This is a genomic window from Stenotrophomonas sp. 2694 (assembly GCF_040548715.1).
Classification (GTDB): Bacteria; Pseudomonadota; Gammaproteobacteria; order Xanthomonadales; family Xanthomonadaceae; genus Stenotrophomonas; species Stenotrophomonas indicatrix.
Genome location: NZ_JBEPSG010000004.1, coordinates 54,914 through 111,901 on the forward strand (window position 1 = coordinate 54,914; position 56,988 = coordinate 111,901).

Annotated in this window: 50 protein-coding genes and 1 tRNA gene (2 of these 51 only partly in view); 25 read left to right on the top strand and 26 right to left on the bottom strand. The window is 67.6% G+C overall.

Features of this window, described 5'->3' with window-relative positions; genetic code table 11:
* From ABIA73_RS06790 to ABIA73_RS06805, 4 genes are all read left to right on the top strand, one after another.
* Window positions 1-178: the 3' portion of an HD domain-containing protein gene (locus tag ABIA73_RS06790; protein WP_059064768.1), read on the top strand. It extends 425 nt beyond the left edge of the window; only the last 178 of its 603 coding nucleotides appear in the window; the start codon falls outside the window, past its left edge; its stop codon occupies window positions 176-178.
* 49 nt (window positions 179-227) lie between these two features.
* A complete protein-coding gene (locus tag ABIA73_RS06795) occupies window positions 228-407 on the top strand; it encodes an oxidoreductase-like domain-containing protein (protein ID WP_033832209.1) in 180 nt (59 codons plus the stop codon).
* Complete coding sequence (locus tag ABIA73_RS06800; RefSeq protein WP_059064767.1) at window positions 404-1,021, top strand: DUF998 domain-containing protein; 618 nt, start codon at window positions 404-406, stop codon at window positions 1,019-1,021. The genes ABIA73_RS06795 and ABIA73_RS06800 overlap by 4 nt, the downstream gene beginning before the upstream one ends.
* A gap of 96 nt (window positions 1,022-1,117) precedes the next feature.
* A complete protein-coding gene (locus ABIA73_RS06805) occupies window positions 1,118-2,452 on the top strand; it encodes a virulence factor family protein (protein ID WP_279208971.1) in 1,335 nt (444 codons plus the stop codon).
* Between the two features lie 94 nt (window positions 2,453-2,546).
* On the opposite strand, the gene mprF is transcribed toward ABIA73_RS06805, so the two are convergent.
* Complete coding sequence (gene mprF / locus ABIA73_RS06810; protein WP_032977132.1) at window positions 2,547-5,111, bottom strand: bifunctional lysylphosphatidylglycerol flippase/synthetase MprF; 2,565 nt, start codon at window positions 5,109-5,111, stop codon at window positions 2,547-2,549.
* A 192-nt stretch (window positions 5,112-5,303) separates the two neighbouring features.
* Here mprF and ABIA73_RS06815 point away from each other — a divergent pair, with 192 nt between their 5' ends.
* Entirely contained in the window at window positions 5,304-5,651 is a 348-nt protein-coding gene (locus ABIA73_RS06815; RefSeq protein ID WP_025879081.1) for a RidA family protein, read from the top strand.
* Window positions 5,652-5,734: 83 nt separating this feature from the next.
* Here ABIA73_RS06815 and ABIA73_RS06820 read toward each other — a convergent pair whose 3' ends face one another.
* The 10 genes from ABIA73_RS06820 to ABIA73_RS06865 all read right to left on the bottom strand — a co-directional run bounded on the left by ABIA73_RS06820 (window position 5,735) and on the right by ABIA73_RS06865 (window position 15,836).
* Entirely contained in the window at window positions 5,735-6,109 is a 375-nt protein-coding gene (locus ABIA73_RS06820; protein WP_223486224.1) for a hypothetical protein, read from the bottom strand.
* A gap of 626 nt (window positions 6,110-6,735) precedes the next feature.
* A complete protein-coding gene (gene rnfB, locus ABIA73_RS06825; RefSeq protein ID WP_032952130.1) occupies window positions 6,736-7,149 on the bottom strand; it encodes an Rnf electron transport complex subunit RnfB in 414 nt (137 codons plus the stop codon).
* Between the two features lie 24 nt (window positions 7,150-7,173).
* Window positions 7,174-7,764, bottom strand: a complete 591-nt coding sequence (locus ABIA73_RS06830) for an HAD family hydrolase (protein WP_025879084.1) — start codon at window positions 7,762-7,764, stop codon at window positions 7,174-7,176.
* 76 nt (window positions 7,765-7,840) lie between these two features.
* On the bottom strand, window positions 7,841-9,922 hold the full coding sequence (gene metG / locus ABIA73_RS06835) for a methionine--tRNA ligase (RefSeq protein WP_301866821.1): 2,082 nt from the start codon (window positions 9,920-9,922) through the stop codon (window positions 7,841-7,843).
* A 102-nt stretch (window positions 9,923-10,024) separates the two neighbouring features.
* The gene (locus ABIA73_RS06840) at window positions 10,025-10,474 is read right to left on the bottom strand and encodes a DUF2147 domain-containing protein (RefSeq protein ID WP_025879086.1); all 450 of its coding nucleotides are present in this window, start codon (window positions 10,472-10,474) and stop codon (window positions 10,025-10,027) included.
* Window positions 10,475-10,842: 368 nt separating this feature from the next.
* Window positions 10,843-11,247, bottom strand: coding sequence for an SMU1112c/YaeR family gloxylase I-like metalloprotein (gene gloA2, locus ABIA73_RS06845; RefSeq protein WP_025879087.1), 405 nt, complete (start codon window positions 11,245-11,247; stop codon window positions 10,843-10,845).
* Complete coding sequence (locus ABIA73_RS06850) at window positions 11,244-12,314, bottom strand: serine hydrolase domain-containing protein (RefSeq protein WP_059064765.1); 1,071 nt, start codon at window positions 12,312-12,314, stop codon at window positions 11,244-11,246. Before ABIA73_RS06850 ends, gloA2 begins: the two co-directional genes overlap by 4 nt.
* A 16-nt stretch (window positions 12,315-12,330) precedes the next feature.
* Window positions 12,331-14,274, bottom strand: a complete 1,944-nt coding sequence (locus tag ABIA73_RS06855; protein ID WP_032975066.1) for a DUF885 domain-containing protein — start codon at window positions 14,272-14,274, stop codon at window positions 12,331-12,333.
* A gap of 96 nt (window positions 14,275-14,370) precedes the next feature.
* Window positions 14,371-15,156: a queuosine precursor transporter gene (locus tag ABIA73_RS06860; RefSeq protein ID WP_025879090.1), complete on the bottom strand. Its 786-nt coding sequence runs from the start codon at window positions 15,154-15,156 to the stop codon at window positions 14,371-14,373.
* Window positions 15,153-15,836, bottom strand: a complete 684-nt coding sequence (locus ABIA73_RS06865) for a DUF502 domain-containing protein (protein WP_049467040.1) — start codon at window positions 15,834-15,836, stop codon at window positions 15,153-15,155. Before ABIA73_RS06865 ends, ABIA73_RS06860 begins: the two co-directional genes overlap by 4 nt.
* An 84-nt stretch (window positions 15,837-15,920) precedes the next feature.
* On the opposite strand from ABIA73_RS06865, the gene ABIA73_RS06870 reads away from it, so the two are divergent.
* On the top strand, window positions 15,921-17,192 hold the full coding sequence (locus ABIA73_RS06870) for a hypothetical protein (RefSeq protein ID WP_354275575.1): 1,272 nt from the start codon (window positions 15,921-15,923) through the stop codon (window positions 17,190-17,192).
* Window positions 17,193-17,199: 7 nt separating this feature from the next.
* Here the strand turns inward: ABIA73_RS06870 and ABIA73_RS06875 are convergent, their stop codons facing one another.
* From ABIA73_RS06875 to trxA, 5 genes are all read right to left on the bottom strand, one after another.
* The gene (locus ABIA73_RS06875; RefSeq protein ID WP_025879092.1) at window positions 17,200-17,919 is read right to left on the bottom strand and encodes a hypothetical protein; all 720 of its coding nucleotides are present in this window, start codon (window positions 17,917-17,919) and stop codon (window positions 17,200-17,202) included.
* 53 nt (window positions 17,920-17,972) lie between these two features.
* Entirely contained in the window at window positions 17,973-18,425 is a 453-nt protein-coding gene (locus ABIA73_RS06880) for a DUF4442 domain-containing protein (RefSeq protein ID WP_025879093.1), read from the bottom strand.
* 89 nt (window positions 18,426-18,514) lie between these two features.
* The gene (locus ABIA73_RS06885; protein ID WP_033831706.1) at window positions 18,515-20,149 is read right to left on the bottom strand and encodes a CHASE2 domain-containing protein; all 1,635 of its coding nucleotides are present in this window, start codon (window positions 20,147-20,149) and stop codon (window positions 18,515-18,517) included.
* Window positions 20,146-21,846 (bottom strand): FecR family protein, encoded by a 1,701-nt coding sequence (locus ABIA73_RS06890; RefSeq protein ID WP_354275576.1) that lies wholly within the window; start codon window positions 21,844-21,846, stop codon window positions 20,146-20,148. Before ABIA73_RS06890 ends, ABIA73_RS06885 begins: the two co-directional genes overlap by 4 nt.
* Window positions 21,847-21,953: 107 nt before the next feature.
* Window positions 21,954-22,811 carry a thioredoxin gene (gene trxA, locus ABIA73_RS06895; protein WP_134832905.1) on the bottom strand — a complete coding sequence of 286 codons (858 nt, stop codon included), beginning with the start codon at window positions 22,809-22,811 and terminating at the stop codon, window positions 21,954-21,956.
* Between the two features lie 153 nt (window positions 22,812-22,964).
* Between trxA and ABIA73_RS06900 the strand changes: the two genes are divergently transcribed.
* The 8 genes from ABIA73_RS06900 (at window position 22,965) to ABIA73_RS06935 (ending at window position 29,857) form a co-directional block, all read left to right on the top strand.
* On the top strand, window positions 22,965-23,573 hold the full coding sequence (locus ABIA73_RS06900) for a DUF998 domain-containing protein (RefSeq protein WP_354275577.1): 609 nt from the start codon (window positions 22,965-22,967) through the stop codon (window positions 23,571-23,573).
* Between the two features lie 105 nt (window positions 23,574-23,678).
* Window positions 23,679-26,318 (top strand): leucine--tRNA ligase, encoded by a 2,640-nt coding sequence (gene leuS, locus ABIA73_RS06905; RefSeq protein ID WP_025879299.1) that lies wholly within the window; start codon window positions 23,679-23,681, stop codon window positions 26,316-26,318.
* A 139-nt stretch (window positions 26,319-26,457) separates the two neighbouring features.
* On the top strand, window positions 26,458-27,033 hold the full coding sequence (locus tag ABIA73_RS06910) for an LPS-assembly lipoprotein LptE (RefSeq protein WP_025879298.1): 576 nt from the start codon (window positions 26,458-26,460) through the stop codon (window positions 27,031-27,033).
* Window positions 27,034-27,045: 12 nt separating this feature from the next.
* Complete coding sequence (holA, locus tag ABIA73_RS06915) at window positions 27,046-28,083, top strand: DNA polymerase III subunit delta (RefSeq protein ID WP_025879297.1); 1,038 nt, start codon at window positions 27,046-27,048, stop codon at window positions 28,081-28,083.
* Between the two features lie 3 nt (window positions 28,084-28,086).
* Window positions 28,087-28,752, top strand: coding sequence for a nicotinate-nucleotide adenylyltransferase (gene nadD / locus ABIA73_RS06920; protein ID WP_025879296.1), 666 nt, complete (start codon window positions 28,087-28,089; stop codon window positions 28,750-28,752).
* A gap of 58 nt (window positions 28,753-28,810) precedes the next feature.
* A complete protein-coding gene (rsfS, locus tag ABIA73_RS06925; protein ID WP_025879295.1) occupies window positions 28,811-29,224 on the top strand; it encodes a ribosome silencing factor in 414 nt (137 codons plus the stop codon).
* A gap of 63 nt (window positions 29,225-29,287) precedes the next feature.
* Window positions 29,288-29,758, top strand: coding sequence for a 23S rRNA (pseudouridine(1915)-N(3))-methyltransferase RlmH (gene rlmH, locus ABIA73_RS06930; protein WP_025879294.1), 471 nt, complete (start codon window positions 29,288-29,290; stop codon window positions 29,756-29,758).
* Between the two features lie 22 nt (window positions 29,759-29,780).
* A tRNA-Asn gene (locus ABIA73_RS06935) sits at window positions 29,781-29,857 on the top strand.
* 128 nt (window positions 29,858-29,985) lie between these two features.
* On the opposite strand, the gene arcD is transcribed toward ABIA73_RS06935, so the two are convergent.
* From arcD to ABIA73_RS06955, 4 genes are all read right to left on the bottom strand, one after another.
* On the bottom strand, window positions 29,986-31,407 hold the full coding sequence (gene arcD, locus ABIA73_RS06940) for an arginine-ornithine antiporter (RefSeq protein WP_099843238.1): 1,422 nt from the start codon (window positions 31,405-31,407) through the stop codon (window positions 29,986-29,988).
* 108 nt (window positions 31,408-31,515) lie between these two features.
* Window positions 31,516-34,341 (bottom strand): TonB-dependent receptor, encoded by a 2,826-nt coding sequence (locus ABIA73_RS06945; RefSeq protein WP_025879291.1) that lies wholly within the window; start codon window positions 34,339-34,341, stop codon window positions 31,516-31,518.
* Window positions 34,342-34,557: 216 nt separating this feature from the next.
* Window positions 34,558-35,214, bottom strand: coding sequence for an energy transducer TonB (locus ABIA73_RS06950; RefSeq protein WP_105164456.1), 657 nt, complete (start codon window positions 35,212-35,214; stop codon window positions 34,558-34,560).
* 219 nt (window positions 35,215-35,433) lie between these two features.
* On the bottom strand, window positions 35,434-36,171 hold the full coding sequence (locus ABIA73_RS06955; protein ID WP_025879289.1) for an SIMPL domain-containing protein: 738 nt from the start codon (window positions 36,169-36,171) through the stop codon (window positions 35,434-35,436).
* 130 nt (window positions 36,172-36,301) lie between these two features.
* Here ABIA73_RS06955 and ABIA73_RS06960 point away from each other — a divergent pair, with 130 nt between their 5' ends.
* The 4 genes from ABIA73_RS06960 to tldD all read left to right on the top strand — a co-directional run bounded on the left by ABIA73_RS06960 (window position 36,302) and on the right by tldD (window position 43,799).
* Window positions 36,302-36,910: a Maf family nucleotide pyrophosphatase gene (locus ABIA73_RS06960; RefSeq protein ID WP_025879288.1), complete on the top strand. Its 609-nt coding sequence runs from the start codon at window positions 36,302-36,304 to the stop codon at window positions 36,908-36,910.
* Window positions 36,903-38,390 carry a ribonuclease G gene (rng, locus tag ABIA73_RS06965; protein WP_025879287.1) on the top strand — a complete coding sequence of 496 codons (1,488 nt, stop codon included), beginning with the start codon at window positions 36,903-36,905 and terminating at the stop codon, window positions 38,388-38,390. Before ABIA73_RS06960 ends, rng begins: the two co-directional genes overlap by 8 nt.
* Before the next feature lie 30 nt (window positions 38,391-38,420).
* A complete protein-coding gene (locus ABIA73_RS06970) occupies window positions 38,421-42,290 on the top strand; it encodes a YhdP family protein (protein WP_354275578.1) in 3,870 nt (1,289 codons plus the stop codon).
* A 63-nt stretch (window positions 42,291-42,353) separates the two neighbouring features.
* Window positions 42,354-43,799, top strand: coding sequence for a metalloprotease TldD (gene tldD / locus ABIA73_RS06975; protein ID WP_354275579.1), 1,446 nt, complete (start codon window positions 42,354-42,356; stop codon window positions 43,797-43,799).
* 41 nt (window positions 43,800-43,840) lie between these two features.
* On the opposite strand, the gene yjgA is transcribed toward tldD, so the two are convergent.
* The gene (gene yjgA / locus ABIA73_RS06980) at window positions 43,841-44,431 is read right to left on the bottom strand and encodes a ribosome biogenesis factor YjgA (protein ID WP_025879284.1); all 591 of its coding nucleotides are present in this window, start codon (window positions 44,429-44,431) and stop codon (window positions 43,841-43,843) included.
* Between the two features lie 68 nt (window positions 44,432-44,499).
* On the opposite strand from yjgA, the gene pmbA reads away from it, so the two are divergent.
* Together pmbA and ABIA73_RS06990 are read left to right on the top strand one after the other, a co-directional pair.
* Window positions 44,500-45,867 carry a metalloprotease PmbA gene (pmbA, locus tag ABIA73_RS06985; RefSeq protein ID WP_025879283.1) on the top strand — a complete coding sequence of 456 codons (1,368 nt, stop codon included), beginning with the start codon at window positions 44,500-44,502 and terminating at the stop codon, window positions 45,865-45,867.
* Between the two features lie 88 nt (window positions 45,868-45,955).
* Window positions 45,956-46,318: a DUF4870 domain-containing protein gene (locus ABIA73_RS06990; RefSeq protein ID WP_025879282.1), complete on the top strand. Its 363-nt coding sequence runs from the start codon at window positions 45,956-45,958 to the stop codon at window positions 46,316-46,318.
* Between the two features lie 123 nt (window positions 46,319-46,441).
* Here ABIA73_RS06990 and ABIA73_RS06995 read toward each other — a convergent pair whose 3' ends face one another.
* From ABIA73_RS06995 to ABIA73_RS07015, 5 genes are all read right to left on the bottom strand, one after another.
* Entirely contained in the window at window positions 46,442-47,320 is an 879-nt protein-coding gene (locus ABIA73_RS06995) for a polyprenyl synthetase family protein (protein ID WP_025879281.1), read from the bottom strand.
* A complete protein-coding gene (locus tag ABIA73_RS07000) occupies window positions 47,310-47,570 on the bottom strand; it encodes an exodeoxyribonuclease VII small subunit (protein WP_222388629.1) in 261 nt (86 codons plus the stop codon). Before ABIA73_RS07000 ends, ABIA73_RS06995 begins: the two co-directional genes overlap by 11 nt.
* Window positions 47,571-47,606: 36 nt before the next feature.
* On the bottom strand, window positions 47,607-48,893 hold the full coding sequence (gene tilS, locus ABIA73_RS07005; protein ID WP_354275580.1) for a tRNA lysidine(34) synthetase TilS: 1,287 nt from the start codon (window positions 48,891-48,893) through the stop codon (window positions 47,607-47,609).
* Between the two features lie 745 nt (window positions 48,894-49,638).
* Window positions 49,639-50,184, bottom strand: a complete 546-nt coding sequence (locus tag ABIA73_RS07010; RefSeq protein WP_025876062.1) for a WG repeat-containing protein — start codon at window positions 50,182-50,184, stop codon at window positions 49,639-49,641.
* Entirely contained in the window at window positions 50,181-51,887 is a 1,707-nt protein-coding gene (locus ABIA73_RS07015) for an alkaline phosphatase (protein WP_354275581.1), read from the bottom strand. Before ABIA73_RS07015 ends, ABIA73_RS07010 begins: the two co-directional genes overlap by 4 nt.
* Before the next feature lie 154 nt (window positions 51,888-52,041).
* Between ABIA73_RS07015 and ABIA73_RS07020 the strand changes: the two genes are divergently transcribed.
* The 5 genes from ABIA73_RS07020 to ABIA73_RS07040 all read left to right on the top strand — a co-directional run.
* On the top strand, window positions 52,042-53,376 hold the full coding sequence (locus ABIA73_RS07020) for a dicarboxylate/amino acid:cation symporter (protein ID WP_117310959.1): 1,335 nt from the start codon (window positions 52,042-52,044) through the stop codon (window positions 53,374-53,376).
* A 230-nt stretch (window positions 53,377-53,606) separates the two neighbouring features.
* A complete protein-coding gene (locus ABIA73_RS07025; protein WP_354275582.1) occupies window positions 53,607-54,146 on the top strand; it encodes a FapA family amyloid fibril periplasmic chaperone in 540 nt (179 codons plus the stop codon).
* An 8-nt stretch (window positions 54,147-54,154) separates the two neighbouring features.
* Complete coding sequence (locus ABIA73_RS07030) at window positions 54,155-54,757, top strand: FapB/FapC family functional amyloid domain-containing protein (protein WP_051501624.1); 603 nt, start codon at window positions 54,155-54,157, stop codon at window positions 54,755-54,757.
* 44 nt (window positions 54,758-54,801) lie between these two features.
* The gene (locus ABIA73_RS07035; protein ID WP_025876071.1) at window positions 54,802-56,184 is read left to right on the top strand and encodes a FapB/FapC family functional amyloid domain-containing protein; all 1,383 of its coding nucleotides are present in this window, start codon (window positions 54,802-54,804) and stop codon (window positions 56,182-56,184) included.
* A gap of 140 nt (window positions 56,185-56,324) precedes the next feature.
* A protein-coding gene (locus tag ABIA73_RS07040; protein WP_025876073.1) for a C39 family peptidase crosses the window boundary here: on the top strand, window positions 56,325-56,988 show its 5' portion. 41 nt of this gene lie beyond the right edge of the window; 664 of the gene's 705 nt are visible here — the first part of the coding sequence; its start codon is at window positions 56,325-56,327; the stop codon falls past the right edge of the window.

A 56,988-nucleotide genomic window follows, 5' to 3' on the forward strand; every position in this document is an offset into this window, starting at 1 on the left:
TGACCGCGGCGTGGCCGAAGAGTACAAAGGCGTGGTGCCGGGCTTCCTGTACCGCGCCGGACGCCGCCGCTTCCTGCAGGGGCTGCTGCGCGCGCCGCGTATCTTCCTCAGCGACTTTTTCGACCAGCAGCTTGATGCCGCCGCGCGGTCCAACCTGCGCCGCCAACTGGGCGCCTGAGCGCGCCGCTACACTACCCACCTGCCATTGCGTGGTGTTGTTTGCAGCCGTGACCGTCTCCGATACTCCTGCCGATCCCCGTCCGCTGCCGCCGGAAGAACCCGGCCCCAACGAATGCTGCGGCAGTGGCTGCCCGTTGTGCGTGCTCGACCTGTACGCCGAGGAGCTGCAGCGTTATCGCAAGGCGCTGGCTGAGTGGCTGGCACGGCATCCGGACGCTGGCCCATGACGCGGGCGCGTCCGGCCGCGACGCTGGCGCTGGTGGCACTGCTGTTGTTCGTGGCGACCGCGTTGTGGACGCAGTTCGCGCGGGCCGATCTGGATTGGGTGAAGGCCACCTTGAGCCTGTACCTGCATGGGCCGTGGGGCCTGGCGCTACGCAGCGCCTACTGCCTGCTGGCACTGGCCATCGCCGTGCTCGGTATCGCGTTGTATCGGCACAGCGTGGGGCCGCGGCGCAGCGCTGCGGCACCGCTGTTGTTCTGCGTGGCTGCCGTTGGCCTGGCCACCGTCGCCATCGGTGACAGCTGGCTACCCGCGGCAACGCCGTTGCTGGCGCCGTTGATCCACGGCCTGGCCGCCAATACCGCCTTCCTGTGCGCCAGCGTCGGCATGCTGCTGCAGGCCTGGTACCTGCGCCGCGAGCCAGGCTGGCGGGGCAGTGCGGCGCTGTTGTGGGGCTGGGCATGGCTGGCCTTCGTGCTGCTGTGGGTACACGTGCTGTGGCGCGGTGGCCCACCGCGTGGGCTGGGGCAGAAACTGGTGATCGCGGTGATCGTCGGCTGGCTGCTGTGGTTGGCGCTGGCGCTGTATCGCCGCGGGCGTACCGCCGGCACCCGCTGAATCAACCACCTGCCCGATTGCAGGGCGCCTGTACCGGTACGTGCCGTGCACGCAGCGGCGGCGTATCGTGTGCGCATTCCAACGGGATGCGAAACGATGCGTGCAGGGCTGGGCAGGGCGATGGGACTGGTGTTGGCGCTGGCGGCGGTGCCAGCGGTGGCGTCAGTGCAGCAGGTCAGCCATGGACGTTTCGATCAGGTGCCGGTGCATGTTCCGGCCGGGGCACCGCAACGGGTGGTGATCTGGTTCCATGACGGCGCCGATGCCGATGACAGCCGCATGCCGATTGAAGCGCTGCGCGCCGATGGTGCACTGGTCGCATCGGTGGATGTGGCCCACCTGCGTGGCGTGCTCAAGCGCGAAGGCAACAGCAGCTGCGCGTTCGGCGCGGGCGATGTCGAGAATTTCTCGCGTTGGGTACAGGCGTTCCTGCATCTGCCGGGGTATCACCTGCCGTTGGTCGGCGGCAGCGGCGAAGGCGCCGAACTGGCCTATGCGCTGGCAGCGCAGGCCGACACCCAGGTCTTTGCCGGCCTGCTGACCTCGGGATTCTGCCCGGCACATGTGCACGAGCGCATGGTCTGCGGTGATGGCGTGAAGCACGACCGCCTGCAGCCCAGCGAACTGAATTTCCCGTGGTTGAACGCGGCCGGCGCGCCGGGGTGCTCGACCAACAGCGCTGGCCCGTTCGTGCAGCAGGTTGCAATGGCGCGTGAATTCAAGCGCACCGCCGCTGGCGATGCGACACCGGGGCTGGTGGCCGCCGCGCGGGTGATCGGCGCGCAGGCCGGGGTCGCGCTGGCACCGCCGCCGGATGCCCTGAAGGGGCTGCCGGTAGTGGAAGTGCCGGCGCAGGGCAGCGGTGACACGTTGGCGGTGTTCGTTTCCGGCGATGGCGGCTGGGCCGGCCTGGACAAGGACGTGGCCGGCGCCCTGGCCGAACATGGCGTGGCGGTGGTTGGCATCGATTCGCTGCGTTATTTCTGGAGCGAACGCACGCCGCAGGGATTCGCTGTCGATCTGCAGAAGATCATCGGCCACTACCGCCAGCAATGGCAGCGCGACAAGGTGATGCTGATCGGTTTCTCGCAGGGCGCCGACGTGCTGCCGGCCACCATCAACCAGCTTGATGCAGGCACCCGCGCCGGCCTCGAGCGCATCGTGCTGCTGTCGGTGGGCAGGAATGCCGACTTTGAATTCCATGTCAGCAACTGGCTGGGCGGCGGTGGCGGCGGCCTGCCGATCGCGCCGGAAGTGGCGAAGCTGCCGGCGGCCAGGACCCTGTGCGTGTACGGCGACAAGGACGAGGATGCGCTGTGCCCCGATCTGCCGGGCAACGACGGCGTGCACAAGGTCAAGTTGCCCGGTGACCATCACTTCGGCGGTGACTACGATCGCCTGGCCGAGGTGATCCTCAAGGGCGGCGCGTAATCGGTCTCATGGGACCACCGCCGGGCATGGCCCGGCGCTACCCGTGCGGACGATCCATCAGGTAGCGCCGGGCCATGCCCGGCGGATCGGGGCGTCAGTTGCGTCGCGGGTCCAGCGAGATCAGCCGCGTGGCATCCAGCAGTGCAGCCGGCAGGTGCATGCCGCCGGGCGCGGCCAGGTAGCGCGGTCGCCACTGCGGATCGAACTTCGACTTGAACCTGCGCAGGCCGCTGAAGCCATAGAAGCGCTCGCCATGCCGTGCGAGCAGGCCGGCCAGGCGGTTCCAGCGACCGGCCAGACGGTGCTGGGCCAGGCCGGACAGCGGCGCCATGCCCAGCGAGAACCGTGCGTAGCCCTGCGCGCGGCCCCACAGGAACAGCTCGATGAACAGGAAATCCATCGTGCCCTTCGGTGCATCGCTGACATGACGCATCAGATCCACCGACAGTTCGGCGCCTGCCGGTGCCTGCCACAGGTTGGCAAAGGCCACGATCCGACCTTCAGCTTCGACCAGGGCGATCGGGAAACGCACGAGATAATCCGGGTCGTAGCTGCCCAGCGAGAAGCCCTTCTCGTCGCCTGACTTGTCCTCCAGCCAGGCGTTGGAAATCGCATGCAGGCGTGGCAGCAGGGCAGGGATCTCTTCCGCCGGTGCTACGCGGAAGGACAGCCCTCCGCGCTTGCCGCGGTTCCAGGCTTGCCGCAGGTCGGCACGCTCGCGGCCTTCCAGACCGAAGTCGTGCAGCGGCACCATGGCCTCTTCGCCCAGCTTGACCAGGCCCAGGCCGAGATCGAGATAGGTCTGCCAATACGCCTCACCCACCTGGTAGAACACCGGGCGCAGTCCGAGACGGTCGGCTTCTTCGCGGAAGCGCCAGATCAGTGCGCGCGCCACCTCCGGTGGCCCGACCGGATCGCCCATCGCGATCAGCGAGCCGCCGTAGCGCTGCATCATCACAAAGCCCTTGTGCTGCTCATCGCGCAGCACCGCCTTGTCGGCAGTCAGCACCAGGCAGGCCTGGGTGTCGGTGGCACCGGCCAGCACCGGTGCCAGCGCCTGCAGGGTTGCGTCGTCGGCAGGCGGCAGCGGGCTGCGCGTGCTGTGCAGCAGCCGCGCCAGGCCGAACATCACCAGCGCCATCGCCACCAGCAGCAGTGCACGCAGCGCGCGCGGCGCATTGCCGGACACGGCGAACTGCCACCACAGCTCGTTCTGGTATTCGACGTGGCTGTAAGTGAAGAACAGCAGCCACGTCACCGCCACCAGCACCAGGCCGAGGTTGCGCAGCCATGGCCACGACCAGGCTTCGTCCAGCAGCGCGCCCTGGCGATAGAACTCGCGACGTGCTGCCCACAGCGCCATCGCCACCAGCAACGCCGACAAGGCGATCAGCGGTTGGCCACCGCGCAGCCAGATCGGCAGCGGCGCGATCACGCAGATCGCCATCGCCAGCATCCAGGCCGCGTGGCTGCGGCGGGCCAGGCCCTGGCCGATCAGCAGCAGGGCGACGCCGGCCAGGCTGCCGATCAGGTGCGAGGTTTCCAGGATCGGCAGCGAGGCATTGATCAGGTGCCGTCGCGGTGTGGGCAGGGTGCCGTCGATGACCAGCGCGGCACCGACACTGAAGGCGGCCAGCGCGATGATCTGCGGCAACCACGGACGCAGCGCGTACCAGCCGGCGCGGGTGGCACCTGCGCTGGCCTGCAGCGGCTGCCGCAGCGCGGGCGCCAGGGCCAGCACAGTCGCCAGCAGCAGCGGCAGCACGTAGTAGCTGACGCGGTAGATCAATGCCGCCGCCAGCACCGCAGCCGGCGCTACCTGCGGCAGCAGCTTCAGCAGGCTCCACTCGAACACGCCAAGGCCGGCCGGTACCGTCGACACCAGGCCGGCCAGCACGGCCACCAGATACAGGCCGACGAAACCGGGCAGGCCGGTCGGCGTGGAATCGGGCAGCAGCACATAGAACGCGGCACTGGCCAGGACCAGTTCAACCACGCTCAACACGGTGACCCCGAGCATGGTGCGCCGGTCGGGCAGCCACAGGCCATGGCCGAAGATGCGGAACTGGCGACCGTTGCGGCCGACCAGGACGAAGGTGGCCGCATAGGCGAGCAGCGCGACGATGCCGACCACGCGCACCGCGCCGGGGTCCAGCGGCAGCGCAAGCGCGGCAGCGGCCGGCTCCATGCACAGCGCAACGCCGATCAGCAGCCACGCGCCGAAGATGAAGCCGAGTGTGCTCATCAGCACCACCTGGCCGATCTGCGCCAGGTCCAGGCCGGCACTGCGGTAGCCGCGCAGGCGCACTGCGCCGCCGGTGAGGGCGGCAAAGCCCACGGTCTGGCCCAGGGTGTGGGCGAGGAAGGCGGTGATGCCGATCCGTGCCGGGTGCACGCGGATACCACTGCGGCGCAGGCCGATCGCATCGAAGCCGATCAGGCAGGCGTAGCTGGCCAGGCCGAGCAGCACGGTCAGCGCGATCTGCGCAGCGCTGAGCTCGCGGAAGGCCTGGCGGATGGCGCGGTAGCCATGCTCGTCGAATTCGCCGGCCAGCCCATGCAGGGCCAGCGCGAGGATCAACAGCGGGACGACGATGGTGACGACCCGCTTCCAGGTCGGTGTGGAAGGGGAGGCAGTGGAATCGGTGGGTGCGGTCATCGGCGCAAGGGTGCGTCAGAAAGGGCGAGGGCGGTGTCAACGCAGGCGTGGCGCATCGTGCGCCTGTCCACGCCGTTTGACCAGCACTGCCGCTGTGCTGGTGGTGGCGGTATCCAGTGGCCGCACCGGGCACACACTTCCAACGCCGGCTGGGTGAGAATGCAGTCCAGACCACCCGCAGGAGCCACGCCCATGATGGAGCGTTACGACGTCGGACCGCGCATGTCCGAGATGACCGTGTACAACAAGGTCGCCTACCTTTCCGGCCAGATTCCGGAAGACACCAGCCAGGACATCACCGGCCAGACCCGGCAGGTGCTGGCCGAGATCGACAAGCTGCTGGCGCTGGTGGCCAGTGACCGCCAGCACGTGCTGCGTGCGGAGATTTTCCTGGCCGACATGGCCGATTTCGAGGGCATGAACAAGGCGTGGGACGAGTGGGTGGTGGAGGGCGCGACCCCGGCCCGCGCCACGGTTGAAGCCAAGCTTGCGCACGCCGAATGGAAGGTCGAGATCATCGTTACGGCGGCAGTGCCGTAATGACCGGACAGGGGTCAGATCCCTTTTCCTCCGGGAAAGGGATCTGACCCCGTTCGCCGGGGAAGCTGACGCTGCAACATCCGTTACAGCTGCGGCTGCAGTCGTGTGCTTGCCTGCGTGCACAAGGCCAGGCAGGCCAGCATCAGGCCTTCCATGACCCGGTCGCCGACGTATTCCTCCGGCGTGCCGTTCTGCCGGGTGCGTTCGGCGGCCAGCAGGACCTCCTGCACTACGCGCAGCCCGGCCAGCGCGCAATCGGCATCGGCCAGCGCCATGCACCGGCTGGGAAGTTGATGCCGCTCCGGCCACGGCTGACCGTCAGCGGCGGCGCCGGTACCGATGCGCCGCAGGGTCGCAACCAGCGTGGTGGGATCAAGCGATGGCGACGGTTCCGTGTCCTCGTCGGCGTCTGCCGGGCCGAGGTAGGCGTGCAGATGGGGGAAATCCGATGCGTTCATGGCAAGGCTCCGTGCAGGACAGACGGTAGCCGCCACTCAAAGGTGGCGGACGGAGACGTGGCTCGAAAACCGGGACGCAAGACGAAACCGGTGGACCCGAAAGCCCCCACGCTCCGCCCGCCATGACCGGCAGACGGATTGCCAGCCGGCGCCACGCAAGGTGACGCCGGCTGGCAAGCGTAAACAACATCTTGCGTCGCGGGTTTTCGACACCCGGCCACCCTTTTTCGGCGGCTCACCATCTGTAAACCCGTCGTAGCGGAATGCCAATCAGACAAGTTGCAATGCCCGCAACGTCAGGAGGTTTCCGGCATTTTTGCATGCTGTTAAGCCGCCTCGAACGCAGGTGGCGCCACGGTCGCGATAGACCGAGCAATCTGCGACATGCATCGTGATTCGATAGTCGCCAGCGTGCGCAGGCAAGGTCGATTGCGACGACGGTTCATGACATCGGACAGATAGTGCGGACCAAGGTCCGCACCCACCAACATCCCAGCCATGGCATTGCAGTTGCCCGCCCACCCGCCCAGATCATCAAACCCAGGCAGCCGACGCTCCCAGCTGTTGCCGTTGCTGTTGCTGTTGCTCTCAGCGCAACGCGACGCCGCGGCGTCGCAAAAAAAAACCTACACCAACACCAGCTCGATGCAATCCACCGGGCACGGTGGAATACACAACTCGCACCCCGTGCACAGATCGGCGATCACCGTGTGCATGTACTTCGCCCCGCCGACGATCGCATCCACCGGGCACGCCTGTATGCACTTGGTGCAACCGATGCAGTCAGCCTCCACGATCAACGCCACCTGCGGCGGCTTGTGCTCGCCCCGGCTGCGATCGAACGGCAACGCCGGCACACCCAGCACCTGCGCCAACGCCCGCGCACCGGCATCGCCGCCGGGCGGACAACGATCCACGCCAGCCTCGCCACGTGCCATCGCCTGCGCATACGGGCGACAGCCGTCGTAACCGCATTGCCCGCATTGGGTCTGCGGCAGCAAGCGGTCCAGGCGTTCGGTCAGGGGCGGAATCAGGCTCATGCGTGGCGAAGGCTGCGCGTTGGGTTACTTCAGGGGTTTGCCGCGGTACCAGCGCTCGTGCGCCAGGGCCAGCATCGGGCGATCCTCCGCGCTGTCACCGTAGGCATGGATGCGTGTGTAACGCGACAGGTCGAACTGGCGGCGGATGTGCTCGACCTTGCGCGGACCACAATCGCCACCGGCGTAGCGGCCGGTCAGGCGTCCGCTTTCGCTTTCCAGTCGATTGCAGATCAGCTGCAGGCCCAGTTGTTCGCACCACGGCCGCAGGTACAGGTCCAGTGAACCGGACACCACCACCACGGTGTGCTGCTGCTCCTTGTGCCAACGGATCTGCTCCAGCATTTCCGGGCGCACGACATCGGGCAGGAACTCGCGGGAGAAGCCCGCAGCCAGCGTCTCGATGTCATCGGCGTGGCGCTCGCTGAAGGTCAACCGGGTCACCCGTGCGCGGATGCGCTCGGCGGAGATCAGTTTCAGCTTGTAGGCCAGCAGCCACGGGCCGACTTTCCACCAGGCCTGTGCCAGCTGTTCGGCGGTGGCGACCCGGCGCAGGAAGCGGCCATAGGTGTCGCAGGTGGTGACAGTGTGGTCGAAGTCGAACAGCGCCAGTTCCAACGCAGCATCTCCCATCACGGTACCTCCCTTCGCGGTGCTCATGACCGGGCGCGGCCAGGGCCGCGCCCGTACTGCATCAACGAACCGGCATGCCCGGCTGCGCGCCGCTGTCGGCGTCCAGCAGCGCCAGCGCGCCGCCATCGAAACCGGCCGACAGGATCATGCCTTCGCTCAGGCCGAAGCGCATCTTGCGCGGTGCCAGGTTGGCGATGAACACCACGCTGCGGCCGACCAGCGCTTCCGGCTCGCCGTAGCTGGCGCGGATGCCGGAGAAGATCTGGCGCTTGCCGAGGTCGCCGGCATCCAGTTCGAAACGCAGCAGCTTGTCCGAGCCTTCCACGAACTCGCACACCAGCACCTTGCCGATGCGCAGGTCGAGCTTTGCGAAGTCGTCGATGCCGATGTAGGCCGGCGCGTCGGCGCTCTTTGCTTCGTCCTTGGCCACTACCGGTGCGGCGGGCTTGCTTGCTTCAACCTTGGCAGCGGGGGCTGCGGGGGCAGCGGCGGTCAGGGTGTCCTTGGAGGCGTCGATCATGGCGTCAATCTTCTTCGGGTCGATACGGGTGAACAGCGGGGTGTAGTCGGTGATGCGGTGGCTCAGCAGCGGCTGCGCCAGCTCGGTCCAGTCATTCACCGGCGCGGCCAGGAAGGCCTCGGCCTGCGCCGCGGTGGCCGGCAGCACCGGCTTCAGGGCGGTGACCAGTACGCGGAACAGGTTCAGGCCCTGGCTGCAGACCGCCTGCAGCTGCGCGTCGGCGCCTTCCTGCTTGGCGATCACCCACGGCTTGACGTCGTCGATGTAGCGGTTGGCTTCATCGGCCAGGGTCATGGTCAGGCGGATTGCCGCGGCCGGGTCGTTGCGCTCGTATGCCTCACGGATCGGCGCCAGGCCATCGACGAAGCGCTGGTACTGCGCCGCGTCGGGCAGCTGCGCGGCCAACTGGCCATCGAAGCGCTTGCTGATGAAACCGGCGCAGCGGCTGGCGAGGTTGACGAACTTGCCGACCAGATCGGCGTTGACGCGCGCGATGAAGTCGCCCAGGTTCAGGTCGAGGTCGTCGACGCCACCACCGGATTTGGCGGCGAAGTAGTAACGCAGTGCCTCCGGCTCCAGGCCGGCATCGAGGAACGTACGCGCCATCACGAAGGTGCCGCGCGACTTGCTCATCTTCGCGCCATCGACGGTCAGGTAGCCGTTGACATGCAGGCGGGTCGGCGCGCGGTGGCCGGTGCCGTGCAGCACCGCCGGCCAGAACAGGCCATGGAAATTGACGATGTCCTTGCCGAGGAAATGATGCAGCTCGGTGCTGGTGCCCGCGCGCAGGTGCGCTTCGAAGTCCTCGCCGATCCTGCTGCACAGGGTCTGGAAACTGGACAGGTAGCCGATCGGCGCGTCCAGCCAGACGTAGAAGTACTTGCCCGGCTGGCCGGGAATCTCGAAACCGAAGTACGGCGCATCGCGCGAGATGTCCCACGCACGCAGGCCGCCTTCGGCGTTGAGCCATTCACCCAGCTTGGCCTTCACGCCCGGCAGGGCGACATCGCCGGCCAGCCAGTCGCGCAGGAAGCCGTCGAAATGGCCGACCTCGAAGAAGAAGTGCTCCGAATCGCGCATTTCCGGGGTGGCCCCGGAGATCACCGAGCGCGGCTCCTTCAGGTCGGTCGGCGCATAGGTGGCGCCGCAGACCTCGCAGTTGTCGCCGTACTGGTCGGCGCTGCCGCAGTTCGGGCAGATGCCCTTGACGTAGCGGTCGGGCAGGAACATGCCCTTGGCCGGGTCGTAGAACTGCGCCACCGAACGGCGGCTGATGTGGCCGGCCGCTTCCAGCTTCAGGTAGAACGCTTCGGTCAGCGCCTTGTTGGCGGCGGAGTTGGTCGAGTCGTAATGGTCGAAGGCGACGCCAAAGGCGGCGAAATCGCGCTCGTGGCTGGCCTGGATGTTGGCGATGAAGGTTTCCGGGGTGACCCCGGCCTTTTCCGCAGCCAGCATGATCGGCGTGCCGTGGGTGTCGTCGGCGCACACGAACCAGGCCTTGCCGCCACTCATTCGACGCGCCCGCACCCAGATGTCAGCCTGGATGTAGCCGACCAGGTGGCCCAGGTGCAGCGGGCCGTTGGCGTAGGGCAGGGCGGTGGTGACGAGCGCGGTACGGGTCATGGTCACGGGGTGCAGCCAGGGGGAACCGGGGATTATCGCATGCCCGCAACGCGGTGACCCGGCCGGAGCCGGGTCACCAGGGCATTGCCGGGGCCGTGACGCTTACTCGCGGACCCAGGTCTGCGCGCGGCAGATGAAGGCGATGCAGCCGGACACGTCCAGCTTGCCGCCACCCGGCTGCAGCTCGATCTTCGAGCGATAGGTCTTGCCGTTGGCCGGGTCGAGGATGGTGCCACCGGACCACTTGCTGGTGGTGCCCTTGTCCTGGCTCAGGTTCCAGAGAATGGTCATGCCCTTCACCGGCTTGTTCTTGTTGGCGCCCTCGCAACCATCGCAGACCGGGTTCGGGCCCTTGTCCGAGTGCAGGATCTCGACCACCTTGCCGGACAGCGTGCCGTTGGCGGCCTGGCTGATCTCGACGATCGACTTCACCTTGCCGGTCTTGTCGTCGATGGTCTTCCAGCGGCCGGCGGCACTGTCGGCGGCCTGCGCGGAAAGCGCGGCCAGGCACAGCGGCAGCGCCAGCAGCAGGGTCTTGAAGGTCTTGCGCATGGTCCCCTCCCAGGGTTCATTCCGGCACGATGCCGGTACGGGTCGACTGTATACCCATTCGGCGGGGTATGGGGAAGGGGGGCTTTGGCCGGGCTGCGCCCGGCACCCGCTACGGCAACGGCAACGGCAACAGCGTGCATTCCGTGGGATGGCGGGGTGGGTCCGGTTGCGGGGGACGCCGTAAACCCATCCATGGGGGCTTGGCCGCGGCATCCATGCCGCGGACACCCCCGCAACCGGACCCACCCCGCCTTCGACAGGTTCCCGCGATCGGTTGGAATGGCATTGCCTGCTCTTGGTGGGTGTCGACCTTGGTCGACACGCAGATCCATGCCATGCGTGGATGAATTTCCGCGATTGAAAATCGCTCAACCGATCTCGTACAGCTCCAGCGGCAGGTCGTCGGGGTCGGCGAAGAAGGTGAAGCGGCGGCCGGTGTATTCGTCCACGCGGATCGGTTCGCATTCGACGCCGTGGCGGGCCAGGCGTTCGACGAAGGGTTCCAGCGCGGCTACCCGGAACGCGAGATGGCGCAGGCCCTGGGCTTCGGGGCGGCTGGGCCGTGCGGGGGGCGAGGGGAAGGAGAACAGCTCCAGCTGGCCGCCATCGGGCAGGGCCAGGTCCAGTTTCCACGAGTCGCGTGCCGCGCGGTGGTTCTCGGCCAGTATGCGCAGGCCCAGCACGCGCACGTAGAAGTCTTTCGAGCGGGCGTAGTCGCTGCAGATCAGTGCGGCATGGTGGATGCCCAGCAGGCCGGTGGTCGTGGTGGTCATTGCAGGGTGTCCAGCCAGCGCTGGGCGATCTTCAGCGCCAGCGGATAGGGTTCGGGGGCGTTGCGGTTGCTCAGCACGATGACTGTCAGGTGCTTGTCCGGGTAGCGCAGGATCACGTTGCGGAAGCCGATGCTCTCGCCGCTGTGCCAGTGCATGCGGCCGTTCAGGCGCCAGCCGAAGCCGTAGTGCGGTACGTCCGCTTCGGTGGTGGCGGTGGCCGGGCTGAACATGGCCTTGCGTGATGCGGTCGACAGCAGGCGGTCGTCGTACAGGGCCGCGTCCCAGCGGGCGAGGTCGTCCAGCGAGGAGTAGATGCCGCCGTCGCCGAGCACGGCGCTGGTGGTGCTCTGGTCGGTACGTTGCCAACGTCCGTCAACTTCGCTGTAGCCATAGGCCCGCTGCGCGACCTGGTCGACCCCGTCCTGGTGGGCGACGGTATGCGCCATGCCCAGCGGCTGGAAAATGCGCTGCTGCAGGAAGCTGGCAAAGTCGCTGCCGGCGGCGCGGCCGACGATCAGCGCCAGCAGTGCGTAGCCGCTGTTGCTGTAGCGGTACTGGCTGCCGGGTGCGAAGGCGAGTCGATCTTCGCGGGCCAACAGCGCCAGCACATCGGTGTCGTGCACCTGCCGGGTGTCGGCAGGGTCCATCAGGTCTTCGTAGTCCAGCAGGCCGCTGGTGTGCGACAGCAACTGGCGCAGGGTGATGCCGGCAGCAGCGGGCGGCAGTTCCGGCAGCCAGCGCCGCGCGGGCTGGTCCAGCGCCAGGCGACCGTCCTCGACCAGCAACAGCACCGCCGCAGCGGTGAACTGCTTGCTGACCGAGGCCAGGCGGAAGTTGCTGGTCGGCGTGACTGCGCTGCCATCTTCAACCACGGCCAGGCCGTAGCCGCGACGGAACACCGGCTGCCCGTCGTGCAGCACCAGCACCGCTGCGCCCGGCACTTGGCCGTCGTAGGCCTGCATCAGTCCATCGATGCCTGCATCCGGAGGTGCCAGCGGTGCCGCTGCCAACGCTATCGACGGCAGCAGAGCGAGAACCGTGGCACACAGCAGGGTGGCAGGACGCATGGCAGCTCCGTGGCGGTCAGGGCGCGGGCGCAGGCGTTGCAGCGGCCGGCTGCGCCAGCCAGCGTTCGATCTTGTGGTCCAGTACATCCAGCGGCATCGAACCGTCCTTCAGCACTTCGGCATGGAAGCGGCGCAGGTCGAACGCAGCGCCCTGGCGTGCCTTGGCCTTGTCGCGCAGGGCGATGATCGTGGTCAGGCCGGCGACGTTGGACAGCGCCTGGCCAGGCTGGGCCATGATCCGTTCCACTTCCGCGTTGGCATCGTCAGCGCTCATGTCCACGGTTTTCTGCAGATAGGTCACGGCCTGCTGCTTGCTCCAGCCCTGCGCATGCACGCCGGTATCGGCGACCACGCGCGCGGCGCGCAGCAGGCGCGAATACAGATAGCCGATGCGGTCGTACGGATCGGTGTACGCGCCGAGCTCGTCGCCCAGGGTTTCCGCATACAGGCCCCAGCCTTCGACGAAGGCGAGGTCACCGCCGAGGCGGCGGAAGCGCGGCAGCTTGGTCAGTTCCTGCTGCAGGCCCAGCTGCACATGGTGGCCGGGAATGGCTTCGTGCAGGTACTGCACCGGCACGTTCCAGCGCTTGCGGCTGGGCAGGTCGCGGGTGTTGACGAACAGCACGCCGGGTTGTCCCGGCGGCGACGGCTGGTAGGAGGCTGCGGCGGCGGTCATGGCACGCTCCGGTTCCACTGCACGGATCTGCAGCGGCGCCTTCGGCAGGGTGTCCAGTACCTGCGGCAGGCGTGCATCGACCTGCTGCTGCACCTGCCGGTAACGGTTGAGCAGCGCGTTGGCATCGCTGTACTGGAACTGGCGGTCGTTGCGCATGCTGCGCAGCAGCTTGGCCTGCGAACTGCGCAGCTTGCCGTCGCGCATCACCGTGGTGATCTGCGCCTGCAGCTCCTGCACACGCTGCTCGCCCAGCGCATGCAGCTGCGCGGCGGTCTGCTGGCTGGCGGTGGTCTGCACGATCAGGTTGGCGTACCAGGCCTGGCCGTCGGGAAGTGCGCCAAGGCCGCTGCTGCTGCGCGTGGCAGGCAGGTATTCGGTGGCGATGAAGCCACGCAGGGCACGGTAGGCCGGCATGATGCGCAGTTCGATCATGCGCTTGTACTCGGCGCTGATGCGCGCCTTGTCCTCGGCGGAGATGGACTCGGGCATGGTCCGGATCGGCGACCAGAAGATGCTCTCTTCGGCGGTCGGCTTGATCACCGCGTCCAGCTGCGGCAGTACCTTTTCCATCAGGTCGCGCGGCTGCACCACGCCGGCCTTCATGCCCTGGCGCATGTTGTCGATGGCCTGCTCGAACAGGTCGGGGATGCCCAGCGAGCGTCGCGACCAGGTGTCGTAGTCCTTGGCCGTGTTGAACGGCTGTGCGCCAGCACCGGCGCCGAGGATGGCCATGATGCTGCCGACGTTGTAGTACTGGCTGATCGGCATCATCCAGCTCGGATAACGTTCGGCGGCCAGCGAAGCGCGGGCATCACGCACGAAGATCTCGTAGCTGAGCAGGTCCTGCCCCTGCAGGCCGTCGCTGCCGATCTTCTCGACCTTGCCCAGCCATTCGGTGGTGAAGTCGTGCGATTGCTGGCGCCACGCGGCAGAAAGGATGTTGGGCAGCTGGTCGTTGTAGCGCGGCTCGCCCTGGAAGGTGGCCTGCAGCGGGTTCAATCGCATGGAGGCATCCCAGTATTCGTCGTACAGCCGCTCCAGCTGCACCTGCTTGGGCACCGCACGGGCAGGGGCGACCGGGCGCGGCGCGGCGCGGCGCGCCGAACTGCCGCGGGCGGGCGTGGTGGCACGTGTGCCGGCGCGGGCCTTCGGCTTGGCCGCCTGGCGGGTCTGCGCGGCGGCGGGGCGGCTGCCCTTCTTCTTCGCTGCTTCGGCCGGCGGAACGGCGCTGAACAGGAACAACGCGGCGATGGCGGCGGCCAGGACGCGGGGGGAATACGGCATCAAGAAGCTTCCGTGGAACACAGACCGTGGAGCTTGCACGATCCGCGCGCGTACGGCCAGCGTGAGGGCGCAGTCAGCTTGCGCGTCGCTGGGGCTTCAGTCAGCCGCGGCCGCAGCGCGCAGGTCGGCGGCGCGGTGTTCGCCCAGATAGCGGGTGATTGCTCGCCGCATCAGGTACAGCAACGGAATCAGGGCGATCGCAAAGCCCATCTTGTAGACGTAGTTGACGCTGCTCACTGCCAGGAACAGCGATGTCGGCCAGTGCTGCGGGCCGAGCACGAAGGCGATCCAGATCACCACGAAGCTGTCCACCAGCTGCGAGACCGCAGTGGAACCCGTGGCACGCAGCCATACATGGCGCTCGCCGGTTGCCTGGCGGATGCGGTGGAACACCGCCACGTCGATCAACTGGCCGAACAGGAACGCCACCAGCGAACCGGCGATGGTCCACATGCCCTGTCCGAACACCGCCGCGAACGCGGCCTGGTAATCGGGCACGCCGTGGGCATCCATCGAGGTTACCCACCAGCTGGCCGGTGCCAGCGAGATCGCCGCGAAGGCGAACAGGAAACCGTAGGCGATCAGCACCACCGCCAGCCACGAGATGAAACGCACCCCGCGCTTGCCGAAGAATTCGTTGATGGTGTCGGTCATGATGAACACCACCGGCCACAGCAGCGTGCCGGCGGTGAAGCTCAACGAGCCGGTCTGGCCGAACAGGTTCCAGTTCAGCGGGTCGATGCCGAGGGTGTCTTCCAGGGCGAAGATCTTCACCCCGATCAGTTCGGCCAGCACCGCGTTGCCGCAGAAGAACGCAGCCAGCACGATGAACAGCAGGACCGCGCGGTCCTGCAGCGGGCGCGCGTGCGACGCCTCGCTCATTCGGAACGATCGCCGGCGCGGGTGAACGGAACGCTGGCTGGTGCCACTGCACCGCCGGAAATGATGAAGCTCATCGCCTGGTCCACCGTCCAGTCGGTCGGGGTGAGCAGTTCGACAGGCACGATCTCCAGATAGCCCGAGGTCGGGTTCGGCGTGGTCGGCACATAGACGGCCGCCAGTTCGCGGTCGGTGCCCTGTTCCTTGATGACCCGGGTGACCAGGCCCACCGACTTCATGTCGCGGTGCGGGAAGTCGATCAACACCACGCGCTGGGTACTGCCCGGTTCGGTCTGCAGCATGTCCAGCAGCTTCTTGGCGCTGTCATAGATGATGCTGGCCAGCGGAATGCGCTTGATGACCGCGCCGACCCAGCGCAGCAGGCGCTGGCCGACCACGCGGCGGCTGGCCACGCCCACCGCCAGGATCACCAGCAGGGTGGCCAGCAGGGCAATGGTGTTCTGGATCCATTCGGCGCGGACCCAGCCGAGGTAATGCGGGAAGCTGGTCGCGATCTGTTCGGACAGCGGCATCACCAGCGGGCTGGAGATGCCCGACAGCAGCACGAACACGAATTTGACCACCACCCAGGTCAGCCAGATCGGCAACAGGGTCAGCAGGCCGGTCAGGAACAGGCGCTGCAGGGAGGGACGGGGAACCAAGGCGGGGGCATCGAGCGACATGCGCGCATTGTAGCGGTCGCGGCCGCTCGTTTACGCTGCCCGTTGGCGGCGCTGGCCATGCAGGGAAGGGATGCTGTGTTGAGGATGCTGCGGTGGTTGGGCTGGGCAATGCTGGGTCTGCTGGTGATCGCCATCGCGGCATGGCTGCTGTCGAGGTTCTGGCCGTTGTCGGCCGCCCAGCGGGAGGATGTCCGCCTGCTTGAAGCCGCGCATCGCAGCGAGGGCAGGAACGGCTTCGCCCTGCTGTGGACGCTGCCCTTCGATGGGCTGGACCTGGCCCAGCGTGAGGCGGCATTGGCCGAAGATCTGCAGCGCTGGCAGACCGCGCCCGCGCAGGCGTCGCAAGCGTCGGTGCTGGCCGCCAGGCACGCACCATTGAATCCGGGCCGCTCAGGTCGTTGTGCAGTCGGGCCGGTCGGCTGCCTGGCACAGGTACGCGCTGATCCGCAGCGCTTCGCTGACGCCCACACTGGGCATGCCGGCCTGCATGAGCGACTGGCCCGGATGGCGGACTACGATCGCTTCGATTCCCCGTTCAGGCCCAGCGGAAGCGAGCTGCTGCCTCTGCCGGCCTACGCGCCGCTGCTGGATGGGGCTAGTGCACAGGCATTGGCCTATCTGCAGGGCGATGTTGCCGGTGCCATCGAGGGCAGCTGCAGCGCGGTGCGGTTTGGTCGGCGGATGATGCGGACCGGCAGCACGCTGGTGGACAGCATGATGGGCGCCGCCGTGGTGCGGACCCATGCCGCACTGCTTGGCGAGATGCTGGTCGAGCAATCGCCGGATTACGCGCTGCCCGTCCCCTGCGAGGCGGCGCTGCAGCCACTGGACGCGAACGAACAGAGCCTGTGCCAGGCAATGCAGGGCGAGTTCGCGATGAACAAGGCGGCGGTGGAAGCGTCCACGCAGACAGCAGGCAGCCGTCTGCTGCTGGATCGCGACCACACCCTGGCCCGGATCGCCGGCAATTTCGGCTGGGCATGCCGGCCTGCTGCAGCCACGGCGCTGGCGGCCGACGTCCCGCTCCCTGTGGCGCCACCACTCGGATGGGATGTGCGCTGCATGGCCAACCCGTTGGGATGCACATTGAGTGCCATCGCCGGGCCGTCCTATGCGCCGTACGCGGCGCGCAGCCAGGACACGGCGGCGATGATCCGCCTGCTCGGCGCGCAGCGCTGGCTGCGGCAGCAGCCCGGGCCCGCCGACGAGGCGCTGGCGCGGTTGCCGGCGCAATGGCGTTCGCACGCCCGCACGCCCGAGGTATCTGCCGATGGCCGCTACCTGCAGCTGCTGCGGCGCGGACCTGCGCGCGAAGGCGAAGGCCCGCATCTGTCGATGCCGTTGCGGGCGGATTGACCCGCGCTCAGCTGCCGTCGCCGAGCGGATTGAACGCCCAGCCATCACCGACGCTGTCCAGCGTCCAGTGCTTGCGGTCACGCAGGGTCTGCCAGCGCACCTGTTCCTTGTCGTCCTGCATGCTGCCTTCGGTCAGCTTCACCTTGCCGGTGGAGTAGTTCACGCTGAGGCCCTCGGTCTGCCCGGAATTGCGCATCATCGTGTCGCGGTCGTAGCCGATCAGCGCGAAGTTGCCTTCCTGCCAGCGGAACGTGAACGTGGTGGTGCCCATCGACCAGCTGCCCGCGCTGGAGAACGAGTACAACCCAACCCGCAGTGCGCCGCGCTGGATCGACACGCCGGTGCCTTCGGCCAGCGCATCGCTGAGCACGGGCGAGTCCGGCCGCGGAATGAGCGTGTGGTTCTGCGCGGCCAGCACGTAACCGGACGGTCGCGCGAAGGCGATGGCGAGGATGCGCGGGTTGCTGTCATACGGCGAAGGGCCAAACCCATCGTGTTCGATGATGTTGCGCGGGTCCTGCTGGCGCAGCACCAGCGCGAGGTCTGCGCGCCCGTCCTGGTCGAGGTCGCCTTCGATCCTGTATTCCAGCGTCCAGCCGGCAGGTACGAAACCCTCGGCCGTGGCGGCGTGCGCGGGCACGGCGGGATAGCGCACCGGCGGCACGTCCAGTGCAGTGGCGGCGAAGGGCAGGGCGGTCAGTGCCGCAGCAAGGAAGAAAAGGCGCATTGCAGCCTCCATGGCAGGGCTGCAGAGGATAGCCGGGCGTCAGCCGGCCCGCTTTACCGTGCGTGTGGCTTCAGGCGCACATAGACCTGCTTGCGTACCTGCGCGACCACCTCGCCGGCTTCGTCGACCACGTCGTTGCTGAACCAGCGCAGCACTTTTTCGCCACCAGCCGCCGCCGTGCGCAGTTCATCCAGCAGTGCATCGTCGATGCGGAAAGACGTGCGCACCGTTCCACGACCGGGCTTGAGGAAATCGATCGCACCGGCGCGATCCCAGACGTAATAGTCGCGGCCCAGGGTGTGCATCAGGCCCAGCATCCAGAACGGATCGGTCATCGCAAACAGGCTGCCACCGAAGTGGGTGCCGACGTAGTTGCGGTTCCAGGGGCGCAGGCGCAGTTCCACGTCGATCTGCCGGTAGTCCGGGGTGATCCGGGCGACATGGATGCCGGTGAACAGGAATGGTGGCCACAGGTTGATGCCGAAGCGGAACGTGCTGGCTTTCATGCGGGAACCGGGCAGGGGACGGGGCGCCCAGTCTAACCATTCGCATGCGTATGTTGTAGCCCGCAGCGCCCCGACAGGCCTGCCGGGCGTTACGGTCCGGGCGTGCCGCCGTCGATCACGTAGCCGTCGCGGCCATTGTCCTTGGCCCGGTACAGCGCGTTGTCGGCGCCTTCGACGAAATGATGCGGTTGCAGGTCGCCGTCAGGCACACGGGTGTAGACGCCGATGGTCAGGGTGACGCCTGTGTCGCTGCCATCGCCGGGCGGCGGCAGGGCGCGGATGCAGGAGATCAGGTCTTCGATCACCTGCCGCGCGCCTTCAACCGGGGTGTCGGGCAACACCAGTGCGAACTCGTCGCCGCCGTAGCGGGCAGCCATGTCACGGGGGCGCCGGGCATGCGCCTGGATCAGGCGGGCCACTTCGCACAGCACGCGATCGCCGACCTGGTGGCCATGACGATCGTTGTGGTGCTTGAAGTGGTCGACGTCGATCAGGGCCAGGGTCAGTGGCTTGCCACTGCGGCGTGCCGCATCGCATTCCTGTTGCAGCGACTGTTCGAAGCGCAGGCGGTTGCCCAGTCCGGTCAGCGCATCACGGTTGGCCTGGCGGTGCCAGGAGGCGATGCGCCAGGTCGCCCACGCCGTCAGCACGAGCACGACGCCGAGCAGAGCGCTGGCCGGCGCCCACCAGAGGCTGCCGGTGCGCAGCAGCAGCCAGCTCAGCAGCGGCGCGGCCGGCAGCGAGCACAGCGCAACTACCCAGGGCAAGCGCAGCCCGAGCAGCAGCACGCACATGGCCACCAGCAGGCCGGCCAGGGCGTCCTGCCAGGCGCGGGGCAACACGTTGATCTGCTTGTCCTGAAGCAGCATCGAGGCGATGTTGGCCTGGTACTCGCTGCCGCTCATCCAGTATTCGCGGGTGGTGGGTGTCAACAGGCGGAGGGCGATGCCGCTGGCCGTCATGCCCACCACGATGCGCCTGCCACGCAGCATCGAGGCATCCACGCGCCCTTCCAGCACATCGGCGTAGGACACCTGCGGCAAGCGTTCCGGTGGCCCGGCATAACGCACGCGCACGTAATCATTGCGGCGCCATTGATAGGGCGAGTCCAGCGCCGGGTCGGGATCGGGCAGGCCCTGTGCGCGTTGCGGCGGCAGGCCGGTCAACGCCAGGCCGAGTGCCGGCCAGTGCGCCTGGCCGATGCCGGCGTGCAGGTAGGCCCCGCGGGCGACACCATCGCCGTCGACTTCAACGTCGCTGTGGCCGATGGCGGCAGCGCTGGCGGCAATCAGCGGGATCGGCAGCATCTCCTCGGCCATGCGGTCGCCGGCGGCCGGCGCGGCCAGCACCGGCAGTACCACACGGCCGTTGCGACGGATCGCCGCTGCCAGCTCGGCATCCTGCCGCGCATCGCGACGGTCGGGCTCGGACAGCATGAGGTCCAGCGCGACGCGCTCGGCACCGGCGTCGGTCAAGCGGTCCAGCAGGCGGGCATGCATCGAGCGCGGCCACGGCCACTGGCCCAGCCGCTGCAGGCTGCCTTCGTCGATGGCCACGATCAGCACGCTGGGGTCGGGGCGGTAATCCCAGCTGCCGACCATCAGGTCGTACGCGCTTTCGTCCTGCCGCCACAGCCACTGGCCATGGCTGACCACCGCCGTCGCTACACCCGCCAGCAGGGCCAGCAGGATCCGTCGCGACCACGGCAGCGGCGAGCGCCTCACAGCAACAGCCACAGCAGCAGGGCACCACCGCTGGCGCCGTAGCACAGGCGACACGGCAGCTTGACCTGCTGGGCGGGCGAGAACGGGCCAGCATGGCCGTCGTCATCGATGTACTGCACGCGGATGTGCAGCGTGCCGCGCCACGGGCGCTTGAAACTGACCTGCGGTTGGTCGACGGTGGTATCGAGCAGCGGCGCGCTGAAGTCGCCGCGGCGATCGACCTGCACGCGGTAGCGCTGCCCGTCGCTTCCCGCCTGCCAGCGCAGGGTCAGCTCGCCATTGGTGGCTTCGGGCGGCTGCAGTGCCGGGTCTACCGGTTCATCGGTCAGTTGCAGCGTCAGTGCCTGGCCGTAGCGACCCTGGTGGCCCTGGTCATCACGCGAAGCGACCCGCCAGTAGTACTGGCCGGGAGGCAGCGGCTGGCCCAGGCGCAGGTCGGTGCCGCCGGTGCTCTGCTCGCGCAGCGGCTGCAGGAACTGCGGCTCGTCGGCCACCTGCAGCACGCTGCTGCTGGCACCGGGCGCCTGGCTCCAGTGGAAGCGGGGACGGTCGCTGTTGACCGCCTGTCCCTGCAGCGGGGAAATGGTCAGCGGCGGAGGCGGCTGGTCGTCGAGGACGAAATCCTCGCTGGCATCCAGGCCTTCCACACCCTGTGCATCCACCGCCCGCAGCAGCAGGCGCAGCGTTCCTGGCGGCAGCTCGCCGATCAGCAGCCGGGTGTCGGCGGTGTCGGCGGCAAACAACAGGATTTCCGGGGTGGCGGCCTGCACGACTTCCACACGGTAGTGATCGGCGCCGGTCACCGGCTCCCACGCGAGCTGGGCCGGCAGGGCTCCCAGACGGGTCGCATCGGCACGCAGGCGCGGTGCCGGCAGCAAACCGGAAACCGCTTCGGGCGCCGTTCCGCTGCCGGCGCTGCGGCTGGCCTGGCCGGGGTGCACCAGACGCTGGCCATGCGGGTTGCCGACCTGCACTTTGCCCTCCAGTACCTCGGTGGCACCGGCATGGGCATCATCGCCGGCGCTGACCCGGAACACGGTGCCGCGCACGCTGCTGGTGGCCGTAGGGGCATCGATGATGTAGCGCGAGGCCGGCCCGCGCGCAGGGGTGACCCGGTTGCTGGCGCGCCCCTGCTGCAGGCGCAGGCGGGTATCGACCATGCCGGTGCGGCCATAGCGGCTGAGCTGGTCCAGGCGCAGGCGTGAGTATTCGCGCAGCTGCAAGCGCGACGCATCGGCGAACTCAAGGGTGATGCTGGAATCGGCCTTGGTCTGGATCGCGTCGCCGATGTGCAGCTGTTCGCCTGCGCGCACGGCGCGGCTGCTGCTGCCATCGGCCGCGCTCAGTTCAACCTGCCCACGCACGGCCAGTACCCGCGCCGGGGCGGGCTCAACGCGCAGCCAGCCGATCGGGAAGCGCAGCAGTTCACCCGGCGGCAGCCGGTACGGGTTGTCGATGCGGTTGTGCTGCTGCAGTTGCTGCCAGCCGATGCTGGGCTTGAGGTAGGCCGCGCCGAGATCCCACAGGGTATCGCCGGGGCGGACCCGGTAGTTCCAGTCCTGCGCGCCGGCGAGCGCCGGCCACAGGCAGAGGGCGCACAGCAGTGTGCGCAGGAAATACTTGATGAAAGACGACGAGCGGCCAACGGTCACGGATAGCTGTCCCGGCAAAGCGGGGGCGCAGCAGCAAGACCCCATGGCCCCGACCTCATCCCCCCGAACGGATCGTGGCGGCCCTGGGGGCCACCATCGCGGGCATTATTGCCCGCGTTCAGTGCAGGGATTCTGAACGATGCCGGTGCCGTTCAGAACAGCAGGGAGGCCATCCGGCGCCGCGAACGGCCGACCAGGTCTTCATCGGCGATGACGTTGAACGCATCGATCAGGGCCTTGCGCGGCAGTCCTTCCTGGAAACTGCGGTCGATCCGCAGCATCTCGAGGAACTGTTCCAGCGCAGCTTCGTCCTCGCCGGCCAGCAGCAGCTGCACACCCCGCAGGTGGCGTGCCTGCAGATCCTTGCCGTCGGCAGCGATGCGCGCATCCAGCTCCTCGGCGGGCGGGGCATCCTTCAGCGCGGCGGCGAAGGAGAGCCGGGCGCGGCCACGCACGGCGCGGTCGTCGGTGGCCAGGTTGGCGGGCAGGGCATCGATCAGGGTGCCGGCCTCGTCCACGCCGCCGACCTGCAGCAGGGCCAGGGCCAGGTCGAGCTTCAGCTCATCCTTGTCCGGCTCGGCGGCGATCTGCGCGCGCAGCACGTCCACCTGTGCCTGCGGGTCCAGCGGCGCTTCGTCCTCGGCGATGGTGTCGCCGACGTCAGCCGGCACAACGCCATGCTGGGCCAGGAATTCACGCAGCTGGCCTTCCGGCAGGGCGCCGGGGAAGCCGTCCACCAGCTGTCCACCCTTGACCAGGAACACGGTGGGCACCGAACGGATCTGGAAGGCCGCCGCGATCTGCTGTTCCTTGTCCACGTCGACCTTGGCCAGCTCGAACGCGCCGTTGTATTCGCCGGCCAGCTTCTCCAGCATCGGGCCGAGGGTCTTGCACGGCTCGCACCAGGTCGCCCAGAAATCCACCAGGACCGGCGTCTGCAGCGACTTCTGCAGCACTTCCGCCTCGAAGGTGGCAGTGGTGGCATCGAATACGTAGGTCGTCTCGGTCATGGGGCATCGTTCGGCATCTGGAGACCGATTCTATGGTGACGAACCTTGCCGGTCTCAACCCTGCGGTCACGCCCACCATGAAATCGCGGACGGCTTGGCGCAGGTGCCGGCTGCCGTGACAATGGCCTGATGTTCTCCTGAAGAGTGGCTGCAATGTCCGTGGTTCGGCTGGATCGTTGGGTAGGCATGCTCGCTGCAGCCCTGTTCGTGCTGTCGGTGGCCGGCTTCGGTGCGGCCCTGCCGGACTATTCGCAGGCGATGCATCCGGTGACCTGGCTGGGCGCGGACGGCATCCCCCATGCGCTGGGCTTCAACCTGCTGGGCCTGGTGCTGCCGGGTGCACTGGCGGTGGTCGTGGCCGAGCGCCTGCGCCGGCAGCTGCCGGTGGACGCCGCCTGGACGGCACGCGTGGGCAGCCAGATGCTGCTGCTGGCCGGTCTCGCCTTCATCGCGATGGGCCTGCTGCCGCTGGATTTCGAAGACCAGATGGGCATGCAGGGCCCTGCCAGCAAGCTGCACGCCAGCGTGTGGATGGTCTGGGCACTGGCCTTTGTCGCCGGCAGCGTGATGCTGGGCGCGGCGCGGCTGCGGCATTCCGGCGGGCGCAGGCTGGGCCTGCTGACGCTGGCCTGCGGAATCGGTGCCGGTCTGCTGGCGTTCGGCCTGCCGGGGGTGCTGCCGGCGGCGCTGGCGCAGCGGTTGGCCTTTGCCTGCTGGGCGCTCTGGCTGGCCCTGGCCCTGCCTCTGTCGCGCGGGCGCTGAGACGCTTCCCGCAGCCACGCCGCGCGCCGGTCCGGCAGGCAGGATTGGAGCCATTTGCCGCACTGCGGTACGCTGTACCGCTTTGCCGCCGCAACCGCGTGTTACATGACCAGCGTCGAACCCAACGTTTACGATCCGCAGCAGGTTGAATCCGCCGCCCAGCAGTACTGGGATGCTACCCGTGCCTTCGAGGTCGATGAAGCCTCGGACAAGCCGAAGTACTACTGCCTGTCGATGCTTCCGTATCCGTCCGGTGCGCTGCACATGGGCCACGTGCGCAACTACACGATCGGCGACGTGATCAGCCGCTACAAGCGCATGACCGGCCACAACGTCCTGCAGCCGATGGGCTGGGACGCGTTCGGCCTGCCAGCGGAAAACGCCGCGATCAAGAACAAGACCGCGCCGGCCGCCTGGACCTACAAGAACATCGACCACATGCGCAGCCAGCTGAAGTCGCTGGGCTATGCCATCGACTGGTCGCGCGAGTTCGCCACCTGCCGCCCGGACTATTACGTCCACGAGCAGCGCATGTTCACCCGGCTGATGCGCAAGGGCCTGGCCTACCGCCGCAACGCGGTGGTGAACTGGGACCCGGTCGACCAGACCGTGCTGGCCAACGAACAGGTCATCGACGGCCGTGGCTGGCGCTCCGGCGCGTTGGTGGAAAAGCGTGAGATCCCGCAGTGGTTCCTGCGCATCACCGACTACGCCCAGGAACTGCTGGACGGCCTGGATGAACTGGACGGCTGGCCGGACTCGGTCAAGACCATGCAGCGCAACTGGATCGGTCGTTCCGAAGGCCTGGAAATCCAGTTCGATGTGCGCGACGTCGATGGCGCCGCACTGGATCCGCTGCGCGTGTTCACCACCCGCCCGGATACTGTGATGGGCGTGACCTTCGTGTCGATCGCCGGCGAACACCCGCTGGCGCTGCATGCTGCGAAGAACAATCCGGAACTGGCTGCGCTGCTGTCGGAAATGAAGCAGGGCGGCGTGTCCGAGGCCGAGCTGGAGACCCAGGAAAAGCGCGGCATGGATACCGGCCTGCGCGCCGTGCATCCGGTTACTGGTGCCCAGGTGCCGGTGTGGGTCGCCAACTTCGTGCTGATGGGCTATGGCACCGGCGCGGTGATGGCCGTACCGGGCCACGACCAGCGCGACAATGAATTCGCCAACAAGTACAACCTGCCGATCCGCCAGGTCATCGCGCTGAAGTCGCTGCGCAAGGACGAGAGCGCCTACGACGCGACGCGCTGGCAGGACTGGTACGGCGACAAGACCCGCGAGACCGAACTGGTCAACTCCGACGAGTTCGACGGCCTGGATTTCCAGGGCGCCTTCGAAGCGCTGGCGGAGCGTTTCGAGCGCAAGGCACAGGGCCAGCGCCGGGTGAACTACCGTCTGCGCGACTGGGGCGTGAGCCGCCAGCGCTACTGGGGTTGCCCGATCCCGGTGATCTACTGCGACAAGTGTGGTGCGGTGCCGGTGCCGGAAGACCAGTTGCCGGTGGTGCTGCCTGAAGACGTCAACTTCGTCGGCACCGGTTCGCCGATCAAGGCCGATCCGGAATGGCGCAAGACCACCTGCCCGGACTGCGGCGGCGCGGCCGAGCGTGAGACCGACACCTTCGACACCTTCATGGAGTCGAGCTGGTACTACGCCCGCTACACCTCGCCGGGCGCCCGCGATGCGGTCGACAAGCGTGGCAACTACTGGCTGCCGGTGGACCAGTACATCGGTGGCATCGAGCACGCGATCCTGCACCTGATGTATTTCCGCTTCTACCACAAGCTGCTGCGCGACGCGCGGATGGTGGACAGCAACGAGCCGGCGCGGAACCTGTTGTGCCAGGGCATGGTGATCGCCGAGACCTACTACCGCCCGAACCCGGACGGCTCGAAGGACTGGATCAACCCGGCCGATGTGGAAGTGCAGCGCGACGAGCGCGGCCGCATCACCGGCGCCACCCTGATCGCCGACGGTCAGCCGGTGGTGGTCGGTGGTACCGAGAAGATGTCCAAGTCGAAGAACAACGGCGTGGACCCGCAGGCGATGGTCGGCAAGTACGGTGCCGACACCGTGCGCCTGTTCTCGATGTTCGCGGCACCGCCGGAACAGTCGCTGGAATGGAACGAAGCCGGCGTGGACGGCATGGCCCGTTTCCTGCGCCGCCTGTGGGCACAGGTGCAGAAGCACGCTGCCGACGGTGCCGCACCGGCGCTCGACGCGGCTGCACTGGATGCCAGCCAGAAGGCCCTGCGCCGCAAGACCCACGAGACCATCGGCAAGGTCGGTGACGACTACGGCCGCCGCCACAGCTTCAACACCGCCATTGCCGCGGTGATGGAGCTGATGAACGCACTGGCCAAGTTCGAGGACGGCAGCGAGCAGGGGCGCGCCGTGCGCCAGGAAGCGCTGCAGGCCATCGTGCTGCTGCTCAACCCGATCACCCCGCACGCCAGCCACGCCCTGTGGCAGGTGCTGGGCCATGGCGAAACGCTGCTGGAAGACCAGCCGTTCCCGCAGGCCGACAGCAGTGCGCTGGTTCGCGATGCGCTGACCCTGGCCGTGCAGGTCAATGGCAAGCTGCGCGGCACGATCGAGGTCGCCGCCGATGCCGCGCGCGAACAGGTTGAAGCGCTGGCGCTGGCCGAGCCGAACGCGGCCAAGTTCCTGGAAGGCCTGACGGTGCGCAAGATCATCATCGTCCCCGGCAAGATCGTGAACATCGTCGCTGCCTGATGTACCTGGCACCGGCCGCCATCGTGGCGGTCGGTGCGTTGTCGCCACGCCGGGCACGCCCGGCCGATGGCCCTGCGTTCACGCGGCCTCGGGCACCCTGTCTGTTGCCGTGATCGCCCGGCTCCGCCAGACTGTCTCCATGACCCGAATCCTGCTTGCCCTCGTTCTCGTCCTCGGCCTCGCCGGCTGCGGTTTCCACCTGCGCAACAAGCTGATGCTGCCGACCGACACGGCGCCGGTGAAGGTGGTCTCCACCGCGCCCTACAGCGAGTTGGTCAAGCTGTTGAACCGCAGCCTGCTGGCATCCGGTGCGCGCTTGGCCGATGAGGACAGCGAGGGCCCCAATGCCCAGCTGCAGGTGCTGTCCGAACGCTGGGGCGACCTGCCCATCGCGATCGACTCGCAGGGCCGCGCGCAGGAATACAGCCTGCGCTATGCGGTGATCTTCATCTTCCGTCGCGAAGACGGCAGCGAGCTGGTGCCGCAGCAGGTGATCGAACTGTCGCGCGACTACGTGTCGCCGCCGACCGACGCCACCGGTACCACCACCGAACGCGAGATCCTGGCCGATGAACTGCGCCGGGAAATGTCGGCCTCGATCATCCGCCGCATCGACAGTGTGGTCCGCGCCGAACTGGAAAAGGGCGGTAGCCTGTCGGCGCCGAAGCCGGTCGAGCGCGATCCGGTCGAGCCCGCACCCGCCGTCCAGCACTGAGCCGGGCGCCTGATGGAACTGCGACCGGAACAGCTGGCCGGGCAGGGCGCTGACACGGCGCTGGCGCCGGTCTACCTGATCGCCGGTCCGGAAACGCTGCGTGTGCTGGAGGCAGCTGATGCCGTACGTGCCCGTGCACGTGCGGCCGGCATCGACGAGCGCGAAGTGTTCGACGCCGATGGCCGTGATTTCGACTGGAACCAGCTCGACGCCAGCTTCAATGCCCCCAGCCTGTTCAGTGCCCGCCGCCTGGTGGAAGTGCGCCTGCCCAGCGGCAAGCCGGGCAAGGACGGCGGTGAGGTGATCAGTCGGTTCTGCGCCAACCCGGCGCCGGACGTGATCCTGATGATCACCGCCAACGAATGGAGCAAGGCCCACCAGGGCAAATGGGCCGAGGCGGTGAACCGCGTCGGCGTGCTGTCGGTGGCCTGGGCCATCAAGCCGCATGAGCTGTCGGACTGGATCGAACGGCGCCTGCGCAGCAGGGGCCTGCGCGCCGAACCGGCGGCCGTGCAGCGCTTGGCCGAACGCGTGGAAGGCAACCTGCTGGCGGCTGCGCAGGAGATCGACAAGCTCGTATTGCTGGCCGACGGCCAGACCCTGGACGTGGAACGGATGGAATCGCTGGTGGCCGATGCTGCCCGCTACGACGTGTTCCGACTGGTGGAAGCCACCTTCTCCGGCCAGGCCCAGGCGGTACTGAGGATGCTGGCCGGGTTGCGCGGCGAAGGCGAGGCCGTGGCCGCGCTGATGCCGATCGTGATCCGCGAGCTGTTGGCCGGTGCCGGCCTGGCACGGGTACAGGCACGTGGCGGCAATCTGGCGGCGGAGATGAAATCCCGGGGTATCTGGGAATCGCGGCAGGCGCCCTACAAGCGCGCGCTGCAGCGGCACCCGGAAGGCAAGCGCTGGGAGCGTTTCGTGGCCGAAGCAGGGCTGGTTGACCGCATCGCCAAGGGCCGCGCAGACGGCGATGCCTGGCTTGCGCTTGAGCGCCTGCTGGTGGCGGTGGCCGAAGCGCGTGCGGTGCGGCTGCTCGCCCGGGCCTGATCCATGAGCCTTCGGATCTATTACGGGGGCACCTTCGACCCGGTGCATCTGGGCCATCTGGCAATCGCGCGCGCCGCGCGCGATGAACTGCAGGTGGCGGTGCGCATGCTGCCTGCCGCCGACCCGCCGCATCGCGCGGTACCGGGCGCGACCGCCGAGCAACGCTGCACCATGCTCGGCCTGGCCATCGGCGATGAACCGGGCCTGCTGCTGGACCGTCATGAGCTGGATCGGGCCGAGCGCTTCCCTGGCCGACCTTCCTATACCGTCGATACCCTGCGCGAACTGCGGGCCGAACTGGGCCCCAGCCGCCCGCTGGCGTGGCTGGTGGGGGCCGACAGCCTGCTGGGCCTGCCCAGCTGGCACGAGTGGCAGGCGCTGTTCGGTCTGGCCCATTTCATCGTTGCCGAGCGGCCCGGCAGCCCGCTGCGGGCCAGTGTCGACGGCGCGCTGGGTCAGGCCACCGAGGGGCGCTGGGCCGACAACGAGCAGGCCCTGTTCACCAGCCCGGCCGGCCGCATCCTGCGCCTGCACCACCCGCTGCGGGTGGAATCGGCCAGTGCCGTGCGCGCCCAGATCGCCGCGGGCGGCCCCTGGCGGGCCATGCTGGCACCGGCGGTGGCCGACTACGTTTCTGGCCACGGCCTGTACCGCCCCGCCACCTCGTGAATACGGTTGCCGCGCTGTGCCCGTATAATCGCCCCCACGTTTATCGAGTCGACCCGCTTTGAGCAACCAGACCCAGCCCCAGACCATCAAGGTCGATCTGCCCAGCCCGCCGCCCTCCGTGCCGGAACTGCTGGCCAGCGTCCGTCAAGCCACCGAAGACCTGAAGGCCAAGGACCCGGTCGAGATCGACGTACGCGGCAAGTCCAGCGTCGCCGACTACATGGTGGTCGTATCGGGTACTTCGACCCGCCATGTGAAGTCCATCGCCGACGAAGTCGTGCGCTTCGCCAAGAACATCGACGTCATGCCGCTGGGTGTTGAAGGCGAGCGTGAAGCCGAATGGGTGCTGGTCGACCTGGGCGACGTCATCGTGCACGTGATGCTGCCGCGCGTGCGCGAGTTCTACGCGCTCGAGCGCCTGTGGACCGTTGGCGACCAGCCGCCGTCCTACGATGACGACGAAGTGGCCTGAGCCATTCGTTGATGCAGTTTTCGACGGCGCCGATGGCGCCGTCGACGTTTTGGAGGAATGTTGATGAAAGCCCGCCTGATCGCCACCGGCGAACGCGCGCCCAGTTGGGTGGCGCAGGGATTTGCCGAGTACCAGAAGCGGCTCTCGCACTGGCTGCCGTTCGAGCTGGTGGAGATCGAGCCCGGCCTGCGTGGCAAAGGGCGCGACGCACGTCGCGCCACCGAGGACGAGGGCAAGCGGGTGATCGCTGCGTTGCCGAAGAATGCCTATGTCGTTGCACTGGACGTACCGGGCCGCCAGCTCAGTTCCGAACAGCTGGCGCAGCGCCTGGAGCACTGGCGTGGACAGGGCAGGGACCTGGCGTTCCTGATCGGTGGCCCGGAAGGGCATTCGCCGGAAGTGTCTGCGCTGGCCGACGAAAAGTGGTCGATCGGCCCGCTGACGCTGCCGCACATGCTGGTGCGGCTGGTGGTGGCCGAGCAGTTGTATCGCGCTGCTGCGATGTTGGCCAATCACCCCTACCATCGCGCGTGAAGAGTCGTTATACTGGCGGTCTGCCCGAATAGCTCAGCCGGTTAGAGCACTTGACTGTTAATCAGGGGGTCGTTGGTTCGAGTCCAACTTCGGGCGCCACATTCAAGAGGCCTGCATCGCAAGATGCAGGCCTTTTTTGTTGTGTCGCGCCGTGCAGTCACGTGCGGCGGTGGATCCACCCCATGCGTGGATGCATGGCGCGAGATCCTCCGACAACAGACACGGCACTACAAGGTCAGCGCGCCACGGGCGAACGCCACCAGCGTAGCGATCGCCACCACCAGGATCGCGCCGAACAGCACCCATTCCCAGCGCGTGAACACCCGCTCGCCGCGCTGGCGCCGGGTCAACGCGTACAGCACTACGCCCGGCACATACAGCAGTACCGACAGCAGCAGGTTGTCCAGGCCACCGGCATACACCAGCCACAACGCATAGGCGCTGGCCAGCAGCGCGACGATGAAGTCGCGCCAGCGGGCGCCGGCCGCGCTGGCGTAGGCCTCGCCCTGCCAGGCCAGCTTCACGCCGAATGCGCTGGACAGGAAGTACGGCACCAGGCTCATCGACGCCGCCAGCAGCACCAGGCTGGTGTAGCTGCCCGAATTGAACAGCACCAGCAGCAGGAACAGCTGGATCAGGCCGTTGCTCAACCACAGCGCATTGGCGGGCACGCCGCGCGCATTCTCGCGGCCGAGAAAGGCCGGCATCGTGCCATCGCCAGCGGCGGCAAACAGCACTTCGGCGCACAGCAGCACCCACGCCAGCAGCGCGCCCAGTACCGAGATGATCGAGCCGATGATGATCACCGTCGCTCCCCATTCGCCAACGATCGCGCGCAGCACATAGGCCATCGAGGGATTGGGCAGGCCCGCCAGCTCGGCCTGCGACAGCACGCCCATCGACAGCAGGCTGACCAGCACCAGCAGCAGCCACACGCCGATGAAGCCGATCACCGTGGCGCGGCCGACATCGGCGCGTCGTGCCGCGCGCCGCGAATAGATGCTGGCACCTTCGATGCCGATGAACACCCACACGGTGACCAGCATCATCCCGCGCAGCTGCTGGCCCATGTCGCCCAGCGCGGGAGCGCCGAAGAAGTCGGCGCGGAAGACGTCCATGCGGAACGCACCGGCCGCCAGGACCAGGAACAGCGCGATCGGCACCAGCTTGGCCACGGTGACCAGGCCATTGATGATCGCCGCAGTGCGCAGGCCGCGCAGTACCAGCAGGTGCACGGTCCACAGCAGCAGCGACGATGCGGCGATGGCGGCCGGTGTATTGCCTTCGCCGAACACCGGTGCGAAGTGGCCGAGACCGCTGAAGATCAGTACGAAGAAGCTGGCGTTGCCGAGTACCGAAGCGACCCAGTAGCCCCACGCGGCGGAGAAACCGATGTAGTTGCCGAAGCCTTCGCGCGCATACGCATAGATGCCGGTGTCCAGGTCGGGGCGACGATTGGCCAGGGCCTGGAACACGAAGGCAAGCATCAGCATGCCGGCACCGCTCACCGCCCAGCCGATCAGCGCGGCGGCCGGGCCGGCGCTGCGCGCCACGTTCTGCGGCAGCGAGAAGATGCCGGCGCCCACCATCGAACCAACCACCAGCGCGGTCAGTGCGGCCAGGCCAAGGCGTTGAGTGGAGGAGGGCATCGCGCCTGTCGCAGGAGAAGGTGCCCCCATGATGGACGCTGACGCGTGTGTAGAAAAGCAAAGGCCCGGGCGTGAGCCCGGGCCTTTGCGGGTGACGCTGCAGCAGGATTACTTGAAGGTGTACTTGGCGCCGACGGTGAAGTAGCGACCAATGGCACCGCTGAAGTGCAGCGGGTTGTAGTTCACGCCACCGTAGGTGGTCGGATCGAGCGGAGCGATGCGATCAAACACGTTGGCCACCGAGGCGTTCAGCTCGAAGGCTTCGGTGATGTTCCAGCGGCCGGACAGGTCGAAGGTGGTGAACGAGGAGATCTTGGTGACGTCGGTACCGTCGGCATAGGAGAACTGGTACGAGCCGTCCGGACCACGGAAGTCCTTGTTGTCCATCTTCGAGATGTAGTTGGCAACGCCGCTGACGCTCCAGTTGCCCTGCTTCCAGGTGGTGCCGAAGTTGATGCGGTCCTTCGGCGTGCCGATGCAGTTGGTCACGTCGCAGTTGCCGTGGGTACCGGCGTAGTCGACGGTGACGTCAGCGTCGGTGCGCTCGAACTTGAGCACGTGGCTCCACTGCAGGTCCATCTCCAGCTGGCCCGGACCGATGTCGAAGGTCTGGCGGATATCAGTGTCGATACCGCGCACGCGGGTGGAGGCCGCGTTGATGTACGCGGTGTTGACCGCCAGGATGCTGCCGGTGCCAGCAATGCCGTTGATCAGGTCGATGTCACGCAGCACGTTGCCGGCAGCGATGGCATCAGCGGTGGCGCCCTGGGCGATTTCGTTGGTGCGCTTGATCTGCCACGCATCGACGGTCAGCGAGGTGCTGGAGGTCGGCTGCAGCACGATGCCGACCGAGTAGCTCTTGGACTCTTCCGGCTTCAGGTCCTTGTTCGGACGGGTGATGATCGCCACCGGCCGCGAGCTGCAGTTGGTGCCGACATCGGCGGCCGGGCTGGCGGCGCAACGCACCGGATCACGGGCGTTGGAGAAGGCAGCCAGGCCACCGTCACCGTTCTCGGCCGGGTTCGGCGCGCGGAAGCCTTCGGCGTAGCTGGCGCGCAGGGCGATCCAGTCTGCCGGGGTCCACTTCACGCCCAGCTTCGGCGTGGCCTTGCCTTCACCGCTTTCGTACTTGTCGTAGCGCATGGCGGCCGACAGTTCCAACTGCTCCAGCACTGGCGCGGACAGCTCGACGTAGCCGGCATACACGTTCTGGGTGCCGTCATAGGCCGAATAGCCCAGGCCGATGATGTCACCCTGGTCGGTGTAGGTCTGCGGGGTCAGGCTGTTGCTGGTCTTGCGCCACTCGGTACCGAAGGCCAGGCCCAGCGGGCCGCCCTTCAGGTCCATCAGGCTGCGCGAGATGGTGAAGTCGAACATGTCCAGGCTGGACTTGGCGCGTGCGCTGATCTGCGGCGAGATGTAGTCGTACAGCGCCTGAGAGTTGAGGTTGGCGTTGTCGCCGATGCGCCACACGCCGCCGGCGCAGTTCGGGTTGCCCAACGCACACTGCACAGCGCTGTAACGCAGGAAGCCGGTGCGCTTGTTGGTCAGGTCGGTGCCCGAGTGCAGGTAGGCGGTGTCGTAGCTCCAGTCACCCCAGTTGCCCTTCACGCCCACCAGCAAGCGGTTGAACTCGTTGGTGTTGTTGGTCACGCGCGGACCGACATCCCATGCCGAATAGCGCAGGCGCGAGGCCTGGCCTTGGATCGGGTTGTCCGGGTGGGTCGGCGACAGCACCACAGCACCCGGACCGCTGCTGGCATTGCGCGGACCTTCCGGGTAGCCCCAGCTGCCGGACACGCCGGACGGGGTGTTGCTGAAGGTGGTTTCCTTCTTCGAGTAGCCGATCTCGGTGTAGACCTCGCCGCCTTCGCCGAAGGCGAAACTGGCACGGCCGAACACGTTGACGTACTTCTCTTCAGGGGTGAGGTCGCGGTACTGCTGGTTCGGATCCCACAGGCAGCCCTGGGCAGCCACTGAAGCGTCGGTCTGGCCACCGATGGTGGTCAGGCCCTGGCAACCCGGCAGCGGAACCAGCTGCGCGGAGGTGCCCGGCGGAACGCGGTCGTCGAACACCGAGCCGTTCGGACCGACACCGCCGCTGGTGCGGTTATTGAGGTAGGCGCCACCCAGGAACTGGGCATTGTTGCCATAGCCCCACGGACGGATGTCGCCGGTGCCGATCCACTTGCGGTTCTTGCGGTCGCTGATCTTGATCGCGTCGGTCTTGCCGACATCCAGGCTGAAGAACGCATTCCAGCCATCGGTGGCCAGATCGCCGGTACCGGCGGTCAGGGTGGCCTTTTTGGCATTGCCGTCGCCATCACCGGAGGTGCCGTAGGAGGCACGCAGGATGCCGCCCTGGAAGTCGCTGCGCAGGATGATGTTGACCACGCCGGCGATGGCATCGGAGCCATAGATCGCCGAGGCGCCATCCTTCAGCACTTCCACGCGCTCGACGGCGTCGAGGGGAATGGTGCTGAGGTCGGTGAATACCTTCTGGCCGTCATCGGCCAGGCCATAGGTCGCCATGCGGCGGCCGTTCAACAGCACCAGCGTGGAGCCGGCACCGAGGCCGCGCAGCGAAATGCCTGCGCCACCACCGGCGAAGCCGTTGCCGAAGGTCTTCGGGATCGAACCGGAACCGTCAGCGGTCAGGGTCTGCAGGTACTCGGCCACCGTGGTCTTGCCGGTGCGATCGATTTCCTGGCGGGTCACCACCTGCACCGGCGACGGTGTTTCGGTGTTGGTGCGCGGGATGTTCGAACCGGTGACGGTGATCCGGTCAAGGTTGGTGGCCTGTTCCTGCGCGAATGCAGAAGAGGAAGCCACGGCCCCGGCGAGCAGCAGGGCGCCGCCGGTAAGGATATGGGTGATGGACGTTGCCAGGTGGTTGCGGCGGCGGCTGGCGGGCCGTTGGATCGGGTGTTTCACAGCTTCTCTCCTGACTGGAAAACTCGAGCATTGCGGGCTGTCTCCGGTGTGTCCCGGGACGCGTCAATCTAGGTTTCCGGCAGGTGACGGAGGTGTGAAGTTTTACTAAATTCGTAACGGTTTTCCAACGAAGTTCAAATAACCGGGCAGCTTGGCCCTGTTCCGGCCCATTCACCGTTGTGACCGGCCCGGCGTGTGGCCGGGCCGGTCCGTGGCTCAGTCGGGCAAGGAGAACTGCACGGGCACCATGCCGATGGCGGGAACGGCCATGCCATCACGCTCGGCCGGCTCGAAACGCCAGTGGCGCAGCACCTGCTGGCGGGCGGCCTGGTCCAGGCTGCGCGAGCCGCTGCTGCGTTCGATGCTGACGTTCACCGGCTGGCCACTGGGGTCCACTTCCACCCGCAGCAGCACCGTGCCCTGTTCGTGATTGCGCAGGGCCTGGATCGGGTAGCTGGGCGGCGGGTTGCTGCGGTACTGCAGCTGGGCGCCGGCCAGCGGCGTGGACGGAGCAATGGTCGGCGCAGCCTGCACCGCGGTCGGCTCGGCCGCCGGCAGGATGATGCCCTGGGCCTCCTCGACGGTCGCGGTGGGCGTCGGCAGCGGTGCGGGCACCGGCGTGGCCTGCCGCTTGTGCACCACCTCCACCTTTTCAGGCTCGGTCGGCACCGGCAACGGCTCGATCGGCTTGGGCTCTTCCCTGGGAATGAACCGTACCGTGGTCTGATCGCGCGGCAGCGCGGTGATGGCCTGGTAGGTCGCCGGGATCAGCAACAACAGGAACGCGAGCAGATGCAGGGCGATGGCCGCACTCCAGGCGGCAACGCGGGCGGGATCGAAGTGCAGGGGTACTACGGGATACGTACGAACCATGGTCCACCTCCATGCCAGTGTCGAAGTCCTCAACGCACCAGGGCCGCCATCGGGGTTGCCGCACGCGGCTGGCAGTCAATCATTAGCGCGCCGCCTCCACCACTGCCTAGAGGCAGGGGCGGCAGCGTTGAGCTGGCCTTCATGTAACGCTGCCGGCACGACGGCGGTGGAAACGAAAACGGCGCCCCGCAGGGCGCCGTCGGTTGAACGGAAGGAGCCTCAGCGGCCCAGTTCGAACACCACGTCCAGGTTCACCGAGACGGTCGACTCGCCCGGGGCGACCGGGGTGGCCTTGTCCATTGCCATGCCGGCGGCCTGCGCACGCATCATCGGCATCGGGCGGAAACCGCCACCGGCGTTCTCGGAAATGCTGACAATGCGCCGCACCTGCAGGCCAAGCGACTTGGCATAGGTCTGGGCACGGGCCTGGGCCTTCTTCAGTGCCGCCAGGCGCGCTTCGTCATAGACCGGCTCGGGCTGGTCGATCTCGAACTGCGGGCCGTTGATCTGGTTGGCGCCCTGCGCGGCCAGCGCGTCCAGCACCTTGCCCAGCTTGGCGATGTCGCGGACCTTCAGGCTGACGGTGTTGCTGGCCTGGTAGCCGGTGATCTTCGGGGCTTCGTTGTCGGCATAGCGGTACTGCGGGTTGAGGCTGACGCCGCTGGTCTGCACGTCGCGCTCGGCGATGCCGGCGGCCTTGATCGCAGCCAGGACCTTGTCCATCTGCTGGGCGTTCTGGCGCATGGCGCTGTTGCCGTCGGCGGCCTGGGTGACCACGCCGGCCGACAGCGTGGCCACGTCCGGCACGCGGGTGGCTTCGGCGTTGGCCGAGATGTTCAGCAGGGTGCCTTCGGCCGCGGCGGCGATCGACGGCGACGACGGGTCGGCATGGGCGGTCATCGAAGCTCCAAGAGCGAGGGACAGGGCAAGCAGCAGCGGGGTGGCGGTGCGACGCATGGGATCTCCTTGTTGTGGCGGTGAGGGTGGTGTCGTAGCGATGAACGCGTTGTGAGTCCGTTCGGGGTTGCAGGCGCCGGGGAAGGATTGTCCGACGATTCAGGTACCGGCGTCAGGTTATGCTGTGTCGATGCTCTATCTTGCTTCCCGCTCCCCCCGACGCAACCAGCTGCTGGCCCGACTCGGACACCCTTTCCAGGCGTTGGACCTGGAGGTCGTCGAGCAGCGCGCGGCCTCTGAAAGTGCCCAGGACTATGTCTGCCGGGTCGCCGCCGACAAGGCGCGCGCCGGCCTGGCACGGGTGCTGGCCGATGACCCGCAGGCGCGGGTGCTGGGCTCGGATACCGAAGTGGTGCTCGATGGCGAAGTATTCGGCAAGCCGGCCAACGCGGCCGACGCGCGGGCGATGCTGGCACGGCTGGCCGGGCGCACCCATCAGGTGATGACCGCCGTGGTGGTGGTGGACGCGCGCGGGCTGGACAGCGAACTGGTTGTTTCCGAGGTCACCTTCGCCGCCATCGAGTCCGCCGACATCGCTGCCTACGTCGCCACCGGCGAGCCGCTGGACAAGGCGGGTGCCTATGCCATCCAGGGCGGTGCCGAGCGCTGGATCGAACACCTTTCCGGCAGCTACTCCGGTGTCATGGGGTTGCCGTTGCTGCATACCGATCGTCTGCTGGCACGCTGCGGCGTGCTGGCCCCAACTGCTGATGCCGCCAGGGAGGCTGCCGATGTCTGAGGAAATCCTGGTCAATGTGACCCCGCGCGAAACCCGGGTCGCGGTGATCGAGAACGGCATGCTGCAGGAACTGCACATCGAGCGCGGTTGGCGCCGGGGTGTGGTCGGCAACATCTACAAGGGCAAGGTACAACGGGTCATGCCGGGCATGCAGGCGGCATTCGTCGAAGTGGGCCTGGAGCGCGCCGCGTTCCTGCACGCCAACGACGTGGTGCGGCCGGCGCCGGTGGCCAGCGCAGATACCGAGAACACGACCCTGCCGCCGCCGTCCAGCGTGCCGATCGTGGAGCTGCTGCGCGACGGCCAGGACATCGTGGTGCAGGTGGTGAAGGATCCGATCGGGACCAAGGGCGCACGCCTGACCACCCAGATCAGCATTCCCTCCCGCTACATGGTGCTGCTGCCGCAGTCGAAGGTGGTGGGCGTGTCGGCGCGCATCGAGGACGAAGGCGAGCGCGCGCGGCTGAAGGCGCTGGTGACCGAACTGTCGGCCCAGCACGGCGGCTACGGCTACATCGTGCGCACCAATGCCGAAGGCCAGCCGGCCGAGGCGATCGCCGAAGACATCGCCTACCTGTCACGGGTGTGGAACGTGGTCGAGCGCCGCGGCCGCGAGGCGGCGTCGTGCAGCAACATCTATGAAGACCTGAGCCTGCCGCTGCGTTCGGTGCGCGACCTGATCCGCAAGGACGTGGACAAGGTGAAGGTGGACTCGAAGGAGACCTTCGCCCAGCTGCAGGCGTTCGTGGCCAAGTACATGCCGGTGCTGGCGGAGAAGATCGAGCTGTACAGCGGCGATCGTCCGATCTTCGACATGTTCGGGGTCGAGGACGAGATCGGCCGTGCGCTGGACAAGCAGGTACCGCTGAAATCCGGTGGCTACCTGGTGATCGACCAGACCGAGGCGATGACCACCATCGACGTCAACACCGGCTCGTTCCTCGGCCAGCGCAACCTGGAAGAGACGGTGTTCCGCACCAACCTGGAGGCCGCGCAGGCGGTGGCCAGGCAGCTGCGCCTGCGCAACCTGGGCGGCATCATCATCATCGACTTCATCGACATGGATGACGCCGAGCATCGCCGCCAGGTGCTGCGCACGCTGGAAAAGGCGCTGGCCCGTGACCATGCCAAGACCACGGTGTACGACTTCTCGCCGCTGGGCCTGGTGGAGATGACCCGCAAGCGCACGGTGGAAAGCCTGGAGCGCCAGCTGTCGGAAACCTGCCCGCAGTGCAGTGGCCGCGGCACCATCAAGACCACCGAAACGGTGACCTACGAGATCTTCCGCGAGATCACCCGCGCGGTGCGCCAGTTCGATGCCGCGCGCCTGCTGGTGATCGCGTCCAGCAAGGTGGTGGCGCGGATCACCGATGAGGAATCCACGGCCGTGGCCGAGCTGGAGGAGTTCCTCGGCAAGAGCATCCGCTTCCAGGCGGACGAGCAGTACCTGCAGGAGCAGTTCGATGTTGTTCTGCTCTGATCCAGGCCGACTGTCTGCCTTCGGTGGCCGATGAGCGCGCCGCCGCGCCTGCGACTGCGAAGGATCCGCCGTCATTTCATCGCCGCATGCGCGGTTGGCCTGGTCGGGCTTGCCCTGCTGGTCGGCACCCTCAGCCAGCTGTTGCCGCTGGCTGAGCGCCATCCGGACCGGATCGCGGCCTGGCTGAGCACGCGCGCCGGGCAACCGGTGCGCTTCGAACGCCTGGACACCGCCTGGACCCGACGTGGTCCACTGCTGCAGTTGAAGGGCCTGCGCATCGGCGCGGGCCAGGGCCTGGCCATCGGCGATGCCGAGGTGCTGGTGTCGATGTACAGCGGCCTGTTGCCGGGCCGCTCTCTGACCGAACTGCGCCTGCGCGGCCTGGCGCTGGACCTGCAGCAGGCCGCCGATGGCCGCTGGTCGGTGCGCGGCCTGCCGCAGTCCCGCGCTGGCGGCGATCCGTTGGATGCGTTGCGCCGGCTGGGCGAACTGCAGGTGATTGGTGGCCGCCTCGGCGTGCATGCGCCAGCACTGGGTGTCGACGCCACCCTGCCACGCATCGACCTGCGCCTGCGTGTGGATGGCGACCGCCTGCGGGTGGGCGTGCGTGCCTGGGCACAGACCGACGCGTTGCCGCTGACGGCGGTGCTGGACCTGGATCGCCAGCGCGGCAACGGCGAGGCCTGGGTAGGCGCCGATCCGATCGATTTCCGTGCCTGGGCGCCGTTGTTGGCGGCCGGCGGCATGCGCCTGCGCGAGGGCAAGGGCGAGCTCAACCTGTGGCTGACCCTGCGTGATTTCGCCCCGGTGGCGCTGACCACCGATTCGGACCTGCGTGATCTGCGTGTCGAAGGCGCGCCGATGCCTGGCGTGGCGCGCCCGGAAATTCAATTGCAACGGTTGCAGGCGCGCCTGCGTTGGCAGCGGACGGCAGAAGGCTGGGCGCTGCAGGTGCCGCGCCTGCGCCTGCAGGCCGATGGCAGCCAGCAGCAGCTGGACGGGTTGCAACTGAGGGTGGGCAAGCAGATGCAGGTGCAGGCCGCAGCAGCGCAGGCGGGTACCGCGTTGCGCGCGCTGGCGCTCAGCGACCGCCTGGACGCGGGCCTGCGGCATTGGCTGTACCTGGCCAAGCCGCAGCTGGACGTGGCGCAGCTGCAGTTGCGCGGCCAGCAGGATGGCCCGTTGTGGGTGCAGGGCGAACTGCAGTCGCTGGGCTTTGCCAGTGTTGGCAACTCGCCGGGCCTGCGCGGCCTGGGCGGCCGCTTCGAGGGCGATGCCAACGGCTTCAGCCTGCAGCTGCAACCCCAGCGCCAGCTGCAGTTCGATTGGCCGACCGGTTTCGGCGTGCGTCACGACCTGCACCTGGCCGGGCAGATCGTCGGTTGGCGTGACGAGGCCGGCGGCTGGCGCATCGGCACCCCGGCGATGCGTGTGGAAGGCACCGACTACGCTGCCGACGTGCGCGGTGGTCTCTGGTTCCAGGGCGATGGCACCCGGCCGTGGATGCAGCTGGCGGCCAAGCTGGACGACGTACCGATGACCGCGGCCAAGCGTTTCTGGATCCATTCCAGAATGAGCAAGGGCGCCACCGACTGGCTGGACATGGCCTTGGCCGGCGGCCAGGTGCGCAACGGCATCGGCCTGGTCAGTGGTGACCTGGACGACTGGCCGTTCGACAACAACGATGGCCGCTTCGAGGCCACCGGCCACATCAGCAACGGTGACATCCGCTTCCAGCACGATTGGCCGTTGATGGGCCAGGTCGATGCCGATGTCGCCTTCATCGGCCCTGGCTTCCACATGCAGGGGAGCGGCGATCTGGCCGGTGTGGCAGTACAGACGTTCGAAGCCGGCATCCAGGATTTCGGCCAGCAGCCACTGTACGTGCGCGCCGACAGCCAGGGCGACGCCGGCAAGCTGCTGGCGATGCTGCGGCAGAGCCCGCTGCACAAGGAATACGGCGACACCCTGGACAACCTCGCGGCAAGCGGGCCGGCCAACGTGCATTTCGACCTGTTGCAGCCCCTGCATCATGACCAGGGCGGCGGCCACCTGCAGGGCACGGTGGACCTGGCCGGGCTGAAACTGGTCGACAAGCGCTTCCAGCTGGAATTCGACAACATGCGCGGGCAGGCCCGCTACAGCAACGCCGGCTTCGCCGCCGAGGAACTGGCAGTGCGCCACCTCGGCCAGGACGGCCGGCTGAGCCTGCGCGCCGGTGGATTCGTGCGTGACCCCAAGCTGGCCTTCGAATCGGAACTGGCCGCCACGCTCGATGCGGGCGTGCTGATCGACCGCGCACCGGAAATGGCCTGGCTGAAGCCCTACATCAACGGCACCTCGCCGTGGACCATCGCGGTGAACCTGCCGAAGGTCGCGCCGGCTACACCAGCGCCGCCCAGCGAGCTGCGCCTGCGCTCGGATCTGCTGGGCACCCGCCTGGATCTGCCGGCACCGCTGCAGAAGCCGGCCAACGAACCGCTGCCGACCACCGTGGCCGCACAGCTGCCGATGGGTGCCGGCCGCATCGACGTGGCGTTCGGCCAGCGTCTGGCGCTGGCCGCGCGCAGCCACAACAACCAGACCGGCGTTCAGGTCACCCTGGGCAGCGACCACGTTGACCGCGAACCACCGCCCAGCGGGCTGACCATCAATGGCCGCAGCCCGACCCTGGATGCGCTGGAATGGATCGGCCTGGCCCGTGGCGCCGGTGGCGATGGCGACCCGATGCCGCTGCGCGCCGTGGACGTGCAGGTCGGCCAGCTGATGCTGATCGGCGGCGTGTTCGAGCAGACCCGCCTGCAGCTGCATCCTGGCCCGCAGGCGCTGGACGTGCGCCTTGATGGCCCCTCGCTGGCCGGCAAGTTGAATGTGCCCAACGCCGATGGCGGCACCATCAGCGGCCAGCTCGAGCGCGTGTACTGGCAATCGCTGCCGACCCTTCCCGGAGCCACGGCGGCACCGGCGCGGGTGCAGGCCGGTGCCGACGACATGGACCCGGCCAAGCTGCCGCCGTTCGCACTGGACATCGCCGACCTGAAGTTCGGCAAGGTCGTGCTGGGCCAGGCCGTGCTGCGTACGCGGCCGATCGCCAATGGCCTGAGCGTGGAACAACTGCAGTTCCGCGCCCCCAGCCAGGAGATCGACATCCGTGGCCGTTGGCTTGGCAAGGGTGGCGGTTCGCGAACTGCGCTTGATGCGCAGGTGCGCAGTGAAGACCTGGGCGGGTTGCTGCAGAACCTCGACTACGGCGGCCAGCTGCGCGGCGGCTCCGGCCACGCCCAGCTGCAGGCCTCATGGCCCGGCGGTCCGTCGGACTTCCAGCTTGGCAACCTGCAGGGCCAGCTCGATGTGAATGCCCGCAATGGCCAGCTGCTGGAGCTGGAGCCGGGTGCTGGCCGCGTGCTGGGCCTGCTCAGCGTCGCCCAGCTGCCGCGGCGGCTGATGTTCGACTTCCGCGACTTCTTCTCCAAGGGCTTCGCGTTCAACCAGGTCGAGGGCAGCGTGCAGTTCGGAGAGGGCATGGCCCGTACCGACAAGGTGTTGATCGAAGGGCCGGCAGCGAACATCACCATCCGTGGCCAGGCCGACCTGCGGAAACAGCAGTTCGACCAGACCATCGACGTCAACCCGCGCGCCGGCAACCTGCTGACCGTGGTCGGCGCGGTGGCCGGCGGCCCGGTGGGCGCAGCGCTGGGTGCAGCCACCAATGCGGTATTGTCCAAGCCATTGGGCGAGATCGGTGCCCGCACCTACAAGGTGACCGGCCCCTGGAAGGAGCCCAAGGTGGAGGTGATCGAGCGCAGCCGCGAACGTGCGCCAGTACCCGCACCGCCGCCGCGCCTGCCGCCGTTGCCGGCCGTGCCGCCGACCGTCACCGAACCACCGCCACCGCGCTGAGCGCGGCCCCCGTTTCCCCAGGGCGGCCTTGCCTGACCGCCTTCACACCCCCAGATCGAGACCATGACTGACAACGCCCTGACGCTTGCCCAAGATCGCCTGTTGCGCCCCGGTGGCCTGGATACCGCTGGCCTGGAGCGCACCTTCGGCCAACTGCTCGGCCCCGGTGTCGACTTCGGCGACCTGTACTTCCAGCATGCCCGGCGCGAAAGCTGGAGCGTGGAAGATGGCATCGTCAAGGACGGCGCCCATTCCATCGAGCAGGGCGTGGGCGTGCGCGCGATTGCCGGCGAGAAGACCGGCTTCGCCTATTCCGATGACATCCATGCCGGTGCATTGCTGACCGCAGCGCAGTCGGCACGTGCGATCTCGCGCGAAGGCGGCGCACAGACCGGGTGTTCGCTGCTGCGCGGCGATGCGCGCGTGCTGTATCCGGCGCTGGACCCGATCGACGGCATCGGCAACGAAGCCAAGGTCGAGGTGCTCAAGCGCCTGGACGGCTACCTGCGCGCGGCCGACCCGCGCGTGAAGCAGGTGATGGTCAGCCTGTCCGGTGGCGTCGATACCGTGCTGGTTGCCCGCACCGATGGTGTGCTGGGCGCCGACGTGCGCCCGCTGGTGCGGTTGAACGTGCAGGTGATCGTCGAGCAGAACGGCCGCCGTGAGTCGGGTTATGCCGGCGGCGGCGGTCGCTATGGCTATGAAGCGCTGTTTGCCGATGGCCGCCCGGAAGCCTTTGCGCGCGAGGCGCTGCGGCAGGCCCTGGTGAACCTGGAAGCGGTGCCGGCGCCGGCCGGGGTGATGCCGGTGGTGCTGGGCCCGGGCTGGCCGGGCGTACTGCTGCACGAGGCGGTCGGCCATGGCCTGGAAGGTGACTTCAACCGCAAGGGCACCAGTGTCTACGCCGGCAGGATCGGCGAGCGCGTGGCTGCCCCGGGCGTGACCATCGTCGACGACGGCACCCTGGACGGACGCCGTGGTTCACTCAACATCGACGACGAAGGCCACCCGACCCAGTGCACCACGCTGATCGAGGACGGCATCCTGGTCGGCTACATGCAGGACAGCCTCAACGCGCGGCTGATGGGCGTGGCGCCGACCGGCAACGGCCGTCGCGAATCGTTCGCGCACATGACCATGCCACGCATGACCAACACCTACATGCGCGCCGGCCAGCATGACCCGCAGGAAATGATCCGTTCGGTGAAGAAGGGCCTGTACGCGGTCAATTTCGGCGGCGGCCAGGTCGACATCACCAGCGGCAAGTACGTGTTCTCGGCCACCGAGGCCTACCTGATCGAGGACGGCCGGATCACCGCTCCAGTGAAGGGCGCGACCCTGATCGGCAATGGCCCGGAAACCATGCAGAAGGTGCGCATGGTCGGCAACGACCTGGCTCTGGACGAGGGCGTGGGCATCTGTGGCAAGGACGGGCAGAGTGTGCCGGTCGGTGTCGGCCAGCCGTCGCTGCTGATCGAGGGCATCACCGTCGGCGGTACCCAGGCCTGAGCACGGCGATGGCCACAGCCACCGCCATGCCCGACGGGGACTCAGTCCTCGTCGGCGTCGTCGACCGGTTCGTCTGCCTCGACGTCCTCAGCGGACGCCTTCAGGCCGAGCGCGGCCGGCAGCATCAGCGCGCGCAGCACCTGGAAGATCTCGCGGTAGGCGCGCGGCGGCTTGTTCTTGGCCTTTTCGGCCTGGGCGTTGCGCACCAGCGTGCGCAACTGCTGGCGGTCGGCCTGCGGATGGTCATCCAGCAGCGCGGCCAGCGCCTTGTCGCCTTCATTCATGAGGCGTTCGCGCCAGTCTTCGACACGGTGCATCATCGCCACTTCGCGGCGCCCGGTTTCGCTGTTGGCATCCAGCGCATCGCGGATCGCGTCCAGCGCGGCATCGTCCTCGCGGCGCATGTGCTTGGCCAGGAACGCCAGCTGCCGCTTGTGCGCGATATGGGCGGTGATGCGCTTGCACTCGGCGATGTGCGGCAGCAGGTCCTCCGGGATCGGCAGGCGCGCCAGCTGGGCCGGGGTCAGCGACACCAGCTTCTCGCCCAGGGCCAGGACGTCCAGCGCATCGCGCCGGTTCTGGCTGCGGCTCTTGTCGTGGAATTCACCGGTTTCTTCGTCGCGTCCGCGCATCGTCCATACCTGATTTCAAAAAAAGTCGCCCGGCGTGATGCCGGGCCCAACCCGCACAGGATAAAGCATTGAACGTGATCGCCCCTGAAGTCGCCGTCGGCGACGACAGCCCGGCCCGGCTGGAACGGCTGGCCGACATCTCCCAGCAGCTGCTGCAGCGTGCCCGCGCGCTGGGTGCCAGCCAGGCCGAGGTCAGCTGCAGCGAAGACCGTGGGTTGGAGGTCAATGTCCGTCTCGGCGAGGTCGAGACCGTGCAGTCCACCCGTGACCGCGGCATTGCCGTGACCGTCTACTTCGGCCAGCGCAAGGGCAGTGCCAGCACCGCCGACCTGCATGAGGCCAGCCTGCTGGCCACCGTCGAGCAGGCCTGCGCGATCGCCCGCCATACCGAGGACGATCCAGCCGCCGGCCTGGCGGAGGCCGACCTGATGGCCCGCGACTTCCCCGAACTGGATGGCTGGCACCCCTGGGAGCTGCAGGCCGACGAGGCGGTGGACCTGGCGCTGGCCTGCGAGGCGGCGGGCCGCCAAGCCGATGCGCAGATCCGCAATTCCGATGGCGCCTCGGTATCGAGCATGCAGAGCGTGTCGGTCTACGCCAATTCGCATGGGTTCATCGGCCGCGAGCGCGGAACCCATCATTCGATCGGCTGTGCGCTGATCGCCGGCACCGGCGATGGCATGCAGCGCGACGGCTGGTACACCGGCGCACTGGCCCGCGAGGATCTGGAAGATCCGGCAAGCGTCGGTCGCCGCGCCGCAGAGCGCACGATCGCCCGCCTGCAGCCGCGTTCGCTGCCGACCGGCAGCATGCCGGTGCTGTACGCGCCGGAAGTGGCGCGCAGCCTGGTGGGTCACCTGCTGTCGGCAGTCTCCGGCGGCGCGCTGTACCGCCAGGCGAGCTTCCTGCTGGACAGCGTCGACCAGCAGCTGTTCCCCGACTGGATGCAGATCGAGGAGCTGCCGCACCTGCGCCGTGGCCTGCGCTCGGCCGCCTTCGACGGCGACGGCGTGGCCACCCGTGCCTCGGCCCTGGTGCGTGACGGCGTGCTGCAGCGTTACGTGCTGGGCAGCTATTCGGCGCGCAAGCTGGGCCTGCAGACCACCGCCAATGCCGGCGGCGTGCACAACCTGCAGCTGGCGGCCAATGCCGGTTCGCTGCAGGACATCGCCGCGCAGATGGGCAACGGCCTGCTGGTGACCGAGCTGATGGGGCAGGGGGTGAACGGGGTGACCGGGGACTACTCGCGCGGCGCTGGCGGCTTCCGCGTGGAGAACGGCCAGATCCAGTATCCGGTGGATGGCATCACCATCGCCGGCAACCTGCGGGACATGTTCATGGCCATCGAGGCGGTCGGCAGCGATGTCGATCCGCGCTCGCATATCCGCACCGGCTCGATCCTGGTGGGACGGATGACGATCGCCGGCAATGATTGATGCCATTGATGGCGTAAGCTAGGCCCGCCTGACGCGACCGGCTTGCCGCCGGTCGGTCAAGACCACCCAATAAAAAAGGAGTTTTGTCGTGAGCGAATTCGAGAACGTCCCGGCGGCGAGCAGCGTACCCGCTGACCAGCGCACCATGGCCCTGGTGGCGCACCTGCTGGGCATCTTCACCGGTTTCATTGGTGCCCTGGTCATCTGGCTGATCAACAAGGATGACGCCAGCAAGGCCTTCGTCACCGACCAGGCCAAGGAAGCGCTGAACTTCCAGATCACCGTCGCCATCGCGATGTTCGTCTGCATCATCCTGACCTTCGTGGTCATCGGTGTGTTCCTGGCGCCGATCGTCGGCCTGCTCAGCCTGGTCTTCAGCATCATCGCTGCGGTGAAGGCGAACAATGGCGAAGCCTACCGTTACCCGTTCGCACTGCGCCTGATCAAGTAAGCGGCAACGATCAACGACGTAAAAAGAAACGCCCGGCAATGCCGGGCGTTTCCGTGTATGGCGCGTAGGGTAGCGCCGGGCCATGCCCGGCGAACGCGCAGCGCGGCAGATCCATGCCTGCAATCAGTGATCGCGTTCCACGGCCAGCGTGGCCAGCGCGCGCAGCGCATCGGCTTCTTCGTGATAGCCCGCCAGTGCCTGCTGCATGCGCGCGGAAAGTTCGCGCAGCTGCGCCTTGGCACCGTCCATGCCGAGCAGGGCAGGGAAGGTGCTCTTGTCCTGGGCCTGGTCCTTGCCGGCGGTCTTGCCCAGCTGTTCGGAACTGGCTTCGACATCGAGGATGTCATCGCGGACCTGGAAGGCCAGGCCGAGCGCATCGGCGAAACCATCGAGCTGGGCCAGCACGGGTTCGGGTGCATCACCGCACAACGCGCCCATGCGCACCGCAGCGCGGATCAGCGCACCGGTCTTCAGCGCATGCATGCGGGTGAGGGCTGCCAGCGACTGCTGCTGGCCGGTGGCATCGATGTCCAGCGCCTGGCCGCCGCACATGCCGGCCGCGCCGGAGGCATGGGCCAGGGTCTGCAGGCACGCCACGCGCAATGCCGCCGGCAGCGGTGCATCGGCCAGCAGGCCGAACGCACGGGTCTGCAGGGCGTCGCCGGCGAGGATCGCGGTGGCTTCGTCGAAGGCGATGTGGGTGGTGGGCTTGCCACGGCGCAGGGCATCGTCGTCCATCGCCGGCAGGTCGTCGTGCACCAGCGAGTAGGCGTGGATCAGTTCCACCGCCATCGCCGCGGCATCAAGCCTGTCCAGGGGCGCGCCGAACACCTGGCCGGCGGCATAGACCAGCAAGGGGCGCATGCGCTTGCCGCCACCGAGCACGGAATGGCGCATCGCCTGGTGCAGGCGTTGCGGGGCTTCGGCCGGTGAGGGCAGGGCGGCGTCGAGCTGGCTTTCGATACGGTCGCGCCAGCGCGCGAACAACGCCTCAGCCGTCATGGCTGGGCGGATCGAAGGGTTCGGCGGTTTCGGGCTGGGCCGGATCGCTGAGCAGGCGCACGCGCAGTTCGGCCTGCTCCAGCGCCTGCTGGCACTGGCGGTACAGACCAACACCACGTTCGTAAGCACTGAGCGAGGCTTCCAGGCTCAACTCGCCGGTTTCCATCTGCTCCACCAGCTGTTCCAGCGATTCGAGCGACTGCTCGAACTGGGCGACCGGGGAGGCGTTTTCGGGGGACTTCTTGACCATGCGACAAGTGTGGACGGCGCGCGCGCAAGGGTCAATTCACCAGCCGCCCGGATGCCACTGCAACTGCGCATTGCGTGCCTGCAGCCAGGCCTGCAGCGGTGCGGCAGTGACTACATCGGCGGCCGCCAGCAGCTGCCCCTGGTCGAACAGCAGGGGCAGCTGTGCGCGTCGCCAGGGCGCCAGATGCTCGCGCTGCAGGCAATCCTTCAACGCGGATGAATGCGTACGGCCGGGCAGCACGATGCGCTCGCCGCCCTGGCGGGCACGCAGGTCCAGCGGGTGTTCGAAGCGGTCCGTGCCGAGCAGGCGCAGCTGGCCGCCGTCGGGCAGCTGCAGCGGTGCACGGCCGTCCCAGGCCGCGTGCCAGTCCTTCGGCAGGACCGGCAGCGCTGCCGGCAGCAGGTAGGCGTGCTGGCGCCACTGGCGGATGGCGTGCTGCTGCCAACGCACCTGCGACTGCCGATCGGCGCCTGCGGCCATCAATTCGTTCTGTACTTGCCGCAGCACATGCGCCGGCAACGGGGCTGCGCCATGGCGGCGCACCCACGCACGCAGCACGCGCGCAGCACGCTCCGGTGCAACCTGGCGCAGCAGCTCCAGCGACAGCACCCGGGGTGCCACTTCCAGGTGAGCGAGCAGTTCGGCGTCTTCTTCATCGAGCAATGCACGGGTCTGCGCGCAATGCGCGGCGCTGCCGGCCAATGCGGCAGTGGCATGCGGCCAGCGCTGGCGCAGCAGTGGCAGTACCCGCAGGCGCAGGAAATTGCGGTCGGCGTGGTCTTCGCCGTTGCTGGGGTCTTCGATCCACTGCAGGCCGTGTGTCGCCGCGTAAGCCTGCAGCGCGCTGCGCGGCACATCGAGCAGTGGCCGCCACAGCCGATGGCCATCGAGGCGGCTGTCAGCGGTCATCGCCGCCAGCCCATCGATGCCCGAACCGCGCAACGCACGCAGCAGGAAGGTCTCGGCCTGGTCGTCCTGGTGCTGGGCCAGCGCCAGGGTTTCCCCGGCCTGCAGTTCGGCGCTGAATGCAGCGCGACGTGCCAGCCGGGCGGCCCCTTCGATGCCATGGCCGTCATCACGGCTGACCTGCACGTGGTGCACGGCCAGTTCGATGCCCAGCACCGCGCATTGCTGCTGGCAGTGCCGCACCCAGTCATCGGCAACCGGTTGCAGGCCATGGTGTACGTGCGTCGCGCGCAGCGGCGTGCCTGCGGCCTGTGCCGATCGCCACAGCCAGTGCAGCAGCACGGTCGAGTCCAGGCCGCCGCTGTAGCCGACCAGCAGCGGTGCATCAAGCGGAACGAGGGCGGGGAAGGCGGTCACGGCGGCAAGTATAGGGTGGGTGGGTGAGTCGGCAGGGCTGCGCCCTGCACCCGCCGAAGCGGTAGTGCCGGCCGCTGGCCGGCAACCTGAGCAGCAACAGCAACAGCAACAGCAACAGCCGAAGCAAAAGCCGGCATTCCGTGGGATGGCGGGGTGGGTCCGGTTGCGGGGGACGCTGCAAGTCCCCCGCCGGGGCCCGGCCCAGCCGCTGGCGGCTGTGCGTTCGGGCGCTTGCGAAGCAGTGCTTCGCAAGCAAAGCGCCCTCACCCCTGTAAGCTCGGTCGCGCCTTGCTCGAGTGCGCAGTCCTGCGCACACGGCAAGACCGGGGTTGGGCGTCCTGCCCAACCCGCCCGAGGCATGCCTCGGGCCCATGGCGCTTACGCCCCCGCAACCGGACCCACCCCGCCTTCGACAGATCTCCGCGATCTGTTGGAATGGCTCTTGGGGTCAGATCCGTTTTCCGTAGGAAAACGGATCTGACCCCAGATTGATTTCGATATCTGAAAGAGATTCATCCACGCATGGCGTGGATCTACTGGCCACCGGCCAACTGTCAGAGGTGGGGCGGTGTCGGATTGCGGGGTGTCAGCCGCATGGATGCGGCTGCCAAACCTACAAGGACGTACTTGCGGCGTCCCCGCAATCCGACACCGCCCCGCCATCCCACGGAATGCCGCTTTGGCTGTTGCTTCGGCCGTTGCCGTTGTTCGGCAGGTGCAGGGCGCCGCCCTGCCGATAAACCCCTTACTTCAGCCGACGACCGGAACGATCGATGCGGAACCACTCGCCGCCTTCCATCGGCGTATGCCCGTCGCCATCGGGCGTGCCGCGGCGGCAGCCGTTGCAGACCTCGGCCACGCCATCCTGGAACGGCCAGGCAAAATCGAACGTGGCCGCAATCACCTGCTCGAAGGCAGCGTTGAAATAACCCACGCGATCGCCGATGCGGCCGCGGAACAGGCCTTCCTGCAGGGGGTCTGCGCCGTTGTCCCAGGCGATCACCGCCTGGCTGCGGCCGCGACGGTCGACGTAGTGGAAACCATCGGCGGTCTGTACCAGCGCCAGGCCATCGCCGTCGTAGGGGAGATCCTGCAGGGTCTCCGCGCTGATCTGCGGCTTGTCATCGACGACCTCGCAGCCGGGCAGCATCCACAACCCGTGCTCTTCGGTCATGACCTTGCAGGCCGGGCCCTGCGCCGACGCCCAGGGGCTGGCCAGCACGCCCAGCAGGGCCAGCCAGCGCGCACGGCGGAGGCTGCCCAGCGCAGAGCGTGCCGGCCGCGCCATCACTTGGCCTCGGCCTTGCGTTCGAAGGTGGCCGGTGCCGGCAGTTCCACCGGTACGCCCTTGTCGTCGCAGGTGCCGGCCTGGCACAGGCGATCGCGCAGGGCCGGGGTGGCCTGCACGATCATGTGGTAGATCGCGTTCTGCTCCAGGGTGCCGCGGATCGCCTTGCTGCCCGGGCCGCGTGCCCAGATGCCGACGTCCTCGCCACCATGCGATTCGGACTTCATCGGTACCAGCGCTTCCTGCATGTAGTCGGGATGCTCGGTATCGACGTCGTGCAGGTTCGGGCGGCCGTTGGCCGGCTCGAAGCTGCTGGGGTTGTGCGGGTAACGCTTCGGACCGGCCGGTTGCTGGTTGCTGGTGCCGGTATGGCCGGGGCCGTTGGCGTAGCTCAGAGTGTTGTACGGCTGGCCGTTGCCATCCAGCGCGTAGTCGAGCTTGCCGGCACCATCTTCGCCACCCTTGTCCTTCACCTTGCCCAGGATCGGATTGCCGCGGGCCGGGTAGCCGACGAAATTCAGGGTGTGCGAATGATCGGCAGTGACGATGATCAGGGTGTCATCGGCCGAGGTCAGCTCGTTGGCCACGCGCACGGCATCGGACAGGGCCACGGTTTCGGTCAGCGCACGGTAGGCGTTGCCGCTGTGGTTGGCGTGGTCGATGCGCGCGCCTTCGATCATCAGCACGTAGCCTTCCTGATGGCGCGACAGGTTCTTGATCGCCGCAGCGGTCAGCTCGGCCAGGCTCGGCTCACCGGCCGGGTCCTGCGGACGTTCGTATTCGTAGCGCATGTGGTCGGGCTCGAACAGGCCGAGGATCGCCGGAGCGTTGGCGGCGGCCTGCAGCTGCTTGCTGTTCCAGACGTAGGCGCCCTGCGGGTGCGCCTGCTGCCATTCCTGCACCAGGCTGCGGCCGTCCAGGCGCTGGCCGACCTTGTCGTCGTACTCGGGGTCGCGCTCTTCCACGGTGGTGAACTCACCGCGACCACCGCCCAGGGCGACCAGCGGGCCGCGGCCGTAACGCGAGGTCGACAGCAGCTGCTGGGCGATGTCCTTGCAGCCGGCGGCCTTGGCCGCCTCGGTCAGGTCGGTGTCGTTTTCCCAGTTGCGCTCAGGCGAGTGCGCATAGGTCGCGGCCGGCGTGGCGTGGGTCAGGCGCGCGGTGGAGACAACGCCAGTGGCCAGGCCGGCGCTGTCGGCCAGCTGCAGCCAGGTCAGCAGGCCCTTGGACAGGCTGTCGGCGCAGTCGGTGCGGCTGCCGGCACTGACGCCGATCGCACCCATGTGGGTCTTCACGCCGGTGGTGATGGCGGTCATGGTGCCGGCCGAATCCGGGGTCTGCGAGTCGGTGTTGTAGGTCTTGCTGAACGCGGTGGCGGGGAAGCGTTCCCACGACAGCAGGTTCTCTTCGCCCGAGCTGCCCTTCTGCTGGCCTTCGTAGATGCGCGAGGCGGCCACGGTGGTCAGGCTCATGCCGTCACCGAGGAACAGGATGACGTTTTTGGCCTTGCCAGCCATCGCGCCGTTCGCCGCTGCCTGCGCAGCGCCGCTGCGGTACCACCACTGCGGGGTTTCACCGGCCGGGTGGGCGACGGGGGCAACGGTGACCTTCAGGCCGGCCGGGGCGGACGCGGGAGCGGTGCTGGCGCAGGCGCCGAGCAGCAGGGTCGTGGCGCAGGCGGCCAACAGGGAGACGGAACGGCGCATGGACGCGGGGATCTCACAAAGTGTAACGGGACGTTCATTATGCCCGGCCTCGCAAGGCACGCCGATGACACACTGATTTGCCATGCGGGCGGTCGTTCTGCGGGCCGCCTTGGGCTATCGTGCCAGCATCCCTTCCTACCCCCTTGGATTGCCTATGAAGCTGGTCTCTGCCTGGCTGCGGATTCCATTCTGGCAGCGCGTGGTCGGTGGCTTCGTGCTCGGTGCGCTGGCCGGCTGGGCGCTTGGCCCGGCTGCTGAAACCTGGTTCGGCCCGCTCGGCGAGCTGTACGTCACGCTGATCAAGATGATCGCGGTGCCGCTGGTGTTCTTCGCGGTCATCAACGCGATCTCTTCACTGCACGGCCAGAAATCGGTCGCCGCGCTCAGCGGGCGCACCTTCCTGTGGTTCGTGATCACTGCCGCGCTGGCGGTATGCGTGGGCCTGGGCGTGGGTACGGTGCTGCAGCCCGGCGCCGGTGGCCTGCAGCTGTCGATGGCCAGCAACTATGTGCCGCGCGAAGTGCCCAGCGTGGTGCAGGTGCTGCTGGATGTGGTGCCATCCAACGTGTTCTACGCGCTGTCCGGTATCGGCACCAAGGTCAACGCCGCCGGCGAGACCGTGCTGGCCGCGGGCCGTGGTTCGATCCTGCCGGTGATCTTCTTCGCTGGCCTGGTCGGCTTTGCCATCGTCAAGCTTGGCGAGAAGGTGACCGAGGCGCGCAAGCTGGTCGGGCAGATGAGCGACATCATGATCCAGGTGACCCGCTTCGTGCTGGAAGTCACCCCGATCGGCACCTTCGGCCTGATTGCCGGCCTGGTCGGCAGCTACGGCTTCGAGAAGCTGCTGCCGCTGGGCCACTTCGTGCTGGCGCTGTACGTGGCCTGCGCGCTGCATATCGTGGTGGTGTACAGCGCGCTGCTGCTGGCGCATGGCCTGAACCCGCTGAAGTTCTTCCGTGGCGCGGCGCCGGGCATGCAGGTGGCCTTCGTCAGTTCCTCCAGCTTCGCGGCGATGCCGGTCGCGCTGCGCTCGATCACCCACAACCTGGGCGTGAACAAGGACTACGGTTCGTTCGCGGTGCCGCTGGGCGCGAGCATCAAGATGGACGGCTGCGGTGCGATCTATCCGGCGCTGTGCGCGGTGTTCATCGCCCAGTACAGCGGTGTGCCGCTGACGCCGGAGCAGTACGTGGTGGTGCTGATTGCTTCGGTGCTGGGCAGCTTCGGTACCGCCGGCGTGCCGGGTACGGCGGTGATCATGGCAACGGTGGTGCTGAGCGCGGCCAACCTGCCGCTGGAAACCATCGGTTACCTGTATGCGATCGACCGCATCCTGGACATGATGCGCACGATGACCAACGTGACCGGACAGATGCTGGTGCCGGTGCTGGTGGCCAAGGAAACCGGCCTGCTCGACCAGTCGGTGTACGACAACCCGTCCACCAACGTCGGCATCGATGATCCCGACCCGAGTCCGCCGCGCGCCTGAAGCGGCACTGCAACGCGCTGTATCAGTACCTGTAACACTACTGATACAGCCCCGATGGCGCCTTGCGCAGTGGTGTTTCCTGCGCGTTAAGGCGAACGGAATCCGAACGAAGTTGTAACACTGTGGCGTCACGCCGCCGCGGTGTTACCCGTCAAACCCCCGCTGCGACGGACTTCCGGTGTTGGCACGAAAGCTGCTCTCTCCCTGCGCATATGCAACGGGAGAGCGGCATGGACGGCAGCACCACCCTTTTCACTGTTTCTGGCCGGCGGCTTGCGCTGCTGCTGATGCTGGCCATTCCGCTGGCGGCTGCGGCCTCGGGTGCCCGTCAAGGGGTGAAGGCGCAGCCGGGTGAGATCGTCCTGCTGCGCGACGTGTCTACGCGCCCGGCCTACCGCATGGCGCCGCCCGGCGTGGCATTGATCGCCGATCCGAAACCGCAGCATGAGATCGCCGCCGCACTCGGCAGCAGCGGCGCTGCCAGCGGCATGGATGAACTCAGCGATGACGACTACGCCGGCCTCGGCGCTGGCCAGACCGGCAGCGTGCACGCGCACGGCGTCACCACTGTCGAGCGGGTGACGCAGCAGGCCCTGGGCGGAACCCTTGGACGCTCGGGCGAGGGGATGATGAGCGGCAGCAGCCTCAGCGGTGCGATGAGCGGCCCGCTGGGGGCGGTCGGCAATACCACGCGCGGCATCGGCGATACCGTGCGTGGCGCACTGTCGCAGTTCCCGTTGGGCGCTCCGGCGCAGGCGGGTGGCAAGTGAAGCGCGCAATGCTGCTGGCGGCCTGGCTGGCATTGCCCGCCACAGCACTGGCCGACGACTACAGCGGGATGCTGGCCTACCTCGACGTGACCCGCATCGACGGTCGCGCGCTGGCCGGTGCCAGTGGTGCCATCGCCATCAACCAGGCGGCGGGCGATCTCAACATCCAGGCCAATCTGCATGGTATGGCCAGCGGCGACCGCGCCGACGTGGCCATCGCTGCGCGCCAGCAGCACAGCAACGACGTCGTGCTTTCGGCACCACTGGAAGCCAGCGCGCACATCGCCGGACAGGCCTTGGCAGGCGCCAGCGGCATTGCATCGATCAACCAGGCCAGCGGCATCGCCAACACGACGCTCAACGTCGTCAGCGCGACGCTGGCCCGGCAAGGAATACGCGAGTCCGATGACACGGCGTTGGCCGCCTCGGACATCGCGTCAGCAGGGGGGCAGGGCGATACCGGTGACGGTGTTGCGGCGGGTATCCGCAGTGTCGGCGTTTCGTCGACGGCACTGCGGGGCTTCGACGGTGTCCTGCAACTCAATCAGATCGCGGGAGCGCGAAACGATACGGCCAATGTTCTGGGCCTGGTCGTGCAGGGCAACCCGTGAGTACCACCCACCCGAACCAATCACCTGATGAGAGAGAGGGCACCATGAAAGCGACTGTCAAAAAGACCGTACTCGCCATGGCAATTGCCACTGCCTCGACCGCTGCTGCGGCCAATGGCTGGGACAACCAGAATGCCAATGCGAACATCAACCACAACCATGTCGTGACCGAAACCCGCAACGACACGCACAACCATACCGACAACGAAGTCCGCAACTGGACCCGCACCAACACCACGGTACGCAACAACACCGACACCTCGAACGTGAGCCGTACCCGCACGGTGAACGTCAACGAGCAGGTGCAGAAGAACAGCAACATCCAGGCCGACGAGCGCAAGGAAAAGAACAACCACGGCGTCGACGTGAACCTGGAGAAGGATCTGCGGCTGAGCTCGGACATCAACTTCTCCGGCGATCCGACCATCACCGGTGACATCGACCTGGATTCGGCAGCCATCGCCGTGATCGACAACCGCCAGTCGATCAGCAACAACCTCACCGGCAACAGCCTGGTCACCAACAGTGCATCGATCGCCGATGATGTCGGTGCGGGTGCCTCCGGCAACCTCGGCTTCAACGTGGTGGCCGGCGACAACAACGCGCAGGACAATGCTGCGTCGCTGTCCGCTGCGGATGCTTCCTTCAGCTTCGGCATGGCCGACGCCGAGGTGTTCGTCAACCAGGCCGGCTTCGGCAACACCACCATGAACTCCGGCGTCACCAACGCCGCCGGACTCGGTGGCAATGCCTTCGGCGGTGCCTCGGGCAACATCGGCGTGAACATCGCCTCAGGCAACAACAACGAGCAGAAGAACGCGCTCGCAGCCTCGGTGGCAACCAGTGCGATGGCACAGTCGAGCATCAGCTCCAACCAGGTGTCCACCGGCAACACCGTGTCCAACGCCGGCTTCGTGCAGTCCTACACCGATACGGTGCAGGTCGGCCTGAGCGGTCGCGTCGCAGGCGGTACCCTGGCCGTGGGGGCCGGTACCTATCGCGGCACCGGCAATGCCTACCAGATGGCCAACTACTACCTCGATTCGTGGAGTGGCGATCTGCCGCATCCGGGTGGCAATGCGACCGGGCACATCGATCTGGACAACGAGATCCAGAATGCAACGATGAACCCGAACCGGCCGGGAGTGGGTGGCCTGGGCTTCGATACGCGTGAAAGCGGCACCAGCCAGTTCGTCGAGCTGGGCGTGGCCGACCTGTATGCCAGCCTCAGCGGCACGGTCAGCACCACCCGCTGGGTGAACGTCAATGCGACCAACACCTCGGCACTGTCCGGCAGCGCGTTCTCCGGCGCATCCGGCAACATCGGCGTGAACGTGGCATCGGGTACCGGCAACCTGCAGGCCAACAGCCTGGCATTGGCCGTGGCGCAGCCGAGCACCGGCGGTGGGACCGGCGGCGGCGAGTGATCCACGGTGTGACCGCTTTCGCAGCGAACCTGCGTTGAGCGCAACAAGCCCGGCCATCCGCCAATGGCCGGGTTCCCCCGGGGGCCCCTGTCCCTCCTCCCCCTTGGGGCAGGGGCTCCTTCCTTCTCGTGGAGAACGGCATGGCCGGTCATCGCTGGTGGTTGCGTCTGCTGCCCTGCCTGCTGCTGCTGACCAGCGCATGTGGCTGGGCAGGCGAGGTGGTGTTCAGCGGGGTGCTGCCCAATGGCGCGCTGCTGCAGCAGAAGGTGGAAAGCATGCAGGAGCGGCGTTATCGCAACCTGGTGCGGCAGCACACCGACTACAGCTGCGGGGCGGCCGCTCTGGCCACCATCCTGCGTTATGCCTACCACCTGGACACCACCGAGGCGACGGTGATCGAGGGAATGATGGGGGTATCGGATCCACAGCTGGTCAAGGAACGCGGTTTTTCACTGCTGGACATCAAACGCTATGTCGAATCGCTGGGCATGCGTGGACGCGGTTATCGCATCGATGAATCGCGCCTGCGCACGTTGCGGGTTCCTGGACTGGTGCTGATGGATGTACGCGGCTTCCGGCATTTCGTCGTGCTCAAGCAGGTGCGCGACGGGGTGGTGGAAGTGGCCGATCCGATCCTGGGCAACCGCAGCCTGTCACTGGCCGAGTTCAGTGCCGCCTGGCCGTCACGCGCCGTTTTCGTCGTGATCGGCAGCGACTTCGATCGCAATACGGTGCTGCTGCAACCCAGCGAACGGCCCAGTGCCCGCGCGTTGTATGCGCGGCAGGGACCGATCACCGATGCCG

What these genes read in the sequence shown, in the direction of transcription:
- ABIA73_RS06800 (WP_059064767.1), top strand. Translation starts at nt 404, where the DNA reads ATGACGCGGGCGCGTCCGGCCGCGACGCTGGCGCTGGTGGCACTGCTG.
- ABIA73_RS06805 (WP_279208971.1), top strand. Translation starts at nt 1,118, where the DNA reads ATGCGTGCAGGGCTGGGCAGGGCGATGGGACTGGTGTTGGCGCTGGCG.
- mprF (WP_032977132.1), bottom strand. Translation starts at nt 5,111, where the DNA reads ATGACCGCACCCACCGATTCCACTGCCTCCCCTTCCACACCGACCTGG.
- ABIA73_RS06815 (WP_025879081.1), top strand. Translation starts at nt 5,304, where the DNA reads ATGATGGAGCGTTACGACGTCGGACCGCGCATGTCCGAGATGACCGTG.
- ABIA73_RS06820 (WP_223486224.1), bottom strand. Translation starts at nt 6,109, where the DNA reads ATGAACGCATCGGATTTCCCCCATCTGCACGCCTACCTCGGCCCGGCA.
- rnfB (WP_032952130.1), bottom strand. Translation starts at nt 7,149, where the DNA reads ATGAGCCTGATTCCGCCCCTGACCGAACGCCTGGACCGCTTGCTGCCG.
- metG (WP_301866821.1), bottom strand. Translation starts at nt 9,922, where the DNA reads ATGACCCGTACCGCGCTCGTCACCACCGCCCTGCCCTACGCCAACGGC.
- ABIA73_RS06840 (WP_025879086.1), bottom strand. Translation starts at nt 10,474, where the DNA reads ATGCGCAAGACCTTCAAGACCCTGCTGCTGGCGCTGCCGCTGTGCCTG.
- gloA2 (WP_025879087.1), bottom strand. Translation starts at nt 11,247, where the DNA reads ATGACCACCACGACCACCGGCCTGCTGGGCATCCACCATGCCGCACTG.
- ABIA73_RS06850 (WP_059064765.1), bottom strand. Translation starts at nt 12,314, where the DNA reads ATGCGTCCTGCCACCCTGCTGTGTGCCACGGTTCTCGCTCTGCTGCCG.
- ABIA73_RS06855 (WP_032975066.1), bottom strand. Translation starts at nt 14,274, where the DNA reads ATGCCGTATTCCCCCCGCGTCCTGGCCGCCGCCATCGCCGCGTTGTTC.
- ABIA73_RS06860 (WP_025879090.1), bottom strand. Translation starts at nt 15,156, where the DNA reads ATGAGCGAGGCGTCGCACGCGCGCCCGCTGCAGGACCGCGCGGTCCTG.
- ABIA73_RS06865 (WP_049467040.1), bottom strand. Translation starts at nt 15,836, where the DNA reads ATGTCGCTCGATGCCCCCGCCTTGGTTCCCCGTCCCTCCCTGCAGCGC.
- ABIA73_RS06870 (WP_354275575.1), top strand. Translation starts at nt 15,921, where the DNA reads ATGCTGCGGTGGTTGGGCTGGGCAATGCTGGGTCTGCTGGTGATCGCC.
- ABIA73_RS06875 (WP_025879092.1), bottom strand. Translation starts at nt 17,919, where the DNA reads ATGCGCCTTTTCTTCCTTGCTGCGGCACTGACCGCCCTGCCCTTCGCC.
- ABIA73_RS06880 (WP_025879093.1), bottom strand. Translation starts at nt 18,425, where the DNA reads ATGAAAGCCAGCACGTTCCGCTTCGGCATCAACCTGTGGCCACCATTC.
- ABIA73_RS06890 (WP_354275576.1), bottom strand. Translation starts at nt 21,846, where the DNA reads ATGGGGTCTTGCTGCTGCGCCCCCGCTTTGCCGGGACAGCTATCCGTG.
- trxA (WP_134832905.1), bottom strand. Translation starts at nt 22,811, where the DNA reads ATGACCGAGACGACCTACGTATTCGATGCCACCACTGCCACCTTCGAG.
- ABIA73_RS06900 (WP_354275577.1), top strand. Translation starts at nt 22,965, where the DNA reads ATGTCCGTGGTTCGGCTGGATCGTTGGGTAGGCATGCTCGCTGCAGCC.
- leuS (WP_025879299.1), top strand. Translation starts at nt 23,679, where the DNA reads ATGACCAGCGTCGAACCCAACGTTTACGATCCGCAGCAGGTTGAATCC.
- ABIA73_RS06910 (WP_025879298.1), top strand. Translation starts at nt 26,458, where the DNA reads ATGACCCGAATCCTGCTTGCCCTCGTTCTCGTCCTCGGCCTCGCCGGC.
- holA (WP_025879297.1), top strand. Translation starts at nt 27,046, where the DNA reads ATGGAACTGCGACCGGAACAGCTGGCCGGGCAGGGCGCTGACACGGCG.
- nadD (WP_025879296.1), top strand. Translation starts at nt 28,087, where the DNA reads ATGAGCCTTCGGATCTATTACGGGGGCACCTTCGACCCGGTGCATCTG.
- rlmH (WP_025879294.1), top strand. Translation starts at nt 29,288, where the DNA reads ATGAAAGCCCGCCTGATCGCCACCGGCGAACGCGCGCCCAGTTGGGTG.
- arcD (WP_099843238.1), bottom strand. Translation starts at nt 31,407, where the DNA reads ATGCCCTCCTCCACTCAACGCCTTGGCCTGGCCGCACTGACCGCGCTG.
- ABIA73_RS06950 (WP_105164456.1), bottom strand. Translation starts at nt 35,214, where the DNA reads ATGGTTCGTACGTATCCCGTAGTACCCCTGCACTTCGATCCCGCCCGC.
- ABIA73_RS06955 (WP_025879289.1), bottom strand. Translation starts at nt 36,171, where the DNA reads ATGCGTCGCACCGCCACCCCGCTGCTGCTTGCCCTGTCCCTCGCTCTT.
- ABIA73_RS06960 (WP_025879288.1), top strand. Translation starts at nt 36,302, where the DNA reads ATGCTCTATCTTGCTTCCCGCTCCCCCCGACGCAACCAGCTGCTGGCC.
- rng (WP_025879287.1), top strand. Translation starts at nt 36,903, where the DNA reads ATGTCTGAGGAAATCCTGGTCAATGTGACCCCGCGCGAAACCCGGGTC.
- ABIA73_RS06970 (WP_354275578.1), top strand. Translation starts at nt 38,421, where the DNA reads ATGAGCGCGCCGCCGCGCCTGCGACTGCGAAGGATCCGCCGTCATTTC.
- tldD (WP_354275579.1), top strand. Translation starts at nt 42,354, where the DNA reads ATGACTGACAACGCCCTGACGCTTGCCCAAGATCGCCTGTTGCGCCCC.
- yjgA (WP_025879284.1), bottom strand. Translation starts at nt 44,431, where the DNA reads ATGCGCGGACGCGACGAAGAAACCGGTGAATTCCACGACAAGAGCCGC.
- ABIA73_RS06995 (WP_025879281.1), bottom strand. Translation starts at nt 47,320, where the DNA reads ATGACGGCTGAGGCGTTGTTCGCGCGCTGGCGCGACCGTATCGAAAGC.
- ABIA73_RS07000 (WP_222388629.1), bottom strand. Translation starts at nt 47,570, where the DNA reads ATGGTCAAGAAGTCCCCCGAAAACGCCTCCCCGGTCGCCCAGTTCGAG.
- ABIA73_RS07015 (WP_354275581.1), bottom strand. Translation starts at nt 51,887, where the DNA reads ATGCGCCGTTCCGTCTCCCTGTTGGCCGCCTGCGCCACGACCCTGCTG.
- ABIA73_RS07020 (WP_117310959.1), top strand. Translation starts at nt 52,042, where the DNA reads ATGAAGCTGGTCTCTGCCTGGCTGCGGATTCCATTCTGGCAGCGCGTG.
- ABIA73_RS07025 (WP_354275582.1), top strand. Translation starts at nt 53,607, where the DNA reads ATGGACGGCAGCACCACCCTTTTCACTGTTTCTGGCCGGCGGCTTGCG.
- ABIA73_RS07030 (WP_051501624.1), top strand. Translation starts at nt 54,155, where the DNA reads ATGCTGCTGGCGGCCTGGCTGGCATTGCCCGCCACAGCACTGGCCGAC.
- ABIA73_RS07035 (WP_025876071.1), top strand. Translation starts at nt 54,802, where the DNA reads ATGAAAGCGACTGTCAAAAAGACCGTACTCGCCATGGCAATTGCCACT.